The organism is Streptomyces sp. NPDC050528 (assembly GCF_044457795.1).
Classification (GTDB): domain Bacteria; phylum Actinomycetota; class Actinomycetes; order Streptomycetales; family Streptomycetaceae; genus Streptomyces.
In genome coordinates, this window is sequence record NZ_JBITHH010000004.1 from 225,961 (window position 1) to 282,319 (window position 56,359).

General features: G+C 70.5%; 54 protein-coding genes (2 of these 54 running past the window's edge). 24 read left to right on the top strand and 30 right to left on the bottom strand.

The annotated features are described in order from the left end of the window. Positions 1–963, bottom strand: the 5' portion of a protein-coding gene (locus ACIBK4_RS15920) for a pyridoxal phosphate-dependent decarboxylase family protein (RefSeq protein WP_398995266.1). Its footprint begins 438 nt before the window's first position; the window shows 963 of its 1,401 coding nt (coding positions 1–963); its start codon is at positions 961–963; its stop codon lies off the left edge, out of view. A gap of 123 nt (positions 964–1,086) precedes the next feature. On the opposite strand from ACIBK4_RS15920, the gene ACIBK4_RS15925 reads away from it, so the two are divergent. Together ACIBK4_RS15925 and ACIBK4_RS15930 are read left to right on the top strand one after the other, a co-directional pair. Then, positions 1,087–2,061, top strand: coding sequence for an RNA-binding protein (locus ACIBK4_RS15925; RefSeq protein ID WP_398995267.1), 975 nt, complete (start codon positions 1,087–1,089; stop codon positions 2,059–2,061). A 125-nt stretch (positions 2,062–2,186) separates the two neighbouring features. Then, positions 2,187–2,885 (top strand): L,D-transpeptidase family protein, encoded by a 699-nt coding sequence (locus ACIBK4_RS15930; protein ID WP_398995268.1) that lies wholly within the window; start codon positions 2,187–2,189, stop codon positions 2,883–2,885. A gap of 43 nt (positions 2,886–2,928) precedes the next feature. Here the strand turns inward: ACIBK4_RS15930 and ACIBK4_RS15935 are convergent, their stop codons facing one another. Genes ACIBK4_RS15935 through ACIBK4_RS15950 form a run of 4 tightly spaced genes read right to left on the bottom strand, consistent with a single transcriptional unit; the run spans position 2,929 to position 7,428 of the window. Beyond that, a complete protein-coding gene (locus tag ACIBK4_RS15935) occupies positions 2,929–4,128 on the bottom strand; it encodes a Gfo/Idh/MocA family protein (protein ID WP_398995270.1) in 1,200 nt (399 codons plus the stop codon). Between the two features lie 56 nt (positions 4,129–4,184). Next, on the bottom strand, positions 4,185–5,528 hold the full coding sequence (locus ACIBK4_RS15940) for an ABC transporter substrate-binding protein (RefSeq protein ID WP_398995272.1): 1,344 nt from the start codon (positions 5,526–5,528) through the stop codon (positions 4,185–4,187). Positions 5,529–5,538: 10 nt separating this feature from the next. Further along, on the bottom strand, positions 5,539–6,495 hold the full coding sequence (locus tag ACIBK4_RS15945; protein WP_398995274.1) for a carbohydrate ABC transporter permease: 957 nt from the start codon (positions 6,493–6,495) through the stop codon (positions 5,539–5,541). A gap of 15 nt (positions 6,496–6,510) precedes the next feature. Beyond that, a complete protein-coding gene (locus ACIBK4_RS15950) occupies positions 6,511–7,428 on the bottom strand; it encodes a carbohydrate ABC transporter permease (RefSeq protein WP_398995275.1) in 918 nt (305 codons plus the stop codon). Between the two features lie 182 nt (positions 7,429–7,610). Here ACIBK4_RS15950 and ACIBK4_RS15955 point away from each other — a divergent pair, with 182 nt between their 5' ends. Both ACIBK4_RS15955 and ACIBK4_RS15960 read left to right on the top strand, forming a co-directional pair. Then, positions 7,611–8,771 (top strand): ROK family protein, encoded by a 1,161-nt coding sequence (locus tag ACIBK4_RS15955; protein WP_398995277.1) that lies wholly within the window; start codon positions 7,611–7,613, stop codon positions 8,769–8,771. 99 nt (positions 8,772–8,870) lie between these two features. Beyond that, positions 8,871–9,056 (top strand): hypothetical protein, encoded by a 186-nt coding sequence (locus ACIBK4_RS15960; RefSeq protein WP_327399287.1) that lies wholly within the window; start codon positions 8,871–8,873, stop codon positions 9,054–9,056. A gap of 146 nt (positions 9,057–9,202) precedes the next feature. On the opposite strand, the gene ACIBK4_RS15965 is transcribed toward ACIBK4_RS15960, so the two are convergent. Continuing rightward, positions 9,203–10,570 (bottom strand): S1 family peptidase, encoded by a 1,368-nt coding sequence (locus ACIBK4_RS15965; RefSeq protein WP_398995278.1) that lies wholly within the window; start codon positions 10,568–10,570, stop codon positions 9,203–9,205. A gap of 130 nt (positions 10,571–10,700) precedes the next feature. Further along, complete coding sequence (locus ACIBK4_RS15970; RefSeq protein ID WP_398995279.1) at positions 10,701–11,696, bottom strand: hypothetical protein; 996 nt, start codon at positions 11,694–11,696, stop codon at positions 10,701–10,703. Between the two features lie 92 nt (positions 11,697–11,788). On the opposite strand from ACIBK4_RS15970, the gene ACIBK4_RS15975 reads away from it, so the two are divergent. From ACIBK4_RS15975 to ACIBK4_RS15985, 3 genes are read left to right on the top strand one after another with little or no spacing between them, the layout of a single operon-like run. Next, positions 11,789–12,547, top strand: a complete 759-nt coding sequence (locus tag ACIBK4_RS15975) for a type 1 glutamine amidotransferase domain-containing protein (RefSeq protein ID WP_398995281.1) — start codon at positions 11,789–11,791, stop codon at positions 12,545–12,547. A 10-nt stretch (positions 12,548–12,557) separates the two neighbouring features. Then, positions 12,558–12,944 carry a PPOX class F420-dependent oxidoreductase gene (locus ACIBK4_RS15980; RefSeq protein ID WP_398995283.1) on the top strand — a complete coding sequence of 129 codons (387 nt, stop codon included), beginning with the start codon at positions 12,558–12,560 and terminating at the stop codon, positions 12,942–12,944. Positions 12,945–12,982: 38 nt separating this feature from the next. Beyond that, positions 12,983–13,453: a DUF1003 domain-containing protein gene (locus ACIBK4_RS15985; protein ID WP_398995284.1), complete on the top strand. Its 471-nt coding sequence runs from the start codon at positions 12,983–12,985 to the stop codon at positions 13,451–13,453. A 103-nt stretch (positions 13,454–13,556) separates the two neighbouring features. Here the strand turns inward: ACIBK4_RS15985 and ACIBK4_RS15990 are convergent, their stop codons facing one another. The 3 genes from ACIBK4_RS15990 to ACIBK4_RS16000 form a co-directional block, all read right to left on the bottom strand. Next, the gene (locus tag ACIBK4_RS15990; protein WP_398995286.1) at positions 13,557–16,340 is read right to left on the bottom strand and encodes a hypothetical protein; all 2,784 of its coding nucleotides are present in this window, start codon (positions 16,338–16,340) and stop codon (positions 13,557–13,559) included. 200 nt (positions 16,341–16,540) lie between these two features. Further along, entirely contained in the window at positions 16,541–16,954 is a 414-nt protein-coding gene (locus tag ACIBK4_RS15995) for a Zn-ribbon domain-containing OB-fold protein (RefSeq protein ID WP_398995288.1), read from the bottom strand. Positions 16,955–17,126: 172 nt separating this feature from the next. Beyond that, on the bottom strand, positions 17,127–17,798 hold the full coding sequence (locus tag ACIBK4_RS16000) for a TetR family transcriptional regulator (RefSeq protein WP_398995778.1): 672 nt from the start codon (positions 17,796–17,798) through the stop codon (positions 17,127–17,129). 215 nt (positions 17,799–18,013) lie between these two features. On the opposite strand from ACIBK4_RS16000, the gene ACIBK4_RS16005 reads away from it, so the two are divergent. The 3 genes from ACIBK4_RS16005 to ACIBK4_RS16015 all read left to right on the top strand — a co-directional run bounded on the left by ACIBK4_RS16005 (position 18,014) and on the right by ACIBK4_RS16015 (position 20,765). Continuing rightward, on the top strand, positions 18,014–19,126 hold the full coding sequence (locus ACIBK4_RS16005) for a substrate-binding domain-containing protein (RefSeq protein ID WP_398995290.1): 1,113 nt from the start codon (positions 18,014–18,016) through the stop codon (positions 19,124–19,126). Positions 19,127–19,184: 58 nt separating this feature from the next. Beyond that, the gene (locus ACIBK4_RS16010) at positions 19,185–20,021 is read left to right on the top strand and encodes a hypothetical protein (protein ID WP_398995291.1); all 837 of its coding nucleotides are present in this window, start codon (positions 19,185–19,187) and stop codon (positions 20,019–20,021) included. Between the two features lie 87 nt (positions 20,022–20,108). Continuing rightward, on the top strand, positions 20,109–20,765 hold the full coding sequence (locus tag ACIBK4_RS16015) for a peptidoglycan-binding protein (RefSeq protein WP_398995293.1): 657 nt from the start codon (positions 20,109–20,111) through the stop codon (positions 20,763–20,765). Positions 20,766–21,020: 255 nt separating this feature from the next. On the opposite strand, the gene ACIBK4_RS16020 is transcribed toward ACIBK4_RS16015, so the two are convergent. From ACIBK4_RS16020 to ACIBK4_RS16040, 5 genes are all read right to left on the bottom strand, one after another. Further along, entirely contained in the window at positions 21,021–21,395 is a 375-nt protein-coding gene (locus tag ACIBK4_RS16020; RefSeq protein ID WP_019064417.1) for a hypothetical protein, read from the bottom strand. A 364-nt stretch (positions 21,396–21,759) separates the two neighbouring features. After that, positions 21,760–22,680 carry a MurR/RpiR family transcriptional regulator gene (locus tag ACIBK4_RS16025; protein ID WP_398995295.1) on the bottom strand — a complete coding sequence of 307 codons (921 nt, stop codon included), beginning with the start codon at positions 22,678–22,680 and terminating at the stop codon, positions 21,760–21,762. 67 nt (positions 22,681–22,747) lie between these two features. After that, positions 22,748–24,481, bottom strand: a complete 1,734-nt coding sequence (locus ACIBK4_RS16030; protein ID WP_398995297.1) for an ArnT family glycosyltransferase — start codon at positions 24,479–24,481, stop codon at positions 22,748–22,750. A 92-nt stretch (positions 24,482–24,573) separates the two neighbouring features. Continuing rightward, positions 24,574–26,502 carry a phosphatase PAP2 family protein gene (locus ACIBK4_RS16035; protein ID WP_398995299.1) on the bottom strand — a complete coding sequence of 643 codons (1,929 nt, stop codon included), beginning with the start codon at positions 26,500–26,502 and terminating at the stop codon, positions 24,574–24,576. Positions 26,503–26,701: 199 nt separating this feature from the next. Further along, entirely contained in the window at positions 26,702–27,601 is a 900-nt protein-coding gene (locus tag ACIBK4_RS16040; protein ID WP_398995301.1) for an N-acetylglucosamine kinase, read from the bottom strand. Between the two features lie 295 nt (positions 27,602–27,896). Here ACIBK4_RS16040 and ACIBK4_RS16045 point away from each other — a divergent pair, with 295 nt between their 5' ends. The 6 genes from ACIBK4_RS16045 (at position 27,897) to ACIBK4_RS16070 (ending at position 36,170) form a co-directional block, all read left to right on the top strand. Further along, a complete protein-coding gene (locus ACIBK4_RS16045) occupies positions 27,897–29,030 on the top strand; it encodes an ROK family protein (RefSeq protein WP_398995303.1) in 1,134 nt (377 codons plus the stop codon). Positions 29,031–29,308: 278 nt separating this feature from the next. After that, on the top strand, positions 29,309–30,631 hold the full coding sequence (locus ACIBK4_RS16050; RefSeq protein ID WP_398995304.1) for an extracellular solute-binding protein: 1,323 nt from the start codon (positions 29,309–29,311) through the stop codon (positions 30,629–30,631). Between the two features lie 118 nt (positions 30,632–30,749). After that, positions 30,750–31,664: a carbohydrate ABC transporter permease gene (locus tag ACIBK4_RS16055; RefSeq protein ID WP_398995305.1), complete on the top strand. Its 915-nt coding sequence runs from the start codon at positions 30,750–30,752 to the stop codon at positions 31,662–31,664. Next, the gene (locus tag ACIBK4_RS16060) at positions 31,661–32,563 is read left to right on the top strand and encodes a carbohydrate ABC transporter permease (protein ID WP_398995306.1); all 903 of its coding nucleotides are present in this window, start codon (positions 31,661–31,663) and stop codon (positions 32,561–32,563) included. The genes ACIBK4_RS16055 and ACIBK4_RS16060 overlap by 4 nt, the downstream gene beginning before the upstream one ends. A gap of 2 nt (positions 32,564–32,565) precedes the next feature. Next, on the top strand, positions 32,566–34,284 hold the full coding sequence (locus tag ACIBK4_RS16065) for a hypothetical protein (RefSeq protein ID WP_398995308.1): 1,719 nt from the start codon (positions 32,566–32,568) through the stop codon (positions 34,282–34,284). 53 nt (positions 34,285–34,337) lie between these two features. Continuing rightward, positions 34,338–36,170, top strand: coding sequence for a hypothetical protein (locus ACIBK4_RS16070; RefSeq protein WP_398995309.1), 1,833 nt, complete (start codon positions 34,338–34,340; stop codon positions 36,168–36,170). A gap of 6 nt (positions 36,171–36,176) precedes the next feature. Here the strand turns inward: ACIBK4_RS16070 and ACIBK4_RS16075 are convergent, their stop codons facing one another. Further along, positions 36,177–36,854, bottom strand: coding sequence for a nucleoside/nucleotide kinase family protein (locus tag ACIBK4_RS16075; protein ID WP_398995311.1), 678 nt, complete (start codon positions 36,852–36,854; stop codon positions 36,177–36,179). Positions 36,855–36,968: 114 nt separating this feature from the next. On the opposite strand from ACIBK4_RS16075, the gene ACIBK4_RS16080 reads away from it, so the two are divergent. Next, a complete protein-coding gene (locus ACIBK4_RS16080; RefSeq protein ID WP_398995312.1) occupies positions 36,969–37,364 on the top strand; it encodes a YybH family protein in 396 nt (131 codons plus the stop codon). A 37-nt stretch (positions 37,365–37,401) separates the two neighbouring features. Here ACIBK4_RS16080 and ACIBK4_RS16085 read toward each other — a convergent pair whose 3' ends face one another. After that, positions 37,402–38,277, bottom strand: coding sequence for an LLM class flavin-dependent oxidoreductase (locus ACIBK4_RS16085; RefSeq protein ID WP_398995314.1), 876 nt, complete (start codon positions 38,275–38,277; stop codon positions 37,402–37,404). Between the two features lie 174 nt (positions 38,278–38,451). Here ACIBK4_RS16085 and ACIBK4_RS16090 point away from each other — a divergent pair, with 174 nt between their 5' ends. Both ACIBK4_RS16090 and ACIBK4_RS16095 read left to right on the top strand, forming a co-directional pair. Next, on the top strand, positions 38,452–39,054 hold the full coding sequence (locus ACIBK4_RS16090; RefSeq protein WP_398995316.1) for a TetR/AcrR family transcriptional regulator: 603 nt from the start codon (positions 38,452–38,454) through the stop codon (positions 39,052–39,054). A gap of 122 nt (positions 39,055–39,176) precedes the next feature. Further along, positions 39,177–40,829, top strand: coding sequence for a TauD/TfdA family dioxygenase (locus ACIBK4_RS16095; protein ID WP_398995317.1), 1,653 nt, complete (start codon positions 39,177–39,179; stop codon positions 40,827–40,829). A 34-nt stretch (positions 40,830–40,863) separates the two neighbouring features. On the opposite strand, the gene ACIBK4_RS16100 is transcribed toward ACIBK4_RS16095, so the two are convergent. Together ACIBK4_RS16100 and ACIBK4_RS16105 are read right to left on the bottom strand one after the other, a co-directional pair. Next, positions 40,864–41,637: a GntR family transcriptional regulator gene (locus tag ACIBK4_RS16100; protein WP_398995318.1), complete on the bottom strand. Its 774-nt coding sequence runs from the start codon at positions 41,635–41,637 to the stop codon at positions 40,864–40,866. 29 nt (positions 41,638–41,666) lie between these two features. Next, entirely contained in the window at positions 41,667–42,050 is a 384-nt protein-coding gene (locus ACIBK4_RS16105; RefSeq protein ID WP_398995320.1) for a DUF5997 family protein, read from the bottom strand. Positions 42,051–42,108: 58 nt separating this feature from the next. On the opposite strand from ACIBK4_RS16105, the gene ACIBK4_RS16110 reads away from it, so the two are divergent. Continuing rightward, positions 42,109–42,870: a LysR family substrate-binding domain-containing protein gene (locus ACIBK4_RS16110; RefSeq protein WP_398995321.1), complete on the top strand. Its 762-nt coding sequence runs from the start codon at positions 42,109–42,111 to the stop codon at positions 42,868–42,870. Between the two features lie 11 nt (positions 42,871–42,881). Here ACIBK4_RS16110 and ACIBK4_RS16115 read toward each other — a convergent pair whose 3' ends face one another. After that, positions 42,882–43,889, bottom strand: a complete 1,008-nt coding sequence (locus ACIBK4_RS16115) for a LacI family DNA-binding transcriptional regulator (protein WP_398995323.1) — start codon at positions 43,887–43,889, stop codon at positions 42,882–42,884. 157 nt (positions 43,890–44,046) lie between these two features. Here ACIBK4_RS16115 and ACIBK4_RS16120 point away from each other — a divergent pair, with 157 nt between their 5' ends. The 4 genes from ACIBK4_RS16120 (at position 44,047) to ACIBK4_RS16135 (ending at position 48,246) form a co-directional block, all read left to right on the top strand. Then, complete coding sequence (locus tag ACIBK4_RS16120; protein WP_398995325.1) at positions 44,047–45,261, top strand: Gfo/Idh/MocA family protein; 1,215 nt, start codon at positions 44,047–44,049, stop codon at positions 45,259–45,261. Between the two features lie 10 nt (positions 45,262–45,271). Beyond that, positions 45,272–46,267 carry a sugar phosphate isomerase/epimerase family protein gene (locus ACIBK4_RS16125; protein WP_398995327.1) on the top strand — a complete coding sequence of 332 codons (996 nt, stop codon included), beginning with the start codon at positions 45,272–45,274 and terminating at the stop codon, positions 46,265–46,267. Positions 46,268–46,352: 85 nt separating this feature from the next. After that, complete coding sequence (locus tag ACIBK4_RS16130) at positions 46,353–47,384, top strand: sugar ABC transporter substrate-binding protein (protein ID WP_398995329.1); 1,032 nt, start codon at positions 46,353–46,355, stop codon at positions 47,382–47,384. Between the two features lie 4 nt (positions 47,385–47,388). After that, on the top strand, positions 47,389–48,246 hold the full coding sequence (locus ACIBK4_RS16135) for a sugar phosphate isomerase/epimerase family protein (RefSeq protein ID WP_398995330.1): 858 nt from the start codon (positions 47,389–47,391) through the stop codon (positions 48,244–48,246). Here ACIBK4_RS16135 and ACIBK4_RS16140 read toward each other — a convergent pair. The 10 genes from ACIBK4_RS16140 to ACIBK4_RS16185 form a co-directional block, all read right to left on the bottom strand. Beyond that, positions 48,243–49,136 carry a M48 family metalloprotease gene (locus ACIBK4_RS16140; RefSeq protein WP_398995332.1) on the bottom strand — a complete coding sequence of 298 codons (894 nt, stop codon included), beginning with the start codon at positions 49,134–49,136 and terminating at the stop codon, positions 48,243–48,245. The genes ACIBK4_RS16135 and ACIBK4_RS16140 overlap by 4 nt on opposite strands. Further along, positions 49,133–49,516, bottom strand: coding sequence for a BlaI/MecI/CopY family transcriptional regulator (locus ACIBK4_RS16145; protein ID WP_398995334.1), 384 nt, complete (start codon positions 49,514–49,516; stop codon positions 49,133–49,135). Before ACIBK4_RS16145 ends, ACIBK4_RS16140 begins: the two co-directional genes overlap by 4 nt. A gap of 103 nt (positions 49,517–49,619) precedes the next feature. After that, on the bottom strand, positions 49,620–49,916 hold the full coding sequence (locus ACIBK4_RS16150) for a Dabb family protein (protein ID WP_398995336.1): 297 nt from the start codon (positions 49,914–49,916) through the stop codon (positions 49,620–49,622). Positions 49,917–49,972: 56 nt separating this feature from the next. Then, positions 49,973–50,638, bottom strand: a complete 666-nt coding sequence (locus tag ACIBK4_RS16155) for a hypothetical protein (RefSeq protein WP_398995338.1) — start codon at positions 50,636–50,638, stop codon at positions 49,973–49,975. 86 nt (positions 50,639–50,724) lie between these two features. Then, positions 50,725–51,492, bottom strand: coding sequence for a thioesterase II family protein (locus tag ACIBK4_RS16160; RefSeq protein WP_398995340.1), 768 nt, complete (start codon positions 51,490–51,492; stop codon positions 50,725–50,727). Next, a complete protein-coding gene (locus ACIBK4_RS16165) occupies positions 51,489–52,583 on the bottom strand; it encodes an acyl-CoA dehydrogenase family protein (RefSeq protein WP_398995342.1) in 1,095 nt (364 codons plus the stop codon). Before ACIBK4_RS16165 ends, ACIBK4_RS16160 begins: the two co-directional genes overlap by 4 nt. Then, complete coding sequence (locus ACIBK4_RS16170) at positions 52,570–53,640, bottom strand: acyl-CoA dehydrogenase family protein (protein WP_398995343.1); 1,071 nt, start codon at positions 53,638–53,640, stop codon at positions 52,570–52,572. Before ACIBK4_RS16170 ends, ACIBK4_RS16165 begins: the two co-directional genes overlap by 14 nt. Continuing rightward, on the bottom strand, positions 53,637–55,289 hold the full coding sequence (locus tag ACIBK4_RS16175; RefSeq protein WP_398995344.1) for an amino acid adenylation domain-containing protein: 1,653 nt from the start codon (positions 55,287–55,289) through the stop codon (positions 53,637–53,639). Before ACIBK4_RS16175 ends, ACIBK4_RS16170 begins: the two co-directional genes overlap by 4 nt. Continuing rightward, on the bottom strand, positions 55,286–55,552 hold the full coding sequence (locus ACIBK4_RS16180) for an acyl carrier protein (RefSeq protein ID WP_398995345.1): 267 nt from the start codon (positions 55,550–55,552) through the stop codon (positions 55,286–55,288). Before ACIBK4_RS16180 ends, ACIBK4_RS16175 begins: the two co-directional genes overlap by 4 nt. Before the next feature lie 93 nt (positions 55,553–55,645). Beyond that, positions 55,646–56,359, bottom strand: partial view of an iron-containing redox enzyme family protein gene (locus ACIBK4_RS16185; RefSeq protein WP_398995347.1) — the 3' portion only. 369 nt of this gene lie beyond the right edge of the window; the window shows 714 of its 1,083 coding nt (coding positions 370–1,083); its start codon lies off the right edge, out of view; it ends in the stop codon at positions 55,646–55,648.

The window sequence follows — 56,359 nt, forward strand, 5'->3', positions numbered from 1 at the left end:
CGCGTTGTGGAACACCCTGGTCTGGAGGTCGCGGCGGCGGGTGAACTGGACGGCCGCGTCGTAGGGGACGTTGAGCCACTTGTGGAGGTCGACGCAGACCGAGTCGGCCGCGTCGAGGCCGTCGACGAGGTGGGCGTGGGCGGGGGAGAGCGCGGCGAAGCCACCGAACGCGGCGTCCACGTGCAGCCAGAAGTCGTGCCGTTCCTTGAGGGTGGCGATCGCGCGCAGGTCGTCGAAGTCGACGGTGTTCACGGTGCCGGCGTTCGCTACGACGATCGCCGGGCGTCCCTTCAACTCGGCGAGAGCGGCGTCGAGTTGGGCCACGTCGACGGCCTCGCGTCTGTCGGCGAGCACGGGTACGTGGCGCAGCCGGTTACGGCCGATGCCCAGCACGGACAGGGCCTTGGCGACGCTGGAGTGCGGGCTGCCGGAGAGCACGTCGACCGGGCCGAGCGCGGCGGCCCCGTCCTGCGACACGTCCACGCCCAGGCGCTCGCCGAGCCACTCGCGGGCGACGGCGAGCCCCACCATGTTGGACACGCTCGCGCCGGTGACGAAGGCCCCGGAGTGCGCCTCGCCGAGCCCGAACAGCTCGCGCAGCCAGCCGACCGTCTCCCGCTCCAGGGCCGCCGCCCAGGAACCGGTCGCGCCGGACACGTTCTGGTCGTACGCACTGGTCAGCCAGTCCCCGGTGACCGACGCGGGTGTCGCGCCGCCGGTCACGAAGCCCAGGTAGCGCGGACCCGCCGACCCCGAAAGCCCGGGCGCCCACCGCTCGCCGAACCGTGCGAGCGCCGCCTCTCCACCGGCCCCCTCGACCGGCAACGGCTCCCGCTCGGGCGCCTTGTCGAGCCGGACGACCGGCCGCTCGGCGACCTCGGCCAGCTCACGGGCGGCGAGGTCACGGGCGGACTGGAGGAGTTCGGGGAGCCGGGAGAGGTCGTCGGCGAGAGTGCGGTGCATGGGCGGCAGCGTAGGGGGATGCGGTGGGTGGGGTATCGGGCCACTTCGGGGGAACTGGCCTGATACGGCGGGAACCACCCCGGTGGTCGGCGCCGGGGAAAATGCCTTGGGCGGTGTCGGGCCGTGCCGGAGGATGGGGAGGTGCACCTCCCTTACGTCCACCGCGTCACCAAGTACGACCCCGCCGACCGGGACGAACACGGGCACTACACCGGCAACGAGGACGTCTTCAGCGATCACGGTGAGGTCGAGGCGGCCTATCTTCAGGCAGTCGAGGCGTTCGCCGCCGAAGTCGGTGTCGACCGTCTGTCCGTCCGCGAGCCCTGGGTCGTGTCCCTGGCCCACTTCGGCGTCGAGCCACCCGTGGAGGGGTTCGGGCTCGCCGGGATCTTCCCGAAGGACCTCACCGGCTTCCACGACGGAGCGGAGGTGCCGCTCGACGTCGCGCTGGAGCTGGTGCGGATCATGCTGCGCGACAACGGCGCCTGGTGCCGGCTGGAGGTGGAGGGCACGTTGGCGGTGCACGTCGGATGGGACCAGTACCTCTTCATCGGCAGCAGCCACCCGTGCGAGGAGGCGTCGGCGCGGACCCGTGCGCTCGGGCTGTTCCCGGAACTCGTGGACGCCTCGCCGTACGACGTGGAGACCGACAGCGAGGATGTCCGGCCGCCGGGCGACGACGAGTTCTGGGCTCGGCTGCGCCGGTCGGTCGACGCGGGCCGCGCCGGACTCCTGGAGGAGACGTACATCGAGGGCGCCTCACGCTGGCACCGCCTCACCCGCGACACCCTCGACACGGTACGAGCGGGGATCGGTCCGCGCGCCCGGCTGGAGGTGTGGCCCGGCCCGTCCTCCGACGTCGAAGCGGTCCTCGGCGCTCTTCCCGCCGACGGCGACGGCCTGGTCGAATGCGTCTGGCAGGACAAGGACGGCCGGATCCACAGTGTCGTCGCCCACGAGGACGAGTTCCCGGAACTGACCGCTCGGGTGTCCGGTGCTGACGCCGCGATGCTCCTGTCCATGAACGCCGATGAACGTGTCCCCCTGTTCACCGCTGTCATGCCCGACGCCGACGGAGTGGTACGGGTCCGCGTCTGAAAATGTCACCGAGTGACGAGGAAAGTCACCGTTTCGTTGCAGCGTGTCCGCGTCTACAACCGCCACCCGGGTACACCGGTCTAGTTGGCAGAGATCGCAGTTCAGGCTGAGGGGGAGGGTCCGACATGGGGGACATACGCAGACGAGGCGCCATAGCGCTCGGCATCACCGGGCTGGTGGCACCGCTCACGCTGGTGCTGGGCGGCGGGCAGGCGCAGGCGGCGACGAGCTGTACGACGCAGGCGGGGCCGTATCAGAAGCAGGTCGAGAAGTTCCTGGGCCGGCCGGTCGACGGGAAGCAGTCCGCCGCCGACTGCAAGGCGATCAAGGCCTTCCAGACCAAGCACGGCATCACGCCGAACATCGGTTACGCCGGGTCCGTCACCTGGGGCGTGATGGACCTGATGAACAAGCAGAAGGCCGTGGGCAACAAGCCCAACGCGGCCGGCAAGTGCCCGACGAACAAGGGCCGGATCGCCTGCGTCAACCTCACGCTCCAGATCAGCTGGATCCAGGACGGCAGCCGGCTCGTCTACGGCCCGGTCCCGGTGCGCACCGGCCGCAACGGGTACGAGACCCGCACCGGTCTGAAGAAGATCTACTGGCGGGACATCGACCACGTCTCGAACATCTACAACGTGCCGATGCCGTACAGCCAGTTCTTCGACGGCGGCCAGGCCTTCCACTCCGTCAACCTCAGCATGTGGAACCCGCCGGGCTCGCACGGCTGCGTCAACATGACCCCGGCCACCGCGAAGAAGTACTGGTCGCTGCTGAAGAACGGCGACGACGTCTTCGTGTACGGCCGCAAGCTGGGCACGTGACATAGGCGCCCGGCTTGCTCAACTCCCTTGGTGTGACGTGCCGTTACGCGGGCGCGTCCCCGAAGTCCGGGATCTCCAGCCTCGCCCCGCCCTGCCGTGCCGAGTCGTGCGCGATGATGCCCGGCAGGGTGTAGCGGGCCGCGACCCACGCGTTCACGGACGGCAGGGTGCGGGAGTTGACCGCGGTCACGAAGTCGTCCGCCAGGAAGTGGTGGCTGCCCTCGTGGCCGTTGTGCAGGTTGTCGAACTCCCGCGGCAGCCGCGAGCGGTCGTGCACCGGCGCCGAGCCGGAGGTGAAGGCGGCACGGAGGTCCGGCGCGATGTGCTGAAGTGACGGATCGTCAGGAGACATGGTGGGCTTGGGCTCCAGCAGCTCGCTGATGTCCTGCACCCCCTTCTTGTCCTGCCAGAAGGCCACCGTCGCGAGCTGCTCCATGCTCGCGTCCGTGCCGAAGAACCGGAAGCGCGACTCCCGGATCTGCGAGGGATAGCCGACCCGCCGGAACTCGTTCGTACGGAACGAACCGCCGCCCGCGACCTCGAACAGCGCGGTGGCGTTGGAGAAGTCGTTGCCGAACTGGCTGACGTCCTTGTCGAAGACCCCGTCCCCGCGCTCGTCGACGACCCCGATCGCCGACACACTCACCGCGTGCGTCTGCCACGCGCCGAGCACCCCGCCCACCGAGTGCGTCGGGTAGAGGAGCGGCGGATAGCTGGCGGTGGCCTTCCAGTTGTCGCCGCCGCTGTACTGGTACGCCTCGTAGAACCCCAGGTCCATGTCGTGGACGTAGTCGCCCTCGGCGTAGAAAATTCGCCCGAAGGAGCCCTCTGCGATCTGGTTGCGGGCGTGCACGGTCGCCGGGTTGTACTGGCTGGTCTCGCCCATCATGTACGTCAGTCCGGTCGCCTTGACGGCGTCGATGATCGCCGCGATCTCCTCCGTGCTGATCGCCATGGGGACCGCGGAGTACACGTGCTTGCCGGCGCCGAGCCCCTGGAGGACCAGGGGGCCGTGCGTCCAGCGCTGGGTGAAGATCGCGACGGCGTCGACGGCCTTCGACTCCAGCATCGCCTCGTAGGAGGGGAAAGTGCCCGCCAGCCCTTGTTCGGCGACCAGTTGCTCCGCCCGCTCCGGCAGGAGGTCGGTCACATGGACCTCGCTCACGCCCGGGTGGGCCTGGAACAGTCGGGCGAACTGGCCGGAGAACTGGCCTGCTCCGACGATGCCGAGGGAGAACGTCATGGGTGCGTGTCCTTCTCTGACGGGGATTTCCCTGAGCGGAAATCACTGAACGAACATCACTGGCCGAGGATGAAGTTGATCTGTTTGTTGGTCTTGCTCAGGCCGCCGACCGGTGCGTCGTTGGCGTAGACGTCCTGCATGGCGGGGCGCATCAACGCGTACACGTCCGCCGAGTAGTTGGTGATCGGGAAGGAGAAGGTGGTGAAGTCCTTCTTGTCGGCGACCGGCCGGGTGAAGGCCGTGACGTCGATGCCCTGCTTCTTGTAGGCGGCGACGGCCGCCTTCGTGCCGTCCGGGGTCGCGGGGAAGACGATGCCGTAACTGCCCACGGTCTTCTGGCAGTTGTCCGATGACAGGTAGGTCACCCACTTCCGCGCGCCCGCCTTGTTGTGGGCGTTCTTGGTGATCGAGTCGGCCAGTCCGTTCATCATGGTCGCCCGTTTCCCGGTCGGACCGGTAGGGGTGTAGGTGGTGCCGATCTTGATTCCCTTGGCCGCGGCGTACGTGGAGATCATCCAGGCGCCGTCGAACGCGGTCGCCGCCTTGCCCGCCGCGATCTGCGCGTTGGGCGGGTTGGCGCCGTCGCTGTAGTCCGTGAACGGGGCGAGATAGCCCTTCTTCGCCAGGCCGAAGTACCACTTGACCGTCGACTGGTAGGTCTTGCTGTCGTACTGGTACTGCGTGCCCCAGCGCTTCTTGTCCGTGTAGTTCCAGCCCGCCGAGGCGGTGAAGGGACTCCACGTGGTCTGGCCGTCGGAGTCACCGGCGCCCCCGGTGGCCATGCCGTACACCTTGACGTGGTGCTTGTCGAAGCCGGGTTCGTCGCCGCGCTTGCCGTTCCTGTCGACGGTCAGATGGGCGATGGCCTTCTCGAAGGTGCCGCCGTCCGTCGGGTTCCAGGACAGGGTGTTGAGCTGCTCGGCGCTCAGACCCGCCGACTTGGCCATCTTCTGGTTGTAGAAGAGGGCGACGGTGTCCCAGTCCTTGGGTGCGCCGTACTGGTGCCCGTCCTGGCCCTGCCAGTTGGCGGCGAGACCGGGCTGATAGGCGGACGCGTCGATGCCGAGGTCGTCCAGCGGCTGGAGCACCTTGAGGTCGGCGAACTGGCCGAACTTCTGGATGTGGTCGGTGAATACGTCCGGCTGGGTGCCCGCGATGAAGCTCGCGGTGAGCTTGGTCCAGTAGTCGGCCCAGCCCAACTGGGTGATTTTCACCTTGAGTCCGGGGTTCTGCCGCTCGAAGCCCTTCGCGCAGGCCTGGTAGGCGGGGAGTTGGTTGGAGTCCCACAGCCAGTACGTCACCGTGTTCGAGGCCGAGCCCACGGAGTCGCCCTTCGCGCAGCCCGCCGTCAGGGAGAGCGCGAGCGCCCCGGTCAGTGCCATGACCGTACGAAATCGCATGCCCTGCCCCTTACTTGATTCCGGTGAAGCTGATGGAACTCACGATGCGGCGCGCGAACACCCCGAAGAGCACGAGCATCGGGAGCGCGGCGATGAGGGTCGCCGCCATCAGGCCCGACCAGTCGTAGCCGGTCTGCGGGGTCTGCGAGCGGAAGATCGCCAGGGCCACCGACAGCACGCGGGAACTGTCGCTGTACGACACCATCAGCGGCCAGAAGTAGTCGTTCCAGGACGTGATGTACGTCAGTACGCCCAGGGTCAGGACCGGCGTGGCCGCCATCGGGAGCAGGACCCGGAAGAAGACGCGGATCTTGCCCGCGCCGTCGAGCAGCGCGGCCTCCTCGACCTCGCGCGGGATGTTCATGAAGAACTGCTTGAGGAAGAACACCGCGAACGGCGTCATGAACATCGTCGGCAGCGAGATCCCCAACAGGGTGTCCACGAGCCCGAGTTGCTTGATGAGGACGAAGTTCGGCAGCAGGGTGAAGATCGCCGGCACCATCAGCCCGGCCAGGAACAGCCCGAACATCCGGTCCCGGCCGCGCCAGCGGAGCCGGGCGAAGGCGTAGGCGGCCATCGCGGAGAAGAACACCTGGCAGACGGTGATCAGGGTCGAGACGATCACCGAGTTGAGTAGATAGCGCCAGAACTTCAGTCCGCCGCCAGAACCGCCCTGTGCGATCGCCTCCTTGGTCGACTGGAGACCAAGTGCTCGTTCGAAGCCGCCGGTGGTGAAGTCGACCGGCAGCGGGTCCGAGGGGTGGGCGGCGAGGCCGGTGTTGGTGGAGAGCGCGGTGCGCAGGATCCAGTAGAAGGGCAGCAAAGTGATCAACATGATCGCGGCCATCGCGATCCAGGCGACGATCTTGCCGACGGAGGGGCGCGGCCGGGGCGGCCGTACGATCGCCTGCTTTGCCGTGGGCGTAGGGGTGTTGGGCACGTTGGGCGTGGTGGTCAGGGTGGCCATGTCGACTCCTTCCGGTCAGCCGAGGTCGGTCTGGCCGGCGCGGGTGAGCCGGTACTGGAGGAACGTGATCGCGCTCAGCACGATCAGCAGGGCCACGGACATCGCGGACGCGTAGCCGAACTGGAAGCGGCCGAAGGCGGAGCCGTAGATGTAGTACTGGAGGACGTTCGTCGCGTTCGCCGGGCCGCCCGCGGTGGTCACCGCGACCGTGTCGAACACCTGGAACGAACCGATCACCGTCATGATCAGCACGACCGCGAGGACCGGTCGCAGCAGCGGCATCGTGATCCGCCAGAACATGCGCCACTCGCTCGCGCCGTCCACCTTCGCGGCCTCGTACATGTCGCCCGGGATGGCCTGGAGCCCCGCGAACAGCAGCAGCGCGGTGTAGCCGACGTGCCGCCACACGTTGATCAGGGCGATCGTCGGGATCGCCCAGGTCTTGTCGGCGAGGAAGGGGATGTGGTCGAAGCCGAGCCCGCCGATGATCTCGTTGCCGATGCCGAGCTGGGTGTCGAGGATCCACAGCCAGACGATGCCGGCGACGACGTTCGACATCAGGTACGGCGTCAGCACGATCCCGCGCAACACGGCGGACTGGGTGAGCCGTTGGAGCAGGACCGCGATCGCGAGGGCGGCCACCGTCTGGATGCCGATGTTGATGAGCACGTACTCGACGGTGACCCTCAACGACGACCAGAAGATGGGGTCGTGGACCATCCGGTCATAGTTGTCGAGGCCCACCCACTTCGCCGGCGTCAGCAGGTTGAAGCGGGTGAAGCTCAGATAGATGCCCCGCAGGGTCGGCCAGAGCAGGAAGACCAGGAAGCCCAGCAGGGCCGGTGCGATGAAGACCGCCGCCAGCCGACCGTCGCCGCTGTCTTCACGGGCCCGCGGCCGACGGGTCGGGGGACTGCTTGAGGCGATGGTCATCTGGAGACTCCCTTGTCTACGACGGCTCGTCCTCGGGCCACTTACTTTCGTCACGAAAGAATCCAGGCGTCAATAGCCGTGCGAGGATCTTTTCTGTGCGGGATTGTGGCCGTAGAGTGACCCTGTTACTTCCAGAGGAAAAGAAACCTCGGGGAGGGAAACCTTGTGGGAGTGTGACCGTCATGACCACACGTGCCGCCAGCTGGCAGCCGCTGAGCCCCGGTGAACGCTCCGTCGCGATCGAGGTGCTCGTGCACGGCCCGCTGTCGCGCACCGACCTCGCGCGCCGCCTCGACCTCTCGGCGGGCAGCCTCACCCGCCTCACCAAGCCGCTGATCGAAACCGGCCTGCTGGTCGAGGTCCCCGACGGCGGCGGCCCGGCCGAGGTCCGCCAGGGCCGCCCCTCCCAACCCCTCGACGTGGTCGCCGAATCGCGCACGTTCCTCGGCCTCAAGGTCACCGAGGACATGGTCTACGGCGTCGTCACCACCCTCAGGAGCGACATCGTCGCCCGCCTCGACCGGCCGCTCACCACCCACGATCCCGCCCAAGTGGCCGATCTGCTGGGCGAGATGACCGGTGAACTCACCGCCCGTTTCCCCACGCTCACGGGTATCGGCATCGGCGTCGGCGGACTCGTCCAGGACCGTGCCGTGGTGGGGGAGTCGGCCTTCCTCCAGTGGAGCGACGTCCCGCTGGCCCAACTCGTCGAGGAGCGCACCGGGTTGCCGGTCGTCGTCGAGAACGACGTGGCCGCCCTCGTCGAGGCCGAGACGTGGTTCGGCGCCGGGCGCGGCCTCGACCGCTTCGTCGTCCTCACCATCGGCGCGGGCATCGGCTACGGCCTCGTCCTCGGCGGCAAGCGCGTGCCGTACGCCGAGGAGGACCGCGGGTTCGGCCGGCACTGGATCCTGAACCCCAACGGCCCGATCACCCCCGCAGGTCAACGGGGCAGCGCCGTCTCGCTGTTGACCATCCCCAGCATCCGCTACCAGATCCGCGCCGCCACCGGACTCGACCTGACCTACGAGGAGATCCTCGCCCGCGCCGCCGCCGGTGAGTCCATGCCCGCCCGCGTGATCGAGGAAGCGGCCCGCGCGCTGGGCACGTTGGTCGCCCAGATCGCCAACTTCGTGCTGCCGCAGAAGATTCTGCTCGCCGGTGAAGGAGTCGGCCTGATCGACGTGGCCGGCAAGACGGTGGACGACACGCTCCGCGCCCACCGGCATCCGCTGGCCGCCCCGCTCGACGTGGAGACGAAGGTGTCCGACTTCCACGACTGGGCGCGTGGCGCAGCGGTGTTGGCGATCCAGGTGCTGGTGCTGGGTGTGGCCGAGGTGTGAATTGCGTTACGGGGCTTGACAGATGACGTGATCAGCAACACGGTCCGATATGTCCGGTTAGCTCGTGATTACTCACATCGCCTTCACCTTCGGCGACGTATGCTTCACACCATGTCCACCAGCGTTGAATCAGCCACCGAGCGATCGGCAGCCGAGGTCAACGAGGAGATCAGGGCCCTGTGGCACCGATCGGGCGGGACACTGAGCGTCGAGCAGCGCGAGGAGTACCGACGGCTTGTGATGGAGTGGGCCGCCGCGGCTCCCCAGCCGGCCGAGGCGGCCTGAGCGCCGCCGCTGTCGACCGACGCAGGTGTCGTTGTCGGTTTCGGTTTCCCGCCGCCCGGCCATCCTCGTGACCCCGGTCCAGCCGGTCGAGCCCCTCTATCCAGACCCGACCGACCCGGTCGCCCCCGTCGAACTTCCTTGAGTGATCAGCCCCACATCGCCGAGTAGTGCCGCTGGAACGCCTTGCGGTCCTGCTCGGCGCGGATCCAGCGCGTCGCCACCAGCGCGATCAGGCTTCCCGCGATGACCAGCAGGCCCGGGCCCACGTTCTTCGGGTCCGTGAGCCGGGACGCCAGTGTCGTCGACCCCGCCGCCGTGGTGTTCGTCGCCGGCGCGGAGGTCCCGGGCGTCACCGAACCGGCGGCGGCGCTTCCGGCCGCCGAGGCGGACGGCGCGGGCGATGCGGCCGTCTTCGGCGCCACCAGCAGCTTCACGTTCAGCGCGGCCAGCGCCTTGGTCAGCGGCTGGAAGAACGTCGTACCGCCCGCCGTGCAGTCGCCGCTGCCGCCCGAGGTGACGCCCAGCGCGATGCCGTTGGCGAACAACGGGCCGCCGCTGTCGCCCGGTTCGGCACACACCGTGGTCTGGATGAGGCCGGTGACCGTGCCCTCGGGGTAGTTCACCGTCGCGTTGAGCGCGGTCACCTCGCCGTCGTGCAGCCCGCTGGTGCTGCCGCTGCGGAACACCTTCTCGCCCACGGCCGCGTCGGCGAGGCCCGTGATGGTCACCCCGCTGCCGTTGCCGATCGCGACGACGTCCGCGCCGTCGCCCGCCGAACCGCTCGCGTACTGCACCAACGAGAAGTCACTGCCGGGGAAGTTGTCGGAGACCGTCTTGCCCAGCTGCTGGTCGCCCTGGTTGTTGGCGAACCAGATCGACCCGACCGGTCCGCAGTGTCCGGCCGTGAGGATGAAGTCGTTCGTCCCGTCGGTCACGTTGAAGCCCGCCGAACAGCGCCCGCCGGTCGACAGGATGGGCTGCGCGCCGTTGATCCGGGTCGTGAACTTGCCCTCCGTGCGCTGCATCTGGACCGAGGCGCCGATGGCGGTCGCGACCTTCTTCATCGCGTTCCAGGCGGTGGCGGAGACGCTGCTGTCGGCCTCGACCAGCACCCGGTTGTTGCGGTAGTCCATCGCCCACGCGGTGCCCGGCACCTTCGGCGCCGAACTCAGCGTGGTGGCGGCCGAGTTCAGCTGGTTCATGCTGTACCGCACGACCTTCGCCTCGGCGCCCGCCTTCTTCACCTCGGCCGCCATCTTCTCGTCGGTCACCGCGACGACCGTACGGCCGCCGGTGTCGACCCAACTGCCCGCCGTACGGGCCGAACCGAGCTTCGCCACCAGGGCGGAACCCTTGTCGGCGGGTGTCTGTGGCGCACTGAGCGTGGCGGCGGACGTGCCGGAAGAGTCACTGGCCATGGCCGCCTGGGTGACCATGGCACCTCCCAGCAGGAGTCCGCCGACGGCCGCCAACCGTGTAACTCGCCGGATGACCCGTCGTCGTGCGTGCCTCATGCCTGGCTCCCGAACCCCGAACGTGCGGTGACGACACCGCGGGGCTCTCCGGTCGTTGAGTGCCCTTCCTCCATACGTGGCCCGGCGCCCTCCTGTTCACCGGACGGAAGATCGGCTTCGGTTCCTGCGGTCAACAGGCGCGCTGCACGGCCGAGTTGGCCAGGACGGTGCCCAGCCGCAGCCCGCTGCCCGCGTCGCCCCAGACGGCATCCGTGCCGACGTACGGGCGCAGCAGCGCGGTGAGGGCCGGGTCGCCGCGGCCGTTCAGCTCGTCGGAGGCGAGCTTGCGGGCGATGCCGGCGAGGAAGTCGGCCAGCTGAACCCGCGCGTCGGACCGGGCGGCGACGAGCTGTACGTCGCTCAGCGGGGCCGACTCCATGATCCAGGCGATCCGCTCCGGGGTGAGCATGTTCTGCCGGTCGTGCACCAGGCGGACGGGCCGGCCCTCGGCGAGCCAGTACAGGGCTGTGCTGACGATCGCGGGGAGGAGAGGGTTGAGCACCGGGAACAGCACCGGGGAGTCCCGCATGCGCTCCCGGTAGGACTCGGCGCGCGAGCGGGCGGCCGCGAGTCGGCCGACGACGACCCCCGCGGTCGTACCGGAATACAGGTCGCGCAGGGCGTCGGCCGTGCGGAAGAAGACGTCGGCGGGGTCCGTCGCCGGTCCGTCGTTCCTGACCCGCAGCAACTGGTTGGCGGCGGCGAGGAATTCGCGCCAGCCGTGCCCGCCGAAGGTCGGAGGCCCCGCGCGGAACAGGGTGATCGCCTCCGTGCCGTCGCCCTCTCCGCCGAGGAGCAGATCGACGGCACGGTCCACGACGAAGAACGTCTTCTCGATCAGATGCACATGGGCGTTGCCGTCGCGCAGCGGTCCGGCGGGGCCGAGGAACGACTCCAGCACGGCCCGGTGCTTGTCGCGCAGCAGATGGTTCGCCTTGTACTCCTCGGCGGGCGAGCGGATCCGGCGCCGGATCTCCTGCACATACGCGGCGGCCGTCTCCACGGGCAGCCGCACACTGGCATGGGCGAAGACATCCGTGTTCCCGCCGGTGAGATTCTCGCCGTCCGAGCCGGACTCGTCGCAGGCGATCTCCATGAAGGCGCCGTTCTCAGGCTTCCCGGTCATCGCACATCCCCCTGTCGTGTGCCTCATGACCAGCATCCCGCAGGCGCACTCACGTTGGCATGAACACCCGCCCCGGCTGCCATGATGACCCCATGCGCGTGCTGATGCCGGTCCCCGACCGCGACTTCGACGTCACCGAGGTCGCCGTGCCCTGGCGGGTGCTCCGCGACGCCGGGCACGAGGTCGTCTTCGCCACCGAAAGGGCCGGGACCGTGCCTGCCGCGGACCCCCGGCTGCTGACCGGGGTCCTCTTCGGGCAGCTCGGCGCCGAGGACGAACCCAAGCTGTTCTACCAACAGCTCACCGCCGCACCGGAGTTCGGCGACACGGTCGCGTGGGCCGACCTGGACGTGACCCGCTTCGACGGACTGCTGCTGCCCGGCGGACACGCGCCCGGGATGCGCCAGTACCTGGGATCCCCTGAACTGGGCGCCAAGGTAGGGGAGTTCTGGAGGCTCGGCCGCCCGGTCGGCGCGATCTGCCACGGCGTCCTCGTGCTGGCCCGGACCCAGGACCCGGACACCGGCCGCAGCGTGCTCGCCGGACGCCGTACGACCTGTCTGCCCAAGTACATGGAACGCACTGCCTACTTGAGCACTGCCTGGCGTCTCGGGCGCTACTACCGGACCTACCCGGCCTACGTCGAGGACGAGGTGCGGGCCGCCCTCGACGATCCCGGCACGCAGTTCGAGCGCGGCCCCAGGGAGCTCACCCGGCGCGGCACCGCGAGCGACGACACGCACGCGTTCGTCGTCCGGGACGGCACCTATCTGTCGGCGCGCTGGCCCGGCGACGCCTACCTTTTCGCCCGCCGGTATCTCGATCTGCTGCGGGCCCCCGAGGGTGCTTAGACTGCCGACCATGGACGAGACCCCGCTGGACCGGCTCGGCGCAGGCCAGTACCTGCTGATCACCAGTTACCGCAAGAACGGCTCCCCGGTCGCCACCCCGGTGTGGGTCGTGCGCGACGGCGACACCCTCGGCGTGTGGACGGTCGCCGACTCCTGGAAGGTCAAGCGCATCCGGGCCCGCGCCGATGTCCTCGTCGGCCCCTGCGACCTGCGCGGCAACCCGACCGGCAGCCCGGTCCCGGGCACCGCCGAGATCGTCGACGCCGAGACCACCGCCCACTACCGCGCCCTCATCAAGCGGAAGTACGGCCTCACCGGCCGCATCACGCTGCTGGGCAGCCGGCTGCGCCGAGGACTCGACGGCACCGTCGGCATCCGCGTGACGCTCACCCCCTGAGGACGGTTCCCCTTGCACACCGAACCCCGGGAGCGCCCGTGGACCCCGCGCTGAACCCGGCCGACCTGCCGTTGCGGCAGGAGCGGATCGTCTTCGCCCGGATGCGCGGCACCCAGGACCGGGTCGCCGACGCGATCACCGCCTTCGCCGGCACCATGCTCTTCGTCTACCTCCACGCCTTCTGGTTCGCCGTCTGGATCGCCCTCAACGAAGGGCTCCTCGGGCAGGCCGGGATCTTCGACCCGTACCCCTACGGGCTCCTCACGATGATCGTCAGCCTGGAGGCCATCTTCCTGTCGACCTTCGTCATGGTGAGCCAGAACCGCCAGGCGGCCCGCGAGAACGTCCGCGCCGACCTCGACTTCGAGACCAACCTCCGCTCCGAGGTGTGGTCCGCCCACATCGGCGCCGCGCTCGGCCTCGACCCCCGCGAGGTCGAACAACGCGTCCAGGAACTCCTCACCGAGAACCGCGCCAAGATGAACGGCGGCACGCAGAAGCAGAGTTGAGCATCCCCGCCACTTGGCTTGCACGATGAAGGGGCCGCAGTTGTCGCGCTGCGGCCCCTTCACTTCTTACGGCGTTTGCTGGACGGCCCGTTACGGCTTTCCGCTACGACGCGTCGAGCACCGTGCCGGTCAGTTCAGGTCCGCCGCTCTGCGGGTCCCCGTTCTCGTTCACGGCCACGAACCGTACGGACTCGGGCTGTTCGGTCACCTGGTCGGTGATCGTGGGCACGCTGATCTCCGCGCTGAGCTGTCCCGTCGGGACGGATGTCCACAGGAACAGGGGCACCTTGGACAGGGCGCGCTCCGGCGCGGGTTCCTCACCGGAGTTCTCGCGGAGCCATGTCGGGTCGACGTCCAGGGTGGACAACTCCGGGCCCGTGGTGACCGGTTGGACGATGAACGACGGGTTCAGCTCCACGTCGGCCGGTGCGGACAGCGTCACCTTCCACTTGAGGGGCCGGCCCTCGGTGACCCGGTCCGCGACCGGGGTGACCTTGAACGTCGGCATCGGGTCGTCGTTCTCGGCGGTCACCCCACCCCGGTGGGCGCCGACGACCGCGCCGTGCACCGCCTTCACATAGATGTCGTGCTGGACACCGTAGTCGAAGCGGGTGTTGCCCTCCACCTTCACCGGTACGTCGATGCTGTTGCCGCCGGGCCGTACGGTCACCAGGCGTGAAGTGTCCTGGTTCGTGGCCGGGTTGTTGATGTAGACGCGGACCTGGCCGCTGCCGTGGCCGGAGACCTGGACGGGCACGCGGTACGTCTTGACGCCCGAGTCGCCCTCCTTGACGGTGAGTCGGCCGATGTCGACGCGGGGGAGCGGGGCCGGGACGGCCGCCGGGGTGCCGGGGCGCCAGCCCCAGGCGTCCATCAGCCAGGCCTTGCCGGAGCGTGAACGCGGGGTCAGGTCAAGGGACTTGACGCGCTTCAGGTCGAGCCCCGCGTGGGAGGCGGCCGTCAGCGGTACCCGGACCTCGCGGGCCCAGTACGAGGCGGTGCGCTCGGTGCCGGGCAGGCCGTCGACGCGGACGCGGCCGAGGGTCGCGCGGTGGCCGGCGGTGTCGGTGAGGGACACGTCGAGCTGGGTGCCGGTGGTGTTCGGCGGCACGATCACGCGCAGGGCGAGATCCTTGGCGCCGCCGAGGGAGACCGGCTTGCCCGGACGTACCGTCACCTTCGAACCGGCCGAGGACCAGCGCAGGGCGACGGCGCGGCGGCCGACCTCCTTCGAGGCCTCCCAGGATGCGAAGTGCGGGGAGCTGCCCTTCGTGTCGGCGTCCAGGCAGGCGACGGCCGGGTCGGGATCCACCGCGGAGCACAACTTGCCTCCCGAGACGGTGACTTGACCGTCCGGCAGGAACCCGGCGCCACGGTTCGCGCCCACCGCGTGGGTGAGGACGCGCGCGGGGTCCGCCGAGGGGGCCCGGCGGCCGGAGCCGTCGAGCAGCTCGCGCGCCCGGTCGTCCCCGGCGACGAACAGCCGTGCCGCCGTGGCGATGTAGGTCGAGCCCGCCTTGTGCTGCTGGTCGGCGGTCAGACGAGTTGCGGCACCCGGTGAGCACACCGCGTCCCGCTGGTCGGGGTCGTCGTAGAAGTCGTCGGACGCGGGCGCCTCGGCCTGGCCCGGCGTCCACTCGGTGTTGAAGAAGTTGTGGTCGGCGCCCTCGACGTAGACCGCGCTGTGCAGGGCGGTGCCCTTGCTGACTCCGCGCGTGCCGTCGACGTACACCTCGCCCTGGAGGTCGGAGACGTCGCCGTCGCAGCCGGGCAGGATCGTCGCCGACGGCACGTCGGCCACCGGGTTCTGGCCGAAGATCGTGGGGCCGATGAGGACGGTGCCGCGGATCTTCCAGCGCACCGGGCCGCGATAGCCGTCCTGGGCGGCCGGCGGCGGGTAGAGGCTGTCCATCGCCGCCCGGTTGACGCCCTCGCCACCGCGCGAGTGCCCGACGAGCAGGACGCGGGAGAGGTCGGCGCGGGGCGCGTTCCGGACCACCGCCGGGGCCGTCTCCGGGTGGGCGGACCACTCGGCCCAGCGGGCCAGGTGCTGCCGGACCAGCGACGAACGGCCTTCCGCGCCGGCGTCCTCGACATCGGCGTCCTGGGCGTTGATGCCGTTCGCGGAGATCGACACCGTCACATAGCCCTGGGAGGCGAGGAGTTGCTGGTCGCGCAGATAACCCCGGTAGCTCGGAACCGACTTGAGGCCGGTGGGGCAGGGCCAGTCGCCGGTGATGTCCTCGGTGCCGGGCTTGTAGCAGGTGTAGTGCCGGCCGTGCAGGAAGAGCGCGAGCGGCCGCTTGCCGGTGGCGCCCTTGGGCGCGACCACGACGGCCTGCATCTCGATCGGCTGCGGATACCCGGGCAGGCGAACCGAGTTGAGCGTGTACTCACCGGTCGTCGTACGGTACGAGCCCGGCTTGCCGGGGTCGATCGCACCGGCCGGGAGCGGGGCCGCCGGTCGCGCGACGGCCTCAGAACGCCCGTTGCCGGAACCGCTGTTGTCACCGGCGGCGTCCAACCGCCGCCCCGCGGCCAGGACCTGAAGGTCCGTCAGCTGCCGTGGTGCGACGGCGCCGAGGCCGAGCCGGAACGTCCGTCCGTCCTTCGCCGGTCGCGGTACGCCGAGGAGCCGGCCGCCGGCATGGAACTCGACGCGCGCGTCCCCCATGGGCACCCGCTTGCCCGAGCGCCAGACCAGCTGCTGCGCGGAACCCTTCCCCGTGATCCGCCAACCCGGCGGAAGAGTGCCGTCGTCGGCTGCCGCCGTCGCCGTGAACGGTCCGGCGTCCGACGGTGGCGCCGCCTGCGCCGACCCGGACATCCCTCCCGCCACCGCGAGCACCGTCGCGGCCGTGACCCATATTCGCCGGGCGCGGAACAATGTGTTCTCCTCCTCGAACCCCAGGCTCAGGCGCCCCGTCTGTCACGGGAGCCTCTCGCGCCCCGGAGGACGAGAAGCGGAGCCTGTGGGTTGCCTGTGGAGGAGGATTCGGCCGATCTTCGTCGGGCCGGGCTCGAACTCGGCCCCGCGCTAAGGCCGTTCGGGCACCGTTCGCCGATCGATGTCGGTCGGCGTGGAGGTCAGTGCCAGGCCCGGTACGGCTCGTCGACGAGTTGGAAGACCGGTTCGCCCCGCACCGGGTCCTTGGCCGTCGACAGCCGGACGCGGTCGCCGCTGTGGATGCCGATGGGCGGGCCGATGACCCGGCCGCGCACCACGAAGCCCTCGGCCATCTCGATCAGCGACACATTGCGGGCGGCGGGGGTATTGCGGTGCACCGTCGTGGAGTGGCGGACCGTGCCGGTGCCCGCGCTGCGCTCCGTGCGCAGGTCGCCGCCCTGACAGACCGGGCACAACAGCCGGTGGTACATGGCCGTCGCGCACCAGGTGCAGCGCTGGAAGAGGATGGTGTCCCGGTCTGCCGTGGGCGGATCGAGGAGGCCCGCCGGGGAGCCGACTGCCGGACGGGTCGCGAATCCTGAGTGGTGGTACACGCTGTCAACTCCCTGCGCTCGGCCGGAATCCCGCGCGCGCGGCCGGGCCGGGCACGCAGGTGCGCGGTTCGCCGTGCGACCGTGCACGACCTCAGTGTATGGCACTCAGTGCCAAGCGTAAAGACACTGCGTACCCTTGAATGCGCTGATTCGGGCGTGTGGCCGTGCCGGTTCAGTCGCGGCCGAGCGCGGTCTCCACCTCCTGGACGACGCGCCACAGCGGGACCCCGCGCCGGGAGACGACCACCACGACGTCCTCGGGCCGCTGTTCCGCGACGGGCGGTTCCGGAGGGGGCCCGAAGGCGGACTGCACATACCCCAGCGCGTGGTCCACCTCGGCGCCCGCGTCGCGCTGTCCGTCCGAACGCAGCCAGGAACGCAGGGCGTTGTTGTGCGCCGCGACCACGGCGGCGGCGATCACGTCCGCCTGCAGCGTCCCGTCGCGCCGCCCGGCGAAGCGCCCGCGCAGATAGTCGGCGAGGGCACGCTCGTAGCGCCACACCACCGACAGCTCGTACGCGCGCAGGCCCGGCACCTTCTTGGTGAGGCGGTAACGCTGCACGGAGAAGGTCGGGTTCTCGTTGTACATGCGCAGTACGAGCCGGGCCGCGTCGCAGACCCGCCGCACGGGTTCGTGCTCGTCGCCGCCGGCGGAGAGGAAGGCCGTCATGTCGGCCAGACAGCGCTCGTGGTCGGGGAAGACCACGTCCTCCTTGGACGGGAAGTAGCGGAAGAACGACCGCCGTCCCACCCCGGCCAGCGCCACGATGTCGTCGATGGTGGTCTGTTCGTAGCCCCGCTCCAGGAACAGCTGGAACGCGGCCGCCACCAGGGCGTCCCGCATGGGCGGCTTGGAGCTCATGGACGGGAACGTAGCACCAGGCCGGCACGGATGGCACTCGGTGCGCATCCGACGGGGAACTGAGTCCCCTCCGAGGTGCGGATCCGACGACGCGGATCGTTTTGATCGATACGACCGATGTGATCGCGACGGTCGAGTCGGTCGATACGATCCGCGGCATAGAGTGACCGTGACCAGCACGGCTTTCAGGGGGACCCATGCGACTCCACGTCGACCAGCGCCATGAGCGGGTGCTCGAACTCGTCCGTGAGCGCGGCAGCCTGCGGGTCGCCGAACTCGCGGCCGAACTCGGCGTCTCCGCCGTCACGTTGAGGCGTGACGTGGAGGCGCTGGCCGGTCAGGGCCGGGTGCACCGGCTGCACGGCGCGGTGGTGTGGCCGGGCGGCGCGAGCACCGTAGGAGTGCGGGCGCGGCAGGAGCCCGCCGAGTCCGCGCCGTCCGCCGAGGGCGTCGTGATCGGAATGATCGTGCCGACCACCGCCTCGATCTTCGCCGACATAGTGCGCGGCGCCCGCGAGGCCGTGGGAGCGCAGGGCGGCCGACTCGTCCTCGGGGTCTCCGGATACGTCGACACGGAGGACGCCGTCCAGGCCGGGCACCTCGTCGCGGGCGGCGCGCAAGGGCTGCTCGTCGCGCCGAGTTGGTCGGGAGGCGCCCCCGTCGACGGCCAGGAAGAGTGGCTCCTCGACCGGGGTGTGCCCACCGTCCTGGTCGAACGCTCCGCCCCGCCCGGCAACCCCGCCGCCGCCCTCGACCGGGTGCGCACCGACCGCGCCCACGGAGCCGCCGTCGCCGTCGGCCACTTCGCCGCCCTCGGCCACCGCCGGATCACCGCCGTACTCCAGGAAGGCCCACACGCCGAGCGGATCCTCGCCGGCTACGAGTCGGCCGTACGCTCCCTCGGTCTCGACGACGCCCGGGGCGCCCCGTCCGTCCGCGAACACGGCGACTACGAATCGAGCGTGGACTACCTCGTCGACGCGGTCCGCGAGCGCGGAGTCACCGCCGCCCTCGTGCACAGCGACGAGGACGCGATCGTGCTCGTGCCCCGCCTCCAGGCCCGCGGGATCCGTGTCCCGGACGACCTGGCGCTGATCGCCTACGACGACGAGGTCGCCCCGCTCGCCGACGTCCCGCTCACCGCCGTGGCTCCTCCGAAGCGTGCGGTGGGGGAGGCGGCCGCGCAGCTCCTCCTGCAACGGCTCGCCGAGCGCGGCAGCGGACGCCGCCCTGCCCCGCGTCAACACGTCGAACTCCTCCCCGAGTTGAGGATTCGCTCGTCCTGCGGAGCCAAAACGCTCGCCCACTGACCGCGGGCCGACCGTTTTGATCATTCCGCGCGAACGCTCTCGACTGAGGAGACCCCGTATGCCCTCCACACCCCTCGCCCGCCCCCGCGTCCTGTACGTCACGGACCTGGCCTATCCGGCCCGCGGGCGCCGCTACTGCGACGAGGACATCGACCTGACCTCCCGGCTGCGCGAGGACTTCGACCTGGCGCTGTGTCATCCACTGGACGCGGCCGCGCTGATGGACGGCTTCGACGCGGTCGTGGTCCGCAACAGCGGTCCCGTGCTCGGATATCCGGCGCAGTACGCCGCGTTCCGCGAGCACGCGCTCCGCACCGGGGCCCGTGTCTACAACCAGCTGTCGGGCCGCGCGGACATGGCGGGCAAGCAGTACCTCCTCGACCTGAGCGCCGCCGGGTTCCCGGTCATCCCGACCGTCGACCGCGTCGAGGACCTCGACCGGCTGCCCCGCACGGACCGCTATGTGGTCAAGCCCAAACTCGGCGCCGACTCGATAGGCCTGGAGATCGTCCCGGCGGACCGCCTCCCCGCGCTGATCGACGGGAGCGTCCTGGTCCAGCCGTGCGTCGACTTCTCGTACGAGGTGTCCTTCTACTTCGTCGACCACGACTTCCAGTACGCCCTTCATGCCCCGGACACCGAGAAGCGCTGGCAGCTCGAACCGTACGAACTCACCCCCGGGGACCTGGAGTTCGCGCAGCGGTTCGTCGACTGGAACGCCATCGACCACGGCATCCAGCGCGTCGACGCCTGCCGCGCCCCGGACGGCGAGCTGCTCCTGGTCGAGCTGGAGGACCTCAACCCGTACCTCTCCCTGGACGCGCTCGACGACATGCGGCGGGACGCGTTCGTCGCCGCGCTGAAGGCGTCCCTGCACCGGTTCGTGCGAGCGTGAGGTTGCGCTGAACTCCGGCGGCCGTGCGCGCGTATCTCTCCAGGGGGATGGCGGAAGTCCGTGCGCGCGGAACGGAAGGAGAGCAGTGTGTCTACACCGCCCGAACCGGGATCGTCGCCCGGCGGCCCGGTCCTGGAACCCGCCCGAGTCCTGCGTCGCCGCCGCTCCGACAATCTCGCGGAGCTGATGCGGGAGCCCCGCCGGGACTCCTCCGTCTTCGAGTCGGTGCCGGTGCCCCGGCCGTTCTTCGGCTCCGAGGCCGAGACCCAGGAACTGCCGCCCGTAACCGGCGAGTTGCCCCCGCTGCCGGCCACCAGTCCCTTCGGGCCCGGTCTGCGCCGGGCCGCGATCGTGGTCGGCGTGAGCGCCGCCGCGCTGGTCGGTTTCGCCTGCGCCCTGCTGCTGCCCGGCAAGGGCGAGGCCAGCACGGCCCAGCCGGTCGCCACCCCCACTCCGGTGGCGTCCGCCACGGCCACGGCCGACACCACCGCCGACCCGGACGGCGCCGGCACCCTCCGCGAGGGCGACAGCGGCCCCGAGGTGAAGGAACTGGAGCAACGCCTCCTGCGCATCCCGAACGTCTACGAGAACGGCTCCACCAGCGGCGAGTACGACGCGACGCTCACGGCCGCGGTCGCCCGCTTCCAGCTCTGGTACGGCATCCGGGGCGACGAGAACGGCGTCTACGGCGACGACACGCGCAAGGACCTGGAGTCCCGCACGACGCTCGACGACGGCCAGTAGGCGAACGACGTTCCGAACGCGGGGCAAGGCCTGCGGAAAGTCCGGTGCTGTCGGGGCCGTAGAGCCCCATCATGGACAGCGCGGCGCCGCAGGTCGGCGGTGTCGTGCCCGCTGCGAACCGAAGGCCACGCCGATGAACGGCTCCCGCGTCCCCGGTCTGATCCTGCCCGGAGTCCTTCTGCTGGCCCTCGTCGTGGGCGTGTTCTGGTACTGGCGGCACCGCGACGACGACTGAGACCCCGGCCGGCGGTGGGGTCAGCGTCCCGTGCTGTGCCCGACCAGCGCCTCGGTCACCGCGCGGACGCTGCGCGCGATGTGCTGGAGCTGAAGGACCTCGGCGGCGTACAGCTTGATGGTGTGCTCGATGACCGACTCGGGCAGGCCGATGCCGGGCAGGTCGGCCCGCGCGGTCTGCAGGGCGGTCCGGGCCACCCGGATCTCGTGCTGGACCTGGATCTGCGCATGGCGGGCGAGCAGCACGGGATGGCGGATGAACGCGGGATAGCTGGCGTAGCGGGCCGGCACCAGCTCGCGCAGCCACTTGGCCGCAGAGCGCTCCCAGTCGTAGCTGCCCGGAGTCTTGACCTGACAGGGCCAGTCCTGGCTGATGCGCGTGGTGGTCAGTTGCATGTCATCGCTTCCCGGTGTGCGGCGTCGCGGGGGTGGGTCGACGGTGTGGGGCGGCCCCGGCCCAGGGGATGACCGAGGCCGCCCTGGGCGCTCGCGCAGGCGATGCCCTACCGAGCACACCCGGCGCCGACGCGGGTAGGAGACGGCGGCTGGGAGTGCTCGTGCGAGGGCCCCGGGAAAGAGGTGTCGCCGGCGCGGCGGGTGGAACGGTCGTGCGCATGGGCGGGCCGGACTTTCTCGGGGCGGGTGCGATCCGTGAGCAGTATTTATATATGCCGTCCGCTTTGCAAGGCGTATGAAAACATTCATACGCGAAATGGGCGGAATCATCCCCATGTGAAGTTGTTCGAGGGGGAGGGGTCGGTCAGTCCCGCATGAAGAACTGGTGCTGCTCGGCGATCTGTTCGTAGTCCTCCAGGCGGGCCTGGGTCCGCTCCGGATCGGCGTCCGTCATGGCCTGGAGCAGGGCGGACGCCATGACGCCGGGCGCGGCGTACGAGTCGAAGACCAGGCGGGAACCGGTGCCGGTGGCGAAGGTGACGTCGGCCTCGTCGGCTAGCGCACCGAGCGCCAGATCGGTCACGAGGGCCACCTTGAGCCCGGCGCTGCGCGCCACCCGGAGCGCGGTGAGCGTCTCGTGCGCGTGCCGCGGCATGTCGAACGCGAGCAGCCAGGTGCCGCCCGCCTCGCGTGACTGCAGGATCGCGTCGTAGGCGACGCTGCCGCCCCGGGTCACCAGCCGTACGTCGGGGTGGATACGGCGTGCCGCGTACGCGAAGTACTCGGCGAGCGAGACGGAGATGCGCAGGCCGAGGACGGTGAGCGGGGTGGACGCCGACAGTTCGCGGCCCACCTCGATCAGCCGGTCGGGGTCGGCGAAGTCCCGGCGCAGGTTCTCCAGGTTCTCGATCTCGGCGTCGACCGCGGCCTGCAGTTCGTTGCTCCGGTTCTCCTCGGCCGCCGGGCCGCCCGCGAGGGTGCGCAGGGCGATCGCCTGGAGCCGCTCCCGTAGCGCCGGGTAACCGCTGAAGCCGACGGCCGCGGCGAACCGGGTCACCGAGGGCTGGCTGACGCCGACGCGCTCCGCGAGATCGGTGATGGAGAGGAACGCCGCCTCGGTGATGTGCTCGATCAGGTACTGGGCGATGCGCCGCTGACCCGGCGACAGCCGTGGCCCGTCGAAGAGTTCTCTGAGCTGGGAAGTCGGTGCCGCGCCGACTTCCGGGTCGGTCTTGCCCGAGGTGATCGCGGATGCCTGGGCGCGTGCCTGCTGCGGCGATGGCACCGGTGCGCTTCCTTTGTCTCCCACAGCCACTGAACATAGCTCACAGAGCGTTGTGACCAGAGAGCGATCAGCGCCGGTAGATCGTGATCGAATGACCGACTTGATCGATCGGACGACTGCTGTCGATCAACTCGGCCAGTTTTCCCCGGGCTTTGTCGATCGCGGTGTCCGAGACGACCAGCAGTCCGTGCACATCGCGCACCCCTACCTTGCGGGGATCGGACGACTCGATGCCGTAGTACGACGGCACACTGCTGCCCTTGTAGACGAGCCAGACCCGCTCGCCCGCGTACCGCTCGTGCAGCCGGTCGGCGAGGCGCCCGAGGTCCTGGCCCCAGTCCACGTTGGAGTCGTGCAGCCGCAGATAGGTCTTCGCCGGACCGCCGAACGCCTCGTTGGAGTACGGCAGATAGTAGGGAAACGTCCGCAGCGAACTCACCGCGACGAACGCCACCAGCAGCCCCGTGGACAGCGGAGCCCACCGCCACCACGTCCGCAGTGCCGGCACACAGGCCGCCGCGACCGCCAGGAACATCGGCACGAAGATGGCGTACCGGGTACCGAAGTCCCGTGAACCGTCCATCGCCGTGGCCAGCAGCACGGCGGTCGGGACCAGCAGATACGGCGCCGCGGGCCGCAGCCGCCGTACCGCCACGACCGCGACGGCACCCGCCGCCCACAGCGCGATCATGCCGAGCGGTGTCTTCACCATCAGCGCCACCGGCAGGTAGTACCAGTGCGACCCGGTGTAGAGGTGCCCGAACAGGAAGCCCTGCCACGGGTAGTCCTCCAGGCCGAACTGGATGAGCATCCCGTCCCGGAACGCCCGCGGGAACGGCAGGAGCGGCACCAACTGCCCGCGCAGGCCGTGGATCACGGGCACCGGTTCCGTGGACGTGAACCGCAGCTGCGGATCGACGACGAGATACGACGCCCAGACGACGGCCAGCGCGACGACGGCCATGGCGACCGCGCCCGCCGCACCGAGCGCCAACACCCGCAGCCGGGCGGCACGTTCGGCCGGGCGGCGGGCGGACCACACCGACGCGACGGCGAGGAGCATGAGCACGGGGACGGCCGGCAGGGCGCTCATCTTCGTCGCTACGGCGGCCCCGAGTGCGACCCCCGCGAGCGGCAGATACAGCTTCGGGCGCCGTCGCGCCCGCCACAGCAGCCACACCGACGTCAGCAGAAAACCGGCCTCGGGCACGTCGAGCGTCGCCAGCGAACCGTGCGCGATGACATCGGGCGAGAACGCGTACAAGGCGAGCGCCACCAACCCACGTGCCGGGCCCACGAGTTCACGCGCGAAGGCGAACACGACGAGCCCGAACAGTAGGGTCAGCACGATCACCGGGAGCCGGGCCCAGAACATCAGCCGCCAGGGGTCGTTGCCCGACTCGTAGAGCAGATGACGGCCCAACGCCCCCTGGTCGCCTTGGTAGTCGGTGTCGAAATGCGGGTTGGCGATCGCGATCCCGGCGGCGATCACCAGCTTCCCGAGGGGCGGGTGCTCGGGGTTGTAGTCGAGGCTGTGCTCGCGCAGATAGACGGTGGCCGTGGCCACGTAGACCGGCTCGTCGATGGTCGGTGTCTGCTGGACGGCGGTCGTGATCATCACGGCGGCCATCTGCGCGAGGAGCACCACCACGAGGAGGGGCAACAGCCGGCGCTTGCGGCGCCGTAGCCCGGCGTAGAGGCGTGTCGACCGGGACTCGCGGGCGCGCGGCGGCGCGTCCCCGCCACCGCCGTCGTCGAGCGTGTCGGGGTCGAGGACCGAGTGCTGTTCGCGCGCCATCATCCGCCCTGCGGTGAGGCCGGCCGTGTGGTGGCGGGAGCGAGCCGGGGCCGGGTCATGGCCCTACTGTCGCATCGCTCCCGCCACCAGGGGCGTCACCGCTTCAGGAGTCGTACCGACAGACCTTCCGCCGTATACACGGGTACGGCCCGCAGCTTGTCCGAGTTCACCGTGATGCTGTCGAACTGGCCGCGCAGCGAGGACGCGCCCAGGACCCGCACCGTGGAGCCCGCGACCGGCGGGTGCTCGGCGTCGAATCGCAGGGACAGGGTGCTGCCCTTGCCGAGGGTCGCGCGCCGGGTGATCTCGACGGAGGGCTGGTGGCCCGAGCGGAGCGTGACCTCAAGGGTGGCGGACTGCTGGGTGTAGGCGCCGTGGATCTGCACGGACTCCGAGACCCGCAGCGAACCGCCGAGCACGCTCACGTCACCGTGGCCCAGCGCGTGCGCCGAACCGGCAACCAGCGCACCGGACTTGAGCACGGTCCCGCCCGTGTAGGCGTTGTGCCCGGTCAGGGTGAGCGTGCCGGTGCCCTGCTTGGTCAGGCCGCCGCAGCCGTCGATGTCGTTGCGCCAGGCGTCGGCCGCGCCGAAGCCGCCGGCCGCCGCGTCGAGGGAGACGACGACGTCGGACTCGAAGGAGCCGTAACCGTCCGCCGCCGCGAAGAGGTTGAGGCGGCCCCACTGCTCGAACCCGTCGAGCAGGACGTACCCGGACGGCAGCGCGGTGGTGCGCAGCACCGCGCGTCGCTGGGCCGCGTCGAGGTAGGGCAGCCGGGTCTCCAGCAGCACCTCCGCGCCCTTGGGCACGGTCAGCGGCTTGTCGCGGCCGCTGCGGGTCAGCACGTAGGTGAACTTGGGCTCCACGACCCGGGAGTTGGCGGTCCGGTCCGCGTACGGGTCGGTCGCGGTGGTCGCCGAGTGGGCGTACGCGTACAGGGTGTCCGCCGTCGTGCCGGTCTTCGCCTCGAAGTAGGCGAGGGCCTGCGCGCGTGCGGCCGCCTTGAGCGTCGCGTTGGCCGGGTCGGCGAGCGTTGCGGCGGCGAGCGCGGTGGCCATGATGCGGCCGCCGATGACGTCGACCGTGGAGTGCATGCCGGCCATGATCCGGGTGTGGCTCAACTCCAGGGTGCGGGTGACCAGTTCCTGGAAGCGCTCCGGTACGGCGTACGCGTAGGCGAGGCCCGCCAGGTGGAAGGCGTTGGTGTGGCCGCTGGGGAAACCGCCGTCGTCGACCGGCGACGTGCTGCGCTGGCGCAGGAGTTGGGGCGCGACGATCACCTTGGAGTCGTAGACCGGGAAGCCGAGTGAGTCGACCTTGCCGGTGTCGACGACCTCGCTCTTCTCGTTCATGCGCCACGGACGCGGGTACTGGTAGGCGTACTTGCCCGGGTTGCCCGACGCGTAGTTGCCGCGCAGCGTGTCGACCAGTTCGGCCACCTTGCCGAGCGCCGAGTCGTGCGAGCCCGCGCCGAGCGCGGAACCGGCGGGCGCGTCGGCCGGGACGGCGTCGTTGATCGTGGTGGCGGGCGTGCCGTCGGGGGCGCTGGTGATCGAAGTGACGGCCAGGGCACCGGACTTGTAGAGGTCGGCCAGCGGACCCAGGCCCGCGATCATCGCGTAGCTCTGGTGCTGGCGGTCGTAGAGGAACGCCTCCTTCGCCTGGGCCTCGGTGCGGTGTGTGGTGAGGTCGACGCAGTACCGCACGTTGGCACGCAGGATCTCGGGCCGCAGCGGCGTGCCGGTGTTCCAGGCGGCGCCGGTCTTCCATATCTGCGCCATGCCGCCGAGGACCCGGACCACGGCGTTGGTCTCGGGCGTCAGGTTCGTGATGACGTTCGTCTTGTAGTCGTCCACGAACGGCAGCGGAGCGGTGGTGGCCTTGGCGTCCGCGGCGGCCAGCCAGCTGACCAGCGTGGGCGCGGCGACCACCCCGGCCGTCGCGCCGAGCGAGGTCTTGAGGAAACCACGTCTGTTCACGGCGGGTCGAACGTCGTTCGTGCGCTGCCCGGCGGGTGACGGCATGGGTGTGCCTCTCTTGAGTTCTACGGCGGTGAGGCCGGCGGGGTCGTGCGATCGGCTGTGGTTCGGGGTGCGTGGTGCGACGCGAGAAAGCGCATACGTCGGTTGGTGCGTACGTGCGAAGGTTTACGGCGAGCCGTGTCCCGTTGGAAGGGGTTCGGCGTCCATCACATGACCCCCGGGTGAACGGGGGCCGTGCGGTTCACAGGATCGATCGGGCCAGCGCCACCGCGCCCTCGACGGGCGGCACCTGGATGGGCCACGGCCGCGCCCCCGGCACCCGCTCGGCGAGCGCGGCGGTGAGGGCGTCGTACAGGCGGGGCTGGGCGAGGACGGTGCCGCCCGAGACCACCACGTCGTCGACGGGGACGCCGCGTTCGGCGAGCCGTACGACGAGTGCGGCGAGGGACTGTCCGGCCTCGGTTATCACCTCGCGCGCGAGGAGCGAGCCGGCGTCGGCCGCGGCGAAGACGACACGGGCGTGCCGTCCCCAGTCGGCGGAGACGTCGGAAGCGCTTTCCAACGCGGCGCCCAGCGCGGGCACTTCGGCCACGCCGAACGCCTCGACGAGTCCCAGGGCGAGTTCGTCCGGAGCCTCGCCCCGGTCGTGCGCGGCCCAGGCGGCGCGGGCCGCCTCGCGGACGAGTCCGGCGGCTCCGCCCTCGTCCCCCAACACCGCGCCCCAGCCGCCCACTTGGAGCCGGCTGCCGTCGGCGAGGAGGCCCACCGCGACGGAACCGGTGCCGGCCACCAGACCGACCCCCTTGTCCAACCCGGCCGCGGGGACGAGCAGTTCGGCGTCCCCCACGACAAGCACGGGCACCTTGAGACGCTCTTCCAGTGCGGCACGGATCTCTGCGCACTGGCGGGGTGTCTCACAGGCGTGCCCGCCCACGGCGACCGCGGACGGGCGCACATGTGCGGGCAGGGTGTCCTGGACGAGTGCGGTCAGCCAGTCGGCGGCGGCCACGGGGTCGTGCGGCCGCCAGCCGCTGCTCGTACGGATGTGGTCGGTGACGACATCCGCGCCCGCGCACGCGCGCAGATGTGTCTTGGTGCCACCCACGTCGATGCCGACCACGAGGGGCGTGAAGTCCTGCACGGAACCTCTTTCGTCGTTGCGCTGTGCTGCGACGGTGGGCGAACCGTGTCCGGGGGACCGGCAGTTGAAGCACTAGGGAAGCCCCGGGACGGGCTTCTGACGGACCACGGCAGGCGAGTACCGTGACGTTCGTTAGGAAGTTAACTAACGAAGTACAGTGCGTCAAGAGTCATCGCGAACTCGGTCACAGGGACCGTCGTCCGGGCCCGCGTGACGTCAGGACATCCCATCGCCGCATCCCACGGACACCCTCCGGGAGCGCGGCCTGTGAACTGGGGGAAGTGTGGAACACGTCGTGACGCAGGCGTCTCGGCTGACCGAGAGCGCGAGCGCGGTGTTCGAGGTGCTGGCCAGAGCCGGCAGCGCGACCCGGCCGCAGCTCGCGACCCTGGCGGGCCTGTCCAAGCCGACGGTGTCCTCCGCCGTCGTGGAACTGGAGAGCGTCGGGCTGGCCGCCCACTCCGGCACCGCCTCCGGCGGCACGGGCCGCAACGCCGCCGTCTACCGCCTCGGCCCGGCCGCCGGCGCCGTACTCGCCGTCGACCTCGGCCCCGCCTTCACCCGGGTGCGCGGCTGCGCCCTCGACGGCACCCTGCTGGCCGAGGCCACCCGTCCCCGGGAGAACGCCGCCGACGCCGTGCGCGAGGCCCTCGACGAGCTGCCGGCCGGCATCCCGCTGCGCACGGTCGTCGTCGCCGTCGGTGACGTCCTGGCGCGGGACCGGGCGGGCGCCGGGATGCGCCCCGCGACCGCCAAGGCGGGCCCGGTGTTCGACGCCATGACGGTCGCCCTGCCGCCGGGCGTGCCGGTCCACCTGGAGAACAACGTCAACTGCGCCGCCCTCGCCGAGCTGCACGAAGGTGCCGCCCGGGGCCGCAACACCTTCGGCTATCTGCGCATCGGCGTCGGTATCGGCCTCGGCATCGTCGTCGGCGGCCAGGTGCTGCGCGGCGCGAACGGCGCGGCCGGTGAGCTCGCCCGGCTGCCCTACCCCTGGGACGACGCCGTGGAGCCGCGCCGTGAGGCCCTGGAGGAGTACGTCGGCTCCCGCTCGCTGCTGCGCCGGGCGGCCGCGGCCTGGCGGGACGCCGACGGGCCGTGCCCCGACAGCGCGGAGGGGCTCTTCGCCCTGGCCGGGCGGGGGCAGGCCACGGCGAGTGCGGTGGTCGGCCGTCATGCCGCCGACGTAGGCCGTCTCGCCGCCGCCGTGGCCGCCGTACTGGATCCCGGACTGATCGTCCTGGGCGGCAGTACGGGCACCGACCCGCAGCTCCTGCCCGGGGTGCGGGCCGAGCTGGGGCGGCTGAGCTGGCCCACCGAGGTGGTCAGCAGCACGGTCGGCGATCTCGGCACCGTGGTGGGCGCCGCCCGGCTCGCGGTCGCCAGAGGAGTCCAAACCGTGACCGATGGTGCGGGGGTGAAGGATTGACGGCCTCCGACTTGGTCTGCCAATGTCCGGACAAGCGCTTTCTAAGTCGGTCGGGACGCCGACTTGGGGTGAGTCTTCTCAGCCCGTACGTGACGTACGGCAACCGCACGAGGGTGTGCTTGTGCGGTGACGGCCATGGCGGCCGGGGATCTCGCCCCGCGTGGACGACGCGGCCGGGCGAGGCCGTGCCCCCGGAAAGCGACCTTTCCTGCAAAATGCACCCGTGCCGCATCGGTCGGCGCCGTGCTCCGTCTCCTACGACGAAAAAGGGATCGAAGATGACCACTGTGGGTGTGCGGCGCTCCAGCCGACTCGGCCGCGGCGGCATGCGCCGCCTGGTTCCCCTCGCTGCCGCGACCGCGGCAGGAGCCCTGTTGCTCTCCGCCTGCGGGTCGGGGTCCGGCTCCGGCGGCACGTCCAAGTCGCTGACGTTCTGGATCTCCACGGTTCCGGGGCAGGACGCGGGCTGGAAGAAGCTGGTCGCGCAGTACAAGAAGGAAACCGGCGTCAAGGTCAAGCTCGTCAACATCCCCTACGACGGGTACACGACGAAGCTGCACAACGCCGCGCAGGCGAACTCGCTGCCCGACGTGGCGGACGTGCCGGCGCTGGACCCGATCTGGTCGAGCAAGCTGATCGACCTCAAGTCCATCGCGAACAACAAGAGTTACAACATCAACTCCAACTTCCTCGCGAAGGACTCGTCCGGGAAGGTGCTGGCCATCCCCTCGGACGTCACCGCGTCCGGCCTGTTCATCAACAAGTCGCTGTTCGAGAAGGCCGGCGTCGCCGTCCCCGCCTCGCCGGCGAAGACCTGGACCTGGACCGAGTTCATCGCGGCGGCGAACAAGGTGCGCGAGAAGACCGGCGCCAAGTACTCCCTGACGTTCGACCAGTCCCCGTCCCGGCTCCGCGCCATGGTGTACGAGATGGGCGGGAAGTACGTCCACGCCGATTCCTCCGGTAAGTTCTCGGTGGACGCGGCGACCAAGAAGGCCGTGAACACCTTCGTCGGATGGAACGACGACAAGACCATGCCGAAGTCGGTGTGGACCAGCGGCGCCGACCCGTCCGCCATGTTCCAGAGCGGTGACGTCGTCGCCTACTGGTCCGGCGTGTGGCAGGTGCCCGCCTTCGCGGACAGCATCAAGAAGTTCGAATGGGCGAGCGTCCCGACCCCCGCCCAGCCGGTGCAGGCCAGTGACGTCAACAGCGGCGGCATGATGGTCGGCTTCAACAACAACGGGGCCGCGGCCACCGCCGCGCAGAAGTTCATGTCCTGGGTGTACGAGCCGAAGAACTACACCGAGCTGGTCGAGACCTCCGGGTTCCTCCCCGTCGAGAGCGGTCTGAGCCCGAAGTACCCCTTCAAGTCGGCGGCGGCGCAGGCGGCGTTCAAGCTGTACAACGAGGAGATCCCGCTCTACGCCCCGATCTCGGGTTACTTCAACGGCGCGCAGACGAACTGGGTGCTGAAGGGCAAGAGCCTCACCGAGGACCCGACCAAGACGGAGCTCGGGAAGGCGATCAACGGCCAGCAGTCGGCCGACAAGGCCCTGCAGAACATCGTGGACGGCTACAACACGGCGGTCGGCGGCTGATCCTGGGCCAGAGGGCCGGGCGGCGGGATCACCGCCGCCCGCCCTGGTCGCCCACGTGATGCCCGGCTCATGACGTGAGCCGACAGCGATCCATTCCACCAGCACGGAAGTCAGGAAGATGACAAAAAGCGCCGCGGACGTGTCCGTGAGGCCGCCCAGGAAACGACGAAGCACCTACACCCTCGCGCCGCTCGTCCTCATCGCGGCCAACGTCGTGCTCTTCGCGTTGTTCTTCGTGTGGCCGGCGGTGATCGGGCTCGTCTACTCGTTCACGAACTACACGGGTGTGGGGGCGTTCCAGTTCATCGGGCTGGACAACTACCAGAACCTGTTCGGGGACTCCACTTTCTACGACGCGCTGTTCCGGACGCTGCTGTACACCGTGCTCGTCGTGCCGCTGAACTTCGTCCTCTCGCTGTTCATCGCCAACCTGGTGGTGAGCAAGCAGGCCAAGGGCGCGTCGGTCGCGCGTGTCGTCTTCTTCATCCCGTGGCTCATCTCGCCCATCGTCGTGGGTGTCCTGTGGCGGTGGCTGTTCGGTGAGAACTTCGGACTGATCAACTACGTCATCGAGAAGCTCGGCGGGCACGCGATCGCGTGGCAGTCGAACGCGGACCTGTCGCTGGGCGTCGTGGTGATGGCGGGTGCCTGGTGGGGCACGGCCTTCTCGATGCTGCTGTTCATCGCGGCGATCAAGAACGTGCCGGTGTCGTACTACGAGGCGGCCTCGCTCGACGGTGCCGGCCCCTGGCGCCAGTTCAGGAGCATCACGCTGCCGAGCATCGCGCCCACCTCGTTCATCGTGATCCTGCTCAACACGATCAACGCGATGAAGGAGTATCCGCTCTTCGTCTCCCTCAACAACGGCGGACCGGGTACCTCGAACAACCTGCTTGTCCAGTACATCTATCAGACCGGCTTCAACCGGGGCCAGATCGGCTACGCGAGCGCCGCGTCGTTCGTGCTCATGCTCATCCTGATGGCCGTCGCGATCATCCAGCTGATCGTCAACCGGCGGGTGGAGAACCGATGACAACCACAGACACGCCGCGTCCGGTCGACACCGATTCCGCCCGGACCCTTTCCAAGAGGCAGCGACGCAACGGGCGTGACGGCGGGCTGCGGAGCGCGGTACCCGCGACGACACTGCTGTGGATCCTCGCGGCCCTCTATGGGCTGCCGGTCGCCTGGTTCGTCCTCAGCTCCTTCAAGCCGGCCGGAGACCTGTTCTCCCTTCCGCTGACGGTGCTGCCGCACAACCCCACGCTGTCGGGTTACAAGGCGGCGTGGGACAGCGCCAACTTCTCCCAGTACTTCATCAACACGGCCCTCGTGTGCGTGATCACGACGATCCTCACGGTGGGGGTCAGCTGCTGCACCGGGTACGCGCTGGCCAAGTACAACAACAGGTGGCTGAAGTTCTTCTTCCTCTGCATCCTGGCCACCACGATGCTGCCGTCCGAGGTCATGCTCGCCCCCGAGTTCCTGGTGGTCCGCGACCTCGGCCTCTACAACACGTTCGGCGGCATCATCCTCCCGGCCGTGCTCACCGCGACCGGCTGCTTCATGTTCCGCCAGTTCTTCCTGACGGTCCCCGACGAACTCGTGGAAGCCGCCCGCATCGACGGCGCCCGTGAACTGTCGATCTTCCTGCGGATCATGGTGCCGATCTCCCGGCCCATCATGCTGACCCTGGCCATCCTGTCCTTCCAGTGGCGGTGGAACGACTACATCTGGCCGCTGCTGATGCTGAACGACCCCAACAAGTTCACCGTGCAGATCGGCATCCAGAGCCTCGTCGGCGCGCAGAACATCAACTGGTCGGTGCTGCTGGGCGGTTCGGTCATCTCGATGATCCCGCTGATCGTCATCTTCCTGGTCTTCCAGCGGTACGTCATGAGCGCCGACATCAACGCCGGACTGAAGGACTGACCTTGCCCACCCCGCTCGACCACGATTTCGTCCGCGCGGCGGCCGGCGCCGCCGACCGGTCGGCCGCCCCGCTGGCGGCCGGCCCCGACGAGGAACCCGCCGGTGTGCCGCACCGTGGTCTGGCGCGCCGGGTCAAGACCCTGATCGCGGCCTACCGTTCCCCTGACTCGGCCCTGCACGGCAGCGGACAGGCCCTCGCCGCCGCGACGACCCACCTCCGCGCCCTGCGGGCCGTGCAGACGCCCTCCGGTCTCTTCGCGGGCGGAGACAACGTCCAGTCACCGCCCGACTCCGCGTTCACCGTCAACGACGTGTGCGACGCGCACGTCCTCGCCGCCGGCGCGGGACCGGAACTGGACGAGGTGACGGCCGCCCTCGCCGAGATCGCCGACGCCGCCACCCCCAGTCTCCTGACCGGCGGAGTGCACACCCCGAACCACCGCTGGGAACTGTCCGCGGCGCTGGCCCGGCTGCACCGCTCGTTCCCCGACGACCGGCTGCTCGACCGCGCCGAGCAGTGGCTCGCCGAGGGCGTCGACATCGACGCGGAGGGCCTGTACTCGGAACGCAGTGCCGTCTACGCGGCCCTGGTGACCAACCCGTCGCTGCTGCTGTTGGCCGAGGTGCTCGGGCGTACCGACCTGCTGGACGCCGTCGAACGCAACCTCGCCGCGACCCTGGACCTGATCAGACCGGACGGCACGGTGGAGACCGTCCACTCGCGCCGCCAGGACCAGAGGCTCTCGTTCGCGCTGTGGCCCTACCTGCCGCACTACCGGCTGCTCGCGATCCGCACCGGCCGGGGCGACTTCGGCAGAGCGGCACGCTCGGCGGCGGCCGGAGGCATCGAGGACCCGAACCTGCTCGCCGAGACCTTCCTCACCCCCGACCTGTGCCACGAGCTGCCGACACCGACGCCCGAACTCCTGCCCCGCGACCGGTACTTCACCACGGCCCGCCTCGCCTCCCGCACTTCCACCACCGCGCACAGCGTCCTCTACGGCGGCTCCGACGTGCCCGAACACCGGCGCATCCGCTCGGGCCTCGCCTGCAACCCCACCTTCCTGCGCCTGTTCGCCGGTGCCGCCGTCCTCGACGCGGTCCGTCTCTCGCGGGTGTTCTTCGACCTGGGTCCGTTCCGTGCCGCCGACATGGAACAGCTCGCCGACAACCGGTACCGGCTCACCCAGACCCTCACCACGGCCTACTACCAGCCGCTCCCGAAGGACCGGAGGCGCGACGACGGCGCCTACCGCCTGGTGGACGAGGGCCGCTTCTCCGCGGCGATGGCCTTCCCCGACCGCCCTCAGGACGAGGTCTCCCACACGACCCGGGTCGAGGCCGACCTGCGGGAGGACGGGGCCGACCTCCGGATCGACATCAGCGGCCCCCAGGTGCCCTGGTCCCTCGAACTCACCTTCCGGCCAGGGGGTGTTGTCGAGGGCGCCGAACCGATCGGCGAGGGCCGCTGGTGCCTGACGACCGAGCCGCTGACCTACCGCGTCGGCGACGACGAGATCCGCGTCGAGGCCACCGTCGAGACGGGCGAACCCCTCGCAGGACCCGACCAGAGCGACGTACTACGGTACGACCCGGGCCAGGACCACACCGTGGTCGGCGGCACCGACGCGACGACGGGGAACCGCGTCTACCTCGGTGGACACGGCCCGCAGACCCTGACCGTCGCCCTGCGCACCCGCCGCCCCGCACCCGCCTCCTGACTCCGACGACCCACGCCATGGCCACCTCAGGCATGAAGGGCTGACCCACCCCGATGCAACTCCCTCACCAGCGCGGCCCGTTGCACCACCTCCCCGACACCCCGGAGGCCTACGACGCGGTCCTCGCCGATGTCGTCGAGCAGGCCCTGCGGCGCATCACACCGGAGGGCAACCTCGAACACCCCGACTGCTACGACGACATCGGGGACACCTCGCTCGGGATCACCTCCCTGCTGGCCTTCGCCTGGCAGCGCGGCAAGGACCAGCGGCTGCCGGAGGCGGTACGGCGCAGCCTCGCCTTCCACCTCCGCGAGCGCGTCTACACCGAGGACAACCCCGGCTACCCGAACCTGAGGGTCCGCAACTCCGGTCTCCCGTACGCCCGTTACGTCCTGGAGGCGGGCGCCCACCCCATCGGCGACTGGCCGAGCACGGCATGGGCGCTGCTCCAGGCGGTCAACATCCTGGACGCGACGGACGGCCTCGTCGACGACGAACAGCGCGCCGAGCTGGTCGAGTTGGCGCACGGCTACTGGCGCTGGCTCACCGAGGCGACCTTCTTCAACCCGCAGGAAGCCGGCAACCAGGCCATCGGATGCGTCGTCGGCGGCCTGATGCTGGCCCGCCATCTCCCTTCGGGGGAAGGCGAGTCGGTCCGCACCCGCGCGCTCCGCGTGTACGCCGACGAGATCCGCGCCCACCGCGTGAGCGACCGCGGCGCCCTCCTCCCGCCCGAGCACGGCGGCGCGTACGACAACAACTACGGCCCGATCTCCCTGTCGTTCCTCGCGCAGGCCCACATCGTCAGCGGCGAGGAGGTCTTCGCCGAGGACGGGGAGGCGCTGGCCCGCTACATCGACGCACGCCTCACCAACGGCGGCTTCGACAACGGCGGCCCCCGCTACAGCGAACAGCACTCCGCCTTCGAATCCGTTCTCGGCCTGCGCTATTTCGGCAGCCGTATCGGCTCGGACATCGGCCGCTACCGGGGCGACAGCCGCTGGGCCCGGCACGCGGTCAAGCCCGACGGGGGAGTGGACGGCCACTTCGCGTGGATGCTGGTCTGGCAGATCCAGGACAGCACGCGCTGGCACCGCACCCCGTCCACAGCGGCCGCCCGGCATCAACTGCGCGCCGGTACCGTCTCGGTGGCCTTCGACAGCAAGATGACCCCGTCACTGGTCGAGGCGGACGGCACGTACTACCTGCCCGCCGCCGTGAACCGCCAGCACGGCTTCGGCCCGGTGCTCGACGGCTTCCTGCTGTGCCGCCCGATGGGCGAGGTACGGGTCCGGGACCTCCAAGTCGACGGCCTGACAGCCAAGTTGGTCACCAAGCCGGTCGTCGGCCGCGACCACGTCCTGCGGCACATCCAGTCCCTGTACGTCACCGACGGCACACGCCTCTGGATGACGGTGGCCGTCGAACGGCTCGACGGAGAACCGTACTTGCTGGCCGGGCTGCCCTACGCGGCGGACGACGGGGACCGGGTGCGCCGGACGGCGGAGGGCGACGTCACCTCCGCGGGCACCCTGCGCCTCACCCACCCGACCGGCGAGGGCGCCGACCACTTCGACGCCCGCTCCGAACTCACCCAGCAGGAGGCGGCGTTCGCCCTCGCCGCCGACCCGCGCGGCTACGGCAACCCCGACGAGGGCTGGCTCCACCTGGTCAGCTCCACGGCACTGGAGGCCGACCCGGCACCGGGCGCGCCGGAGCACCTGCACGTGTTCGCCGTACGGTACGGACCCGGGGACAGTGACTTCACGCCCGTCTTCGAGACCGGCGAGGACGGACTGACCGTGCGTACCGAGGCGTTCACCGCGGTGATCGGCGACCCGGCGGGCGACGCCGACGCGGAGCCGGAGCTCACCCTGCGTGCCTGAGGGCCCTCAACTGCCTGCCCGCGCCGCCGAGTTCTGCTCCGGCGCGGGCAGCGCACCGACCGGCACGACCAGATCCGCGCGGTCCCGGGTCGCCGCCACCAGGTCGGCGTTGCGCTGATCCGTGCCCGACACCCAGGCCACCGCCGTCTCGTGGTCCTTGCCGAACTCCTCGTGCCGGGCGACGAGTCGGCGGACGCGTTCGTCCTCGTCGGCCTCGCAGAACCACACCTCGTCCAGGCACGGCCGTACCCGCGCCCATGAACCCGCCTCCAGCAACAGGTAGTTGCCCTCGGTCACCACCAACCGGGCCGTAGGCAGCACCGGGATGGCTCCGGCGATCGGCTGTTCCAGCACCCGCTCGAAGCCCGGCGCGTACACCACCTCGTCCGTCTCCTCGCGCAACCGCCGCAGCAGCGCCGCGTACCCCGCCGCGTCGAAGGTGTCGGGCGCGCCCTTGCGGTCGCGGCGGCCGAGGCGGTCCAGTTCGACGTCGGCGAGGTGGAAGCCGTCCATGGGGACGTGCGCGACCCACGGTTCGCCGGTGCCGTTCAGTGTTCGCACGAGGTGCTCGGCGAGCGTCGTCTTGCCCGCCCCGGGACTGCCGGCGATCCCCAGAACGGCACGTCGGCCGGGGGTGACGAGGGCGGTGGCACGGGCGAGGAGGTCGTCGAAAGTCAGCGGCACACGGAGAGTGTGCCATCCGTCTCGGTTGCCCGGTCAGGGCGATGATGTGCGGAAGATCGGGGAGTCGAGCCGACAGAGAGACCATGGAGTGGGGGACAGGAACAGGAGCCGTCCATGACCGACGACGCGACACAGATCCGCACCTTGATCACCGACTGGGCCGCGGCCGTCCACCGCGGCGACCTCGACGGCGTCATGGCCGACCACAGCGAGGACCTCGTCATGTACGACGTCCCGCCGCCCCACGCGGGCATCCACGGCCTCGACGCCTACCGCGCCACCTGGCCGCCGTTCTTCGACTGGCAGGCCCAGGGCGCCTGCTTCGACATCGACTCCCTCGACATCACGGCCGGCACGGACGTGGCCTACGCCCATGCCCTGCTCCGGTGCGGCACTCCCGAGGAGTTCGCCGCGTACCCGAGCCTGCGCCTGCGGCTCACCTTCGGCCTGCGCAAGGAGCGGGGCCGCTGGCTGGTCGCGCACGAACACCACTCGTTCCCGCACGACTGACGTGGACGTTCTCGCACGACTGACGTGCAAGGGGCGCTCAACTCGCCTTGTGGATCAGCTCGTCGGCGACCCAGTGCGCGACATCAGCGGGGTAGGGCGAGGAGAGTCCGAGCACGATGTGGTGGAAGCCCGCGTCGAGCGCCTCGCGGATCGCGGCCCGGGTGGCCTCGGGACGGTCGTAGGAGACGGAGAGGTGGATGGAGCGCGTGATCGTGGCGGGGTCGCGGTCGAGCTCGGCGCAGTAGCGGTCGAGGAGTGCGCTGCGGGCGATGGCGTCGGTGATGTCGCCGCCGGGGATGTTCCACAGGTCGGCGTGCTCGGCGACCACGCGCAGGGTCGCGGCCGAGCGTCCGCCGATGAGGATCGGCGGGTGGGGGTGCTGGACGGGCTTGGGGTTGCCGAACGCGCCGGTGAGGTGGTGGTGGGTGCCGTCGAAGTCGAACGGTTTCTCCTCGGTCCACAGCCGTCGGATCACCGTGCAGGCCTCGGCGAGGCTCGCCACGGCGTGCGCGGAGTCGTGGAAGGGGAGGCCGTGTGCCGCGTACTCGCGCCTGGCCAGGGGGTGGTCGGGGCGTGAGCCGACGCCGATGCCGAAGTCGAGCCGGCCGCCGGAGACGATGTCGACGGTCGTGGCGATCTTGGCCAGCATCGCGGGCGGCCGGATGCGGTTGCTCGTCACCATCACGCCGAGGCGTAGTCGGCTGGTCTGCGCGGCGAGAGCCGAGAGCAGTGTCCAGCCCTCGAAGGCCGGTCCGTCCGGGTCGCCGCCGATCGGCATGAGGTGGTCGAACAGCCAGGCGTGCTCGATCTCCGGGACGGTGTCCGCCTCGCGCCAGACGCGGAGGAGGTCGGGGTACTCGACCTGCATGGGGGCGGTCATGATGCCGAAGCTGGGGCGGGGTGTGTCGGGCATGGTGTCGTCCGTTCTTGGACAAGGCGTGATGGCAGGCGTGGGCCGGTGCGGCGCGCGTGTGTGGCTTGGTCGTCCGGCCGCCGCTCTGGCATCATGGGCAAGCGGAACCTTGTTCCGGAAACGATACGGAACAAGGTTCCGGTTTGGCAAGCCTGAAGGTGGAGGAGTTGCGCGGTGAGTGAAAACGGCGCGGGCGCGGCACGCGCGGCCAAGGCGGACGGTCAGTCCAAGCGGGCCGACGCCCGGCGCAACAAGGAGACCCTCCTCGACGCCGCCGCCAAGGTCTTCGTCGCGTCCGGCGTCGACGCTCCCGTGCGCGACATCGCCCGCGAGGCCGGCGTCGGACTCGGCACGATCTACCGGCACTTCCCGACCCGCGCGGACCTCGTCATCGCCGTCTACCGCCACCAGGTGGAGGCCTGCGCCGAAGCCGGTCCGGCGCTGCTGGCGAGCAGCGCCACGCCGTACGCCGCGCTGCGGGAGTGGATCAATCTCTTCGTCGACTTTCTGGTCACCAAGCACGGACTCGCCGCGGTACTGCGCTCCGACACCGCCGGCTTCGAAGCGCTGCACGGCTACTTCCTGGACCGCCTGCTGCCCGTGTGTGCCGAGCTGTTCGACGCGGCCGTCGCCGCCGGCGAGGTCCGGTCCGACCTGACGTCCTACGAGATCATGCGCGGCGTCGGCAACCTCTGCGTCGGTGCCGAGGGCGACGAGCGCTACGACGCGCTCCGGCTCGTCGATGTCTTCGTCGCGGGCATGCGCCTGCCTCACTGACGCAGTCGCTGCCGTCTCGTTCATGTGCGGGTGGCTACCGCGTCACTCGTTGCTCATCCTGCGCTGAGACGTTCCCTCTGTCGGAAAAGTTGGCTATACAACTTAGAGAGGGAGTGATGGCCATGTCGCTGTCTTTAGAAGAGTCGCTGTCCGTAGAAGATCTGCCGCTCACCTGGCTGCGGGACAACTGTCCCTGCGCCCGGTGCCGCGATCCCCGCAATGGGCAGAAGCTGTTCCAGATCACCGAACTGCCCACCGAACTCGCGCTCGGCGCCGTACGGCGGACCGTCGACGGTGTCGAGGTCGACTGGGCGCCCGACGGACACCGGTCCGTGTACTCGGCGCAGTGGCTGAGCGTCAATCGGCCTGATGGCGGGGACGGTTCCGGGGACCGGCGCGGCGAGAACGGCAAGACCCTGTGGACCGTCGCCGACCTGAACGGCCGTCTCCCCGAGGCCGGTTGGGCCGAATATCTGGGTGATCCGGTGGTCAAGGCGCGGGTGCTGGAGTCGGTTCTCGGGCTCGGGTTCGCGCTGCTGCGTGACGTGCCGTGCCGCGAGGGGCAGGTGCTGGAGGTGGCGGAGACCTTCGGGTACGTCCGTGAGACCAACTACGGGCGGCTCTTCGACGTACGGGTCGAGCCGGACCCCAACAACCTCGCCTTCACCGGCGCCCGCATCACCCCGCACACCGACAACCCGTACCGCGACCCGGTGCCCACGCTCCAGCTCCTGCACTGTCTGTCCAACGCGGCGATCGGCGGTGACTCCGGACTGGTGGACGGGTTCAAGGCCGCCGCGCTGCTGCGTGCCGAGGACCCGGAGGCGTTCGCCGTACTGACGCGCACGCCGGTGCCGTTCCAATTCAGCGATGCGCAGACCGAGTTGGCCGCCGACCGGCCGCTCATCGACGTCGACGGACGCGGCCGGATCCGCGAGGTGCGCTTCAACAACCGTTCCATCGGCACCCTGTTGCTGCCCGCCGACGAACTGGAGTCCTTCTACCGGGCCTACCGCACCTTCGCCGAGATCACCCTGCGCCCCGAACTCCAGCTGGAATTCCGGCTGTTGCCCGGCGACTGCCTGATCTTCGACAACGTACGGCTCCTGCACGCGCGCACGGCCTTCGAGGAGGGCGGCGCGCGTCACCTCCAGGGTGCCTACGCCGACATCGACGCACTGGCCGGCACGTTGGCGGTGCTGCGGCGCGAACGGGCCGTAGCCGCAGGAGAGTTCGTGGACGAGCTGGCGGAACTCTTCGCGGGCGAGGGCGCGAGCGCTTACCTGGGGGAGGAGGTCACTATGGCGCAGCACATGCTCCAGGCGGCGGCGCGTGCCGAAGAGGCGGGAGCGCCCGGCGCGTTGGTCGCCGCCGCGCTGCTGCACGACCTCGGGCACTTCCACGGGCCCGTCAGCGGTGAGGAGTTGATGGAGGGGACCGACAATCGGCACAGTCACACCGGGGCGGACCGGCTGGCCGAGTGGTTCGGTCCCGAGGTCACCGAGCCGATCCGGCTGCACGTGGCGGCCAAGCGGTATCTGTGCGCGGTCGAGCCCGGTTACTTCGGCCGGCTCTCGCAGGCGTCGGTGTACACGCTGGAGGTGCAGGGTGGTCCGATGTCTCCGGCCGAGGTCGCCGCGTACGAGGCGAATCCCTACGCGGCCGCCGGGGTCGCGGTGCGCCGCTGGGACGACGAGGGCAAGGACCCCGAGGCGCCGACCCCGGACTTCGCGCACTTCCGGCCGCTGCTCATGGCCTTGCTGCGGAAGGACTGAACAGGGCCTGCCGGCAAGGACTTTGAGCGCTGACTCAGGCGTCGTCGGCCGGGCGGCGGGCCAGAGAACCAGACGCGGCCGAGCTGTGCACGGTGAAGGCCACCGTCTCCGGGAGATACCGGTCCTCGGACCATTCGACCGGGGTGCCCGCCGGATCCGTACTGCACCGGCGCTCGCGCAGCAGCGGGTCGCCGGGCCGGCAGCCAAGCAGCCGGGCGTCCTCCTCGTCGGCCCGGCACAGGTCGATCGTGTGCTGGGCGTCCGCGAACAGCACGCCCGACTCCTCCAGTGCCACGGTGTGTGACACGGTGTCCGGTGGCAGCTCGGCGATCAACTCGCCCACGGCGGACGGGTATACGGTCCGCTCGACCATCACCGGCCGCCCGGAGAGCGTGCGCAGTCGCCGTACCTCGTAGATCTCCGCCCCTGCGGGCAGGCGCAGTTGCTCGCGCTCGGTGGCGTCGGCGGGGCGGGTCTCCACGGTGACGGTCCGGGCGCCGGGCTCCTCGCCCGTCGAGCGGGCCCAGCGGGTGAAGCTGAGGAGTTCGCCGAAGCTCTGCGGGCGGGGCGTGCCGATCACGACCCGGCGGGTGCCGCGCCGGGAGGCGATCAGCCCCTCGGTGCGCAGGAGGGCCATCGCCTGGCGGACCGTGCCCCGGGAGACGCCGTACCGTTCGGCGAGTTCGCCCTCGGCGGGCAGCCGGCCGCCGGAGCCGTAGCGGCCCTCGGCGATCTCGCGGCCGAGGTCGGCCGCGACCTTGCGGTACATCGCCGGGGGTTTCCCCGTCCCGGCCGGGCCGTCCGTCACCGTGCGCGTCTCCCCGGGTGCCGCGGCCGTCAGTCGTTCGCGGCGTTCTTCTTGTTCTTGATCCGCTCGGCTTCCTTGCGGACCTCGGCCTGCGTGGCGCGCTCCTTCTCCAGCCACTCGGGGCCGTCCTTCTTGAGCGCCTCGATCTGCTCGGTGGTGAGCGGCTCGGTGACCCCGCCGCGGGCGAGACCGGCGATGGAGACGCCGAGCTTGGCCGCGACGACCGGGCGCGGGTGCGGGCCGTCGGCGCGCAGCTCGCGCAGCCACTCGGGCGGGTTGGCCTGCAGCTCGTTCAGCTCGGCGCGGGAGACCTCGCCCTTCTGGAACTCGGCGGGGGTGGCCTCTAGGTACACACCCAGCTTCTTCGCCGCCGTGGCGGGCTTCATGGTCTGGGTGGTCTGGTGCGACTTCATACCGTCAAGAGTATCGACCGCGTTCGAGACCTCCGACCACGGCGGGTAACCTTGCGGGGTGACAGGCTCGGAAGCATCCCCCACGTTCCGGCTCGCGTACGTCCCCGGGGTGACGCCCGCCAAGTGGGTGCGGATCTGGAACGAGCGCCTGCCCGACGTCCCGCTCGTCCTCGTACCGGTCCCGGCCGCCGAAGCAGCCGATGTGCTGCGGCGCGGCGAGGCCGACGCCGGACTCGTACGGCTGCCGGTCGACCGTACGGTCCTCAGCGCGATCCCCCTCTACACCGAGGCGACCGTCGTCGTGGCCCCGAAGGACCACGTCGTGACGGCGGCCGAAGAGGTGTCCCTCGACGAACTCGCCGACGAGGTGGTCCTCCACCCCCTCGACGACGTCCTCGGCTGGCAACAGCCGCCCGGGGAGCCCGCGTTCGAGCGTCCCGCCACCACCGAGGACGCCGTCGAACACGTGGCGTCGGGCATCGGCATCCTCTACGTCCCCCAGTCCCTGGCCCGGCTGCACCACCGCAAGGACCTCACCTACCGGACCGTGCTGGACGCCCCGCAGTCGGACGTCGCCCTGTCCTGGCCCGAGGACGCGACCACCGAGCTGGTCGAGGACTTCATCGGCATCGTGCGCGGCCGTACGGTCAACAGCACCCGGGGCCGTACGCCGACGCCCGCCCAGCCGAAGACCAAGGCGAAGCGCGCCGACACCCCCGCGCGCCGCAAGCCCGCGGCCGGAAAAGCGACCGGCAAGAACCCTCGTAATTCCTCCAGCGGCGCCAAGGGAACCAAGCGCGGCAAGCCCCGCGGCCGCTGACACCTCTCTGCTCAGGCTGACGTAGCCGTCGTAGAACCGCGCACCACGAGCCGTGGCGGCAGGACGACCTCGCGCGCCGTCGTCCGCCCCTCGTCGAGCCGCTCGACCGCCGCAGTCACCGCGTGCCGGGCCTGGGCCTCCGCCGTCTGGCTGACCGTGGTCAGGCTGAAGCAGCTCAGCCGGGACAGCGCGTCGTCGTCGTAGCCCGCGACGGACACCGCGCCGGGTACGGCGACCCCGGCCCGGGTGAGGGCGGCGAGGACGCCGATCGCCGACTGGTCGTTGAACGCCGCGACGGCGGTGGGGAGTTGACCCCCGTCGAGGAGCTGGCGGGCGGCCCGCTCGCCGGCCGCCTCGGTGTGGTCGCCGTGCAGAATTCGGATGTGCTCGTCCAGGCCGTGGCGGCGCATGGCCGTGCGGTAGCCGCGGCGCCGGTCGGTGGCGATGACGCCCTTGCCGCCGTCGACGTAGGCGATCGACCGGTGGCCGAGGCCGACCAGGTGGTCGACGATCTGGCCCACTCCGTCATCGTCCGCGGTGCGTACGACATCCAGCTCGGTGCCGGTCATCCGGCGGCCGACCACGACCACGGGCGCCTTGTGGTGCAGGGTCATGAGGGTGTCGGCGGGGGCGATCGGGCCGAGGAGGATCAGGGCCTCGCTGCGGAAGGCGAGCAGGGTCTCGACGGCGGTGTGCTCGTCGCGGCTGCGGGTCTGGGTGCTGAGCACCAGGTCGTAGCCCACTTCTTCGGCGGCCGTGTGGAGGTGCTCCACCAGGTCGGCGTGGAAGGGGCTGTGCACGTCGACCATCACGCCCAGCAGCCGGCTGCGTCGGCTGGCGAGCAGGCTCGCGTTGCGGTCGGCCTGGTAGCCCAGGTCGGCGGCGGCCTTGAGGACGCGCTGCCGGGTGCGCTCGCTGGGGCCGGGGGCACCGCGCAGGACCAGGGACACCGACGCCGTGGACAGTCCGACCCGCGCCGCCACGTCCTCCAGGCGGGGGCGGGAACCTGCCTCGGCCACTGATCCTCCTGTCGGATTCTCCTGCTGCAACACCCTTGACACGCCTGCGAAACCGGACTGATAGTACCAGGACTTAAAGCGCTTTAAAAAGTTCTATTGCCCGGACAAAGTGCGGTGCGGTGTCGATCCGGGCTGATCAGAGTGGAGAGGACTTCAGATGACGACGAAGCCGATCGGGGTGGCGGTCATCGGCGCCGGAATGGCGGGCCGTGCCCACCTCAACGGCTACCGGCAGGCCGTGTCCGTGTACGGCGCCGGACTGCCGGAGGTACGGCTGGTCGCCGTGGCCGACGCCCACGAACCCTTCGCCGCGGACGCCGCCCGACGCTACGGCTACGAGCGCACCGAGACCGACTGGCGGGCGATCGCCGAGGCCGACGACATCGACGCCGTCAGTGTCGTGGTCGCCAACCATCTGCACCGCGAGATCGTCGAGGGGCTGCTGGCGGCGGGCAAGCACGTGCTGTGCGAGAAGCCGCTCGCGCCGTCCGTGGCCGACGCCGAGGCGATGGTGAAGGCGGCCGAGGGCACCGGACTGGTCGCCGCCACCGGCTTCACCTTCCGCCGCTCGCCGGCCGTCAACGCCATCCGGCAGCAGGTCCTGGACGGTTCGCTCGGACCCGTCCAGCACTTCAACGGCCACTACTGGTGCGACTACGGTCACAACCCGGACGCCCCGATGAGCTGGCGCTACCGAGGCCCGCTCGGCTCCGGCGCACTGTCCGACATCGGCAGCCACCTCGTCGATCTCGGCGAGTACTTCTGCGGTCCGGTGCGCAGCGTGCAAGGTGCCGTCCTGTCGACGCAGGTGCACGAGCGCCCCGTACCGCTGGGCACCGCGGTGGGGCACTCGGCCGACGTACGGGTCGGGCAGGAGCGCGAGCCGGTCGAGAACGACGACATCGCCACCTTTACGGCGACCTTCGCCTCCGGGGCCGTCGGCACCTTCTCCGTGTCGCGCATCGCCCGCGGGCTGGCCAACTCCCTTGGTTTCGAGGTGTTTTCGAAGGGCGGCGCGGCGACCTTCGAGCTGTCGCGGCCCGCGGAGTTCACCCTCGCCGACGCGGCGGCCGCCGACCCGGTGGACGGCTACCGGCGGGTGGTGATCGGCCCAGGCCACCCCTACATCGCCGGCGGTCTGCCCATGGACTTCCCCAGCGTCGGCCACGGCCAGCACGAGTTCTTCGTCTGGCAGGCCCGGGCCTTCCTCGAACAGATCGCGGGCGTGGACGGACTGCCGCCCTGCCCCACCCTCGCCGACGGTCTGCACAACCTGCGGGTGCTCGACGCGATCGTCGCCTCAGCCCATGCCGACGGCCGGTCCGTCGATGTCCAGCCCCTCGCCGTCCCGTCCCTCGCCGTTCAGCAGTAAGGAAGCAGCCATGAAGCTCGGCGCCTACACCGCCGTCCTGCACGACAAGCCGCTCACCGAGACCCTGCGCGTCCTGCGTGAACTGGGCCTGGACAGCGCGGAGATCAACTCCGGCGGGTTCCTGCCCGCGCCCCATCTGCCCATCGCGGAGATACGGGCGAGCCGGGACGCGCGCGACGCCTACCTCGCCCAGTTCGCGGCGGCCGGGATCACCCTGACCGCGCTGAACTGCAACGGCAATCCGCTCCACCCCGACCCCGAGGTGCGCGCCAAGCACGCCCAGGACGTGCGGGACGCGATCGAACTCGGGGCGCTGCTCGGGGTGCGGCGGGTCGTGACGATGTCGGGGCTGCCCGCCTCCGACCCCGGCGGCCGGCTGCCGTCCTGGTCCGTACTCCCGTGGGACAGCGCCTACTTGGACGCCCTCGACTACCAGTGGGACGAGGTGGCGATCCCGTACTGGAAGGACATCCAGGCGCGGGCCGCGGACGCGGACGTGAAGGTGTGCATCGAGATGCATCCGCACAACCTCGTCTACAACGTCGGCACGATGGAGCGCCTCGCCACCGAGATCGACGCGACCCACGTCGGCGCGGAGATGGACCCGAGCCATCTGTTCTGGCAGGGCATCGACCCGGTCGCGGCGGTACGGCGCCTGGGCTCCCTCGTCTACAACGCGGCGGCGAAGGACACCCGTGTCAACGAGGAGGCGAAGATCAACGGGGTCCTCGAACACCGCCATGTGCGGGTCCGCCCGGACGAGCCGGACGTCGTCCCCCTCGGCGGCCGCTACACGCTCAGCCGCTGGCCGAAGAACGCCTCCTGGGACTTCGTCGCCGTCGGACGCGGCCACGACGTGCCCTTCTGGACCGAGTTCCTGACGGCGCTGCACGAGGTCGACCCGGACATGGCGGTCAACATCGAGCACGAGGACCAGGAACTCGACCAGATCGAGGGCCTGCGCCTGGCCGCCGAGAACCTCAAGTCCGCCGCCGCACAGCTCTGAACCGCCCCCGACTCGTCTCTCTCCCGTCTCCGACCCGTTTTGGTACGACCCCATCCGCTCCGCTGCACAGTGAGGTGCACGCACCATGAACAGCACATCCGCTCACCGCCCCCGTCCCCGCTCTCGCAGAGTCCTTCCCGTCGTGGCCGTCGCCGCCGCGACCGCCCTCACCCTCGCGGGCTGCTCCAGCGGCTCCGGCGGCAAGAAGTCCGCGGACTCCGCCGCCGACGCTTCTGTGGGCAAGGCCAGTACGCCCCGCATGACCATCGCGATGGTCACGCATGCCCCCTCCGGCGACACCTTCTGGGACACCATCCGCAAGGGCGCCGAGGCCGCCGCGGCCAAGGACAACGTCAAGCTCGTCTACGCCAACGACGAGAACGCCGGCGACCAGGCCAACCTGGTGCAGAACGCGATCGACCAGAAGGTCGACGGCATCGCCGTCACCCTCGCCAAGCCCGACGCCATGAAGGCCGTCGTCGCCAAGGCAGAGAAGGCCGGCATCCCGGTCGTCGGCTTCAACGCGGGCCTGAGCGACTGGAAGAAGCAGGGCCTGCTGTCCTTCTTCGGCCAGGACGAGTCCGTCTCCGGGCAGGCGCTCGGCACCAAGCTCAACTCCACCGGCGCCAAGCACGTGGTGTGCGTGATCCAGGCCCAGGGCGACGTCAACCTCGAACAGCGCTGCGCCGGCGTGAAGAAGACCTTCAGCGGCAAGACCGACAACCTCTACGTCAACGGCACGGACATGCCGTCGGTGAAGTCGACGATCTCCGCCAAGCTCACCCAGGACAAGTCCATCGACGAGGTGGTCACTCTCGGCGCGCCCTTCGCGCTGACGGCCGTGCAGTCGCTGTCCGACGCGGGCAGCAAGGCGAAGGTCGCCACCTTCGACCTCAACGCGAGCCTCATCTCCGCCATCGAGAAGGGCACCATCCAGTTCGCCGTCGACCAACAGCCCTACCTCCAGGGCTACTTGGCGGTCGACTCGCTCTGGCTCTACAAGACGAACGGCAACTACAGCGGCGGCGGCGAGCAGCCCGTGCTCACCGGTCCGGCCTTCGTCGACAAGAGCGACGTCGACGCGGTCGCGAAGTTCGCCGCGAAGGGAACGCGGTGACGGCATGAGGATCGCGCTCGACCCGTACATGATCCGCAATGTTCCGCTGCTCGAACTCCCGGCCGTCGTCGCCGAGTTGGGCTACGAGTGGATCGAGCTCTCGCCCCGCGAGGACTTCATCCCCTTCTTCCGGCACCCGCGCGTGGACGATGCCACGGTCCGCAAGTTCCGCAAGGCGCTGGACACTTCGGGCGTCGGGATCTCCTCCCTGCTGCCGCTGTTCCGCTGGTCGGGCCCCGACGATGACGCTCGACAGGCCGCCGTACGGTACTGGAAGCGCGCCATCCAGATCTGCGCCGACCTCGGAGTGGACAGCATGATCTCCGAGTTCAACGGCCGCCCCGAGGAACCCGACCGCAGCGAGGCCCAGTTCTGGAACTCGATGGACGAACTCCTCCCGCTCTTCGAGCGCGAGGGCATCAAACTCGCCCTGGAACCCCACCCGGACGACTTCATCGAGAACGGCTACGACGCCGTCAATCTGATCCGGGGCATCAACCACCCCAACGTCAGCTTCCTCTACTGCGCCCCGCACACCTTCCACATCGGCAACGACGCCCCCGGCATCATCGAGTACGCGGGCGACCTGCTCACCCACGTCCATCTCGCCGACGCCTTCGACCACACCGCGTCGTCGGGCAACCGGTACATCCTCAACCCGCCCGGCACCACCGCGCGGATCCACCAGCACCTCGACATCGGGGAGGGCGAGGTCGACTTCGGCGAACTGTTCCGGGCGCTGCGGGCGGGCGGGTTCGACGGCACCCTGACGGCGTGCGTGTTCGCCTGGGAGGAACGGGCCCGGGAATCCTCGGTGTTGATGCGGAGGAAGATCGACGAGTACCCGGCCGCCTCGGCCTAGGCGAGGACTCCGGCCAGCATCCGGAACAGTTCGCCGGTCGCGTAGGCCGTGCCGAGTCCGGGCAGCGCGCCCAGGGCGAGGACGGCCGCCGCGAGGTGCCACAGGCGCGGGGGCGGAGTCGTCTGCAACGCCGCGATCCGGCGGGTGACGGCACCGTCGGTGAAGCCCAACCCGCAGACGGGCCGGGCGTGTTGGGCGCTCAGCGCGGCACGGGCCAGGGCGCGGGCGGTGGTGGTACGGTCGCCCACCGCGTCCGCCGCCTGCTCGTCCGCCCACCGCTCCACCAGGAACGTGACCGTGCCGCACACGGGCCGCAGCAGCGGGTTGGCCGCGGCGGCGAGCGTCGCCGCGGTCACCAACAGGGCGTGCCGGTGGGCGAGATGGGCACGCTCATGGGCGAGCAGGACCCGCCGCTCGGCCGGTTCGAGGGCGCTCAGCATGCCGGCCGTGACCAGGATCCGGCCCGGTGAGCCGGGGATCGCGAACGCCCGCGGTTCGGGGGAGTCGGCGACGATCAACTCGGTGTCCGCCGGGTGCCCTTCGCACAGCCGGCGCAGCGCGCGCCGGGTGCGGCGGTCGGCGCTCACGGCGCCCTGGACGGACGCGACGAGCAAGGCGAGCGCGACACAGGCCACGATCCCGATGACCTCGGGCACCGGTTCGGCCAGTCGGTGTCCGTCCTGCCGGGCCTCGGCGACGACCGGCGGGGCGTCGCCGACGAGCGTCGCGGCCAGCAGGAACAGGGACCAGCAGGTGGCCGCCGCGGTCACCACGGCGGCGGCGGTCAGCACCCGCGCGGCCAGCGCCGGGGCCACCCGCCGGCCGATCGCCGGACTGATCGCGGCGAGCAGCACCGACAGCGGCAACGGGGTGTAGACGTCGAACCTCATCCCGCGCCCCCGGCCAGCAGATCGCGCAGCGCCTGCTCCTCCTCGGGACGCAGCCCGCACACGAACTGCTGCAGCGCGGCGATCGGATCCGGACCCCGGTCCAGCGCCTCGTGCATCGCCTCGGCGGTCAGCTCGGCCGCGTTCTTCGCCGGCCGGTACGCACCGCGCCGCCCGTCCGCGTCCCGCAGGACGAGCCCCTTGTCGTAGAGCCGCTTGAGGATGGTGTGCACGGTGTTGTAGGCGAGGGGGCCGTCGATCTCGGCTTGGATCTCGGCCGGGGTCAGCGGCCGGTCGGTCGCCCACAGCGCGGCGAGGACCTCGCTCTCCAGCTCCCCGGCGCTGCGCCGCTCCGCCCGGACCTGCGGGTCTCTGCCAGCCATGGCGCTCACCTTACAGCGTGTAGGGCGCGATGTTCCTAGCGGTGACGCTCTGACCTGGCTGTTTTGTCTGGGTGGGGTCGATGGATGCGCCGACCGTTTCCGCTCACCAGCGGTCAGGCTGGGTGATTTCGTGCTCGAAGACGAGGAGTTCGGCGCATGCCTCCAGCTCGGCCCGGATGGGGACGTGGGCGGGGTGACCGCGCCAGCGGTCGACGGCCTCGCGGTCCTGGAAGGTCAGCGTGAACATGCGGTCGTAGCCCAGGCAACGTCCTCCGTTGTCGGCGGCGGTGGTGATGCCCACGAGCCCGGGCACCTGCCCGCGGAGCCGTTCGAAGGCGTCCAGGACACTGTCCACCCGTTCCGGTGTCCTGGTCTTGACGAGTACGACGCGGCGAATCACTTCGGATGCCTCCCTGTCTTCTCGGACGTCCCTTTCCTCCGTCGTCCTCGTCCGCCTCAGGAGGCGAGGGACAGCGGCCCCATGGTGAAGTGGACGGCCATCTCCTGAGCGGGCGCGTCTTCGTCCGCGAACGCCGGTGGTGCCCAGGCGCCGAGCCGGGGCACGATCTCGCCGCGCAGGCCTTCGAGGTGGCAGATGATGTTCAGGGGCCAGCCGCCGTTGCGGAAGAGATAGGTGTCCATAGCCGTCGGGCACTCGCTGAGGAGCTGGCCCTTGGCGTGATCGGGCCAGAAGCGATGCATGTCGGCGTGCATATGGATGGATCCGAGGACGTCCATGCCCTGTTCCGCGGCCTCGCGTGTGATGCGCAGCAGCTCGGCCGGATCGCACCAGTAGCCTCGACGGCCGCTCTTGTACGCGCTGCCGAAACATGGGGCGATGACGTCGGTGAACTCCTCCACGACGTCCGCATCCGTCTCACGGACGCTCTTCGCCCAGCACAACTCCCGTACGACGAGGGCGTCCTGCCGGATCTCGCCCACCAGCAGCGCCCAACACCGGGGCAGATAGGGCTCCTTGTCGGCGTCACGGGCGGAAGCCCATGCCATGTTGTACTGCCGGGCGGCGTCTTCGAAGAACGGTGCGAGGAGTGACGGGCTGATGAATACGTCGCACTGTCCTGCTGCTTCACGCAGGCGCCGGTACGGCCGGGGTTCGGACACTGTTCCTACCTCTCCTTCGCGCAAGGGCTGTGCAGGGGCTGTGCAGGCGTCGTTCAGACGTTGACCGAAGGCTCACCGCGCACGCGCTACGGCGTCCGCCAGGCGTCGGAGACGACCGGCACCAGGTCGGCGAGGCTGCCGCGGAAGAAGTGGCCTCCGGGCAGGTGTGTCCAGGTGAATCCGCCGACGGAGATCCGGCTCCACCCGGGCAGCAGGGAGAGCGGTACGGCGGGATCGTCGGTGCCCCCGATCGCCGTGACGGGGCAGCCGACGCTGACGGGATCGGTGCGGGCCCAGGACGCGGCGGCCTCGATGTCGGCCCGCATGGTTCGGACGAGCAGCCGCCGGGCCACCGGGTGGACCGCCAGGTCCGGCGGCATCCCGCCCAGGCCCGACAGCTGTTCCCACAGCTCGGCGTCGGTCGCCCGGGCGAGGCGCAGGGCGGCGGGCGACAGCCAGGGCGGGGCCGCGCCGCTGACGTAGACCGCGCTCGGGCCGTGGCCCGCCCGGTGGGCGTACGCGGCCCAGGCCGCCGCCGTCAGTGCTCCCATGCTGTGACCGAGGACCGCCCAGGGACGCCCGGCACCGGGACGGCAGACCGCGTCCAACTGCCGTACCAGCAGGTTCATGTCGGTGAGGGGCGCGTCGGTGGTCGCCCGCCTGCCGTGGCCGGGCAGTTCCACCGGGCAGGCCGACACCCCCGCCGGGAGGCCGGCCCAGTCGTCCTCCCGGTACAGGGCGGTCGAGCCTCCCGCCGGCGGCAGCAGGTACAGCGGTGTCTCGTCGTGTCCGGCGATGCCGTGCGGCAGCCACCGCCGCGCGAGACCGTCGGACACGGCGGGGCCGCCGCTCACGTCAGGCTCCGGGCGATCTGCATCAGCAGCGCCTCTTCGCTGCCGCCGGCCAGCGCGAGCCCCAGGGCGTCCCGCAGTACCCGGTCGACCGGACCGGTGTCGGCCCCGGCGAGCCCCTGCACCAGCAGGACCGCGTCCGCGGTGCGCCGCAGGAGTCGGCCGGCGCGCAGTTTGCAGCCGGCCGCCTCCCGGATGTCACAGGCGTCGGCGGCCATCCGGCGCCATGCGCGGTGATAGGCGGCACGTTCCTGCGTCACCTCCATCGCGAGGTCGGTCAGCACGGTCTCGTGCCCGCGCACCGCCGCGAGTTCCGGCAGGGAGAGCAGCCAGTCCGCCATGGCGGTCATCCGTACGGCGAGCATCACGCGCTCGTGCACCCAGTGGCGCATCAGGACGACCAGGCCGCCGCCCGGCGTGCCCAGCAGGGAGCGCTCGTCCAGGAGGACGCCGTCCAGCCGGACATGGCCGGTCAGGCCGCGGTGGCCGAAGGTGTTCAGCGCTTCCACCGTGACCCCCGGTGCCTCGCGCGGTACGCGCACCAGGGTGTGGCGTCCCGCGGAGTCCGGGCCGAAACGGCCGTCCCTGGTCAGCACGATGAGTTCGTCGGCGAAGGGGGAGTTGCTGCAGAACCACTTCTCGCCGTCGATCTCGAAGGCTCCGTTCGACGCCCCGCTCACCGGCGTCAGGGTTGTCGACATCGCGTCGAAGTCGAGTCCGCCGGCCGGTTCGGTCACCGCGAGCGCCGGCAGATGACGTCCGCGGCGGGCCAGCTCCAGCACCGGTTCGGACGGCAGATGCGCGGCGATCAGACGGCTGCCCACCTCGACGTGGGTGAGCACCGCGGCTCCCAGCGGGTAGGGCGCCAGCGTCTCGTGCAGCACGGCGGAGTACGCCAGGGACTCCGCCGAGCGTTTCCGGGAGGAGGGGATGACCGGGGTGAGCAGGCCCGCCTCCCCGAGGGCGGCGAGAGCCTGCCGTACGGGTGGCTGCCGTCGCGCGCAGTCCCAGGTGTCGGGTCCGAGCAGCCCGGACAGCCGGTCGACGGTCGCCGTTACCTCCCGGCGGTAGGCGAGGACGTCAGCGGTGACCATCGAGCCACCCCTTCGCCGCGCGAACCGCTTCGGCCGCCCGCTGGTCGACATTGCGCGTGATCGCCAACGACCGGGCCTCGGTCAGCAGTCGATGGGTGGCCGAGCCGGCCACCTGGCCCGCGGCACCGTGCAGATGGAGGCACTGTGCCGCGACGTCCCAGAGCAGGCGGCTGGCGTGCAGTTCGGCGACGGCGAGCAGCGGGTCGAAGGCGGTGATCCCGTCCTCGGCCGCCGCTTCCACCAGTGCCTGTACACCGTCGGTCCGGGCGGCCAGATCCGCCAGCCGGAACCCCACGGCCTGGTGTCGGGACAGCGGTACGCCGAAGGACCGGCGCATCTTCAGGAGGCGGCAGGTGCGGTTCAACTCCAGCCGGGCGGCGCCGAGTTCGTACGCGGCGAGCCACAGTCGGGCGGCCGCCCTGCGCCGGTCCGAGACCCGCACCACACGGTCGTGGGGGACGAAGACGTCGGACAGTTCCCACGCCGCGGTCGGCCGTCGGGCGTCCGACGGCACCAGGCGAACCGATTCCGCGCCGGTGGATACGACGGCGGCCGGGCAGCCACCGTCGTGCGGTGCCGCGAGCGGTACCAGGAAGGCGTCAGCGTCCTCCCCGGCCGGATAGCCGCTCGCCAGGCCGCTGATCCGTAGGCCGCCCGGCACGGGTGTCAGTTCCAGCCGCGCGGGCGGGTCCGTGAGAGGGAACGCGAAGATCCACGCCCCGCGCCGTGCGGGCGGCACGTCCTGTTCCATGGTGCCCGGCCCCGCTTCGGCCAGCGCGGGCAGGGCGACATCGGTGTGCGCGGCGACAGCGGCGGCCTGGACCGGGTCGAGGACATCCACCAGCAGCTCGGCCCGGGTTGTCACGTGCTGCGGACGCGGGTCCATCAGGTTCGCGGCGCCGAGGGCCGACAGCACGTGCCGGGCGGTCAGGTTCTCCCGCCCGCCGTGGTACGCCTCCAGTTCCAGCAGTACCGCCGCGGTCCGCTCGCGCAGCACCCGGGCGGAGTTCGCGGTGGTGTCGTCGGGACTGGTCTCCCGCTCCCGTACGGCGGTCATGGCGTCGCCTCCGCCGCCGCCCGGGTCAGCAGCCGTCTCACCCGGGAGGTGTCCGGTTTGCCGCTGGAGAGCATCGGTACGTGCGGCAGTTCGTGCAGCTGGTCGGGAATCATGTACCGGGGGAGGCGACCGGCGGCGTACGCACGCAGCGAGGAGGCGTGCTCCGCGGGCAGCGGGTTGAGCGTCGCGGTGAGCAGGGCCGGCCCGCGCTCCTCGTGCCCGGACACCGGTAACTCCCCCTCGGCGAAACGGAGTTCACCGCCGCGGTGCCGGCGATTCCCCTCGGCCGCCCGGACCACCGCACAGCACAGCACCGGTCGTCCCCTGGCGTCGGTGGCCGTGGCCGTGAACGCCCGCAGTATGTCGGGGTGGCCTTGGAGCACCCGGTTGACCTCCTGGAGGTTGACGCGGTAGCCGCGGTGCTTGACCTCGTCGTCGCGTCGGCCGTGGAAGGTCACCACCCCGTCCGGCCCGCGGTGCCCCTGGTCCCCGGTGCGGTAGAACCGGTCGCCGTCGATCTCCAGGAACACGCGCATCTGTTCTTCGGGGCGGGCCAGATACCCGGCCATGACCTGTTCGCCGGCCACCAGGATCTCGCCCGGACCGTCGTCCGTGACGCCGCCCCGGTCGTCCAGGAACCGCAGGCGGACCCCGGGCAGCGGCCGTCCGATCGGGTACGGGGTACGTCGCTCGGGCTCCCGCTCGCCGATCGGGTGGGCGAGGACCAGGCAGGTCGCCTCCGTCGGGCCGTAGCCGTTGACGACGACGAGTCCGGGGCAGGCCGCGAGCCACTGCTGGACCGTGTGGGGGTCGATGACCTCGGCCCCGGTCATGACGCGGCGCAGCGCGCCGATGTCCCGTGCGGCGAAGCCGTCGGTGGCGGTGGCCAGCAGCGTGAGGGTGGATCCGACGGCGGCCATGTGCGTGATCCGTTCACGTTCGAGCAGGCCGACGAGGGCGCCGGGCAGCGGCACAGCGGGCCCCAGGTGGACGGTGGCACCGCGCCACAACGGGTAGAGCAGATCGACCACGGAGACGTCGAAGTGGAGCGCGGAGGTGTTCAGACACCGTGAGCCGGGGGAGACGAGCAGCAGCGGGTGCACGGCCTCGAAGAAGACGCTGACCGAACGGTGCCGGATCTGTACGCCCTTGGGGCGTCCGGTGCTCCCGGACGTGTAGATGCAGTAGGCGATCGCGTCGTCCGCGAGGTGCGACGGGGGCGGTGGCCCCGGGGTGGCCAGTACGTCGTCCAGGGCGACGGCCGTCACACCGGACGGCAGTTCCGCGGGCGTGCCGACGGCCGCGTCGGCGTCATGGAGGACCAGGGGGCAGGCCGCGTCCTCCATCAGCGCGCGCCGGCGCAGGGGTGGCGCGTGGGGGTCGAGCGGTACGTAGGCGCAGCCGGCCCGCATGACCGCCAGCAGGGCCACGACGGCCGGGATCGACTTGGTGCCGAGTATCGCGACACGCTGCCCCGGCTGTACCCCGAGACCGAGCAGTCCGGCGGCGGCTCGCAGCACGGCGTCCTGGAGCTCGCCGTAACTCACCGTCCGATCGGCGCAGCGGACGGCGGGGTGGTCGGGTGACGTACGGGCGTGGTCGGCGATCGCCGTCAGCAGGGCGGGCAGTGTCTCGGCCCGGCTGTTCACCGTGTCCGCCTGCGGGTGACGAGCCCGGCCATCGCGTTCAGGTCGTGCAGGGAGGTGAAGTCCTGTGGGTCGGTGCCGAGTTCGAATCCGTAGGCCCGGTCGAGCCGGACGGACAGTTCCACGAGGTCGAGGGAGTCGAGGGAGAGCGGTGTTCCGGCCGCGTCCTCGGCGAGCAGTTCGGTGACCGGACATCGTTTGATCTCTGAGACGACACGTGCCAACTCCTCGCGCACATCGCGTGCGCGCGCAGACTGGGGGGACATCAGGGCTCTCCTGGTCAGATGCGTCGAATACGACGGGCTGGTGCGGCCGGAGGGGGGAGGGGGCCGGAGTGGGGCTCTGACGGAGGCTCGGGCTCAGCGTCGGCGGGGGGACTGCGCGAGGCGCTCGTCGAGATAGCGGGCCGAGGAGTTCAGGCGCCACAGCGCCCCCTGTGCCATGCCCCGCCGCATGTAGGCCGAGCGCGCGGCCGGTTCGACGACACGGTGGAACCAGCCCGCGGCGTGCTGCGCGTCGACGGTGATGTGCAGCCGGTGGTACACGATGCCGACCTCGGGCAGTCCGAGCCGCTCCCACGCGCGCACGACGTGGGTGAAGCGGTCGGGGGCGAACCACTCGGTCATGCCGAGGAACCCGACGGCCTGGGGGTAGTACTGGCGGTACCGGCACAGGAGCACCGCGAGGTTGCCGGAGAGCAGCGCCTCCGCGCTCAGCGCGTGGTCCAACTCGTCCTGGGTGATGTCGAAGACGTCGAAGATCTGGTTGAACAGATGGGTGTGGACCTCGGCGGGCGCGCCGTTGCCCATCTCGTCCCAGTAGTTGCCGGCGATCTCCATCTTGGCCTCGCCCCGCGTGCCGACCTGCATCATCGCCAGCAGGTCGTCGAAGCGGCCGTCGACCACCGACTCCTGGATGACGTAGGTCCGCAGGTCGTCTCTGGTGGCGTGGTCGCGGATGAAGTCGACGTAGTACGGGTGCTTGTAGGCCGGGTGCCGCCGGGCGTGCTCCTTGAGCCAGGACAGATACCTGGCGGGCTTCGTGGGGGCGGCGGCCTCGGCGAGGAGGGCCGC

Bases quoted from the DNA above. Each gene is read 5' to 3' on its own strand.
- ACIBK4_RS15930 (WP_398995268.1), top strand. From the start codon at position 2,187: ATGGGGGACATACGCAGACGAGGCGCCATAGCGCTCGGCATCACCGGG.
- ACIBK4_RS15935 (WP_398995270.1), bottom strand. From the start codon at position 4,128: ATGACGTTCTCCCTCGGCATCGTCGGAGCAGGCCAGTTCTCCGGCCAG.
- ACIBK4_RS15940 (WP_398995272.1), bottom strand. From the start codon at position 5,528: ATGCGATTTCGTACGGTCATGGCACTGACCGGGGCGCTCGCGCTCTCC.
- ACIBK4_RS15945 (WP_398995274.1), bottom strand. From the start codon at position 6,495: ATGGCCACCCTGACCACCACGCCCAACGTGCCCAACACCCCTACGCCC.
- ACIBK4_RS15950 (WP_398995275.1), bottom strand. From the start codon at position 7,428: ATGACCATCGCCTCAAGCAGTCCCCCGACCCGTCGGCCGCGGGCCCGT.
- ACIBK4_RS15955 (WP_398995277.1), top strand. From the start codon at position 7,611: ATGACCACACGTGCCGCCAGCTGGCAGCCGCTGAGCCCCGGTGAACGC.
- ACIBK4_RS15960 (WP_327399287.1), top strand. From the start codon at position 8,871: ATGCTTCACACCATGTCCACCAGCGTTGAATCAGCCACCGAGCGATCG.
- ACIBK4_RS15965 (WP_398995278.1), bottom strand. From the start codon at position 10,570: ATGAGGCACGCACGACGACGGGTCATCCGGCGAGTTACACGGTTGGCG.
- ACIBK4_RS15970 (WP_398995279.1), bottom strand. From the start codon at position 11,696: ATGACCGGGAAGCCTGAGAACGGCGCCTTCATGGAGATCGCCTGCGAC.
- ACIBK4_RS15975 (WP_398995281.1), top strand. From the start codon at position 11,789: ATGCGCGTGCTGATGCCGGTCCCCGACCGCGACTTCGACGTCACCGAG.
- ACIBK4_RS15980 (WP_398995283.1), top strand. From the start codon at position 12,558: ATGGACGAGACCCCGCTGGACCGGCTCGGCGCAGGCCAGTACCTGCTG.
- ACIBK4_RS16000 (WP_398995778.1), bottom strand. From the start codon at position 17,798: ATGCGGGACGCCCTGGTGGCGGCCGCGTTCCAGCTGTTCCTGGAGCGG.
- ACIBK4_RS16005 (WP_398995290.1), top strand. From the start codon at position 18,014: ATGCGACTCCACGTCGACCAGCGCCATGAGCGGGTGCTCGAACTCGTC.
- ACIBK4_RS16010 (WP_398995291.1), top strand. From the start codon at position 19,185: ATGCCCTCCACACCCCTCGCCCGCCCCCGCGTCCTGTACGTCACGGAC.
- ACIBK4_RS16020 (WP_019064417.1), bottom strand. From the start codon at position 21,395: ATGCAACTGACCACCACGCGCATCAGCCAGGACTGGCCCTGTCAGGTC.
- ACIBK4_RS16030 (WP_398995297.1), bottom strand. From the start codon at position 24,481: ATGATGGCGCGCGAACAGCACTCGGTCCTCGACCCCGACACGCTCGAC.
- ACIBK4_RS16035 (WP_398995299.1), bottom strand. From the start codon at position 26,502: ATGCCGTCACCCGCCGGGCAGCGCACGAACGACGTTCGACCCGCCGTG.
- ACIBK4_RS16050 (WP_398995304.1), top strand. From the start codon at position 29,309: ATGACCACTGTGGGTGTGCGGCGCTCCAGCCGACTCGGCCGCGGCGGC.
- ACIBK4_RS16055 (WP_398995305.1), top strand. From the start codon at position 30,750: ATGACAAAAAGCGCCGCGGACGTGTCCGTGAGGCCGCCCAGGAAACGA.
- ACIBK4_RS16060 (WP_398995306.1), top strand. From the start codon at position 31,661: ATGACAACCACAGACACGCCGCGTCCGGTCGACACCGATTCCGCCCGG.
- ACIBK4_RS16070 (WP_398995309.1), top strand. From the start codon at position 34,338: ATGCAACTCCCTCACCAGCGCGGCCCGTTGCACCACCTCCCCGACACC.
- ACIBK4_RS16080 (WP_398995312.1), top strand. From the start codon at position 36,969: ATGACCGACGACGCGACACAGATCCGCACCTTGATCACCGACTGGGCC.
- ACIBK4_RS16085 (WP_398995314.1), bottom strand. From the start codon at position 38,277: ATGCCCGACACACCCCGCCCCAGCTTCGGCATCATGACCGCCCCCATG.
- ACIBK4_RS16095 (WP_398995317.1), top strand. From the start codon at position 39,177: ATGTCGCTGTCTTTAGAAGAGTCGCTGTCCGTAGAAGATCTGCCGCTC.
- ACIBK4_RS16105 (WP_398995320.1), bottom strand. From the start codon at position 42,050: ATGAAGTCGCACCAGACCACCCAGACCATGAAGCCCGCCACGGCGGCG.
- ACIBK4_RS16120 (WP_398995325.1), top strand. From the start codon at position 44,047: ATGACGACGAAGCCGATCGGGGTGGCGGTCATCGGCGCCGGAATGGCG.
- ACIBK4_RS16125 (WP_398995327.1), top strand. From the start codon at position 45,272: ATGAAGCTCGGCGCCTACACCGCCGTCCTGCACGACAAGCCGCTCACC.
- ACIBK4_RS16130 (WP_398995329.1), top strand. From the start codon at position 46,353: ATGAACAGCACATCCGCTCACCGCCCCCGTCCCCGCTCTCGCAGAGTC.
- ACIBK4_RS16135 (WP_398995330.1), top strand. From the start codon at position 47,389: ATGAGGATCGCGCTCGACCCGTACATGATCCGCAATGTTCCGCTGCTC.
- ACIBK4_RS16140 (WP_398995332.1), bottom strand. From the start codon at position 49,136: ATGAGGTTCGACGTCTACACCCCGTTGCCGCTGTCGGTGCTGCTCGCC.
- ACIBK4_RS16145 (WP_398995334.1), bottom strand. From the start codon at position 49,516: ATGGCTGGCAGAGACCCGCAGGTCCGGGCGGAGCGGCGCAGCGCCGGG.
- ACIBK4_RS16165 (WP_398995342.1), bottom strand. From the start codon at position 52,583: ATGGTCACCGCTGACGTCCTCGCCTACCGCCGGGAGGTAACGGCGACC.
- ACIBK4_RS16170 (WP_398995343.1), bottom strand. From the start codon at position 53,640: ATGACCGCCGTACGGGAGCGGGAGACCAGTCCCGACGACACCACCGCG.
- ACIBK4_RS16180 (WP_398995345.1), bottom strand. From the start codon at position 55,552: ATGTCCCCCCAGTCTGCGCGCGCACGCGATGTGCGCGAGGAGTTGGCA.